Source organism: Streptomyces sp. NPDC002619 (genome assembly GCF_042889305.1).
GTDB lineage: Bacteria > Actinomycetota > Actinomycetes > Streptomycetales > Streptomycetaceae > Streptomyces.
In genome coordinates this window covers 1-48150 of sequence record NZ_JBIAQV010000049.1, presented here as the reverse complement: position 1 = coordinate 48150, position 48150 = coordinate 1, and the positions used below count along the sequence as shown (strand labels likewise).

At 68.4% G+C, this 48150-nt stretch carries 40 protein-coding genes and 4 pseudogenes; 29 read left to right on the top strand and 15 right to left on the bottom strand.

The features are described 5' to 3' along the window. Positions 1 to 150: 150 nt before the first annotated feature. Entirely contained in the window at positions 151 to 1194 is a 1044-nt protein-coding gene (locus ACFYXB_RS38975; RefSeq protein WP_389589716.1) for a LacI family DNA-binding transcriptional regulator, read from the bottom strand. Between the two features lie 181 nt (positions 1195 to 1375). Here ACFYXB_RS38975 and ACFYXB_RS38970 point away from each other — a divergent pair, with 181 nt between their 5' ends. From ACFYXB_RS38970 to ACFYXB_RS38935, 8 genes are all read left to right on the top strand, one after another. Continuing rightward, positions 1376 to 2161 carry a TIM barrel protein gene (locus tag ACFYXB_RS38970; protein ID WP_389589718.1) on the top strand — a complete coding sequence of 262 codons (786 nt, stop codon included), beginning with the start codon at positions 1376 to 1378 and terminating at the stop codon, positions 2159 to 2161. 29 nt (positions 2162 to 2190) lie between these two features. Continuing rightward, positions 2191 to 3201, top strand: a complete 1011-nt coding sequence (locus ACFYXB_RS38965; RefSeq protein WP_389589715.1) for a Gfo/Idh/MocA family oxidoreductase — start codon at positions 2191 to 2193, stop codon at positions 3199 to 3201. A gap of 146 nt (positions 3202 to 3347) precedes the next feature. Then, positions 3348 to 4301, top strand: a complete 954-nt coding sequence (gene iolC / locus ACFYXB_RS38960) for a 5-dehydro-2-deoxygluconokinase (protein ID WP_389589714.1) — start codon at positions 3348 to 3350, stop codon at positions 4299 to 4301. Continuing rightward, positions 4291 to 5163 carry an aldolase gene (locus tag ACFYXB_RS38955; RefSeq protein WP_389589713.1) on the top strand — a complete coding sequence of 291 codons (873 nt, stop codon included), beginning with the start codon at positions 4291 to 4293 and terminating at the stop codon, positions 5161 to 5163. Before iolC ends, ACFYXB_RS38955 begins: the two co-directional genes overlap by 11 nt. Next, positions 5160 to 6059 carry a 5-deoxy-glucuronate isomerase gene (gene iolB, locus ACFYXB_RS38950; protein ID WP_389589712.1) on the top strand — a complete coding sequence of 300 codons (900 nt, stop codon included), beginning with the start codon at positions 5160 to 5162 and terminating at the stop codon, positions 6057 to 6059. The genes ACFYXB_RS38955 and iolB overlap by 4 nt, the downstream gene beginning before the upstream one ends. Further along, positions 6056 to 7945, top strand: coding sequence for a 3D-(3,5/4)-trihydroxycyclohexane-1,2-dione acylhydrolase (decyclizing) (gene iolD / locus ACFYXB_RS38945; RefSeq protein ID WP_389589711.1), 1890 nt, complete (start codon positions 6056 to 6058; stop codon positions 7943 to 7945). The genes iolB and iolD overlap by 4 nt, the downstream gene beginning before the upstream one ends. A gap of 33 nt (positions 7946 to 7978) precedes the next feature. Further along, positions 7979 to 9472, top strand: a complete 1494-nt coding sequence (locus ACFYXB_RS38940; protein ID WP_389589710.1) for a CoA-acylating methylmalonate-semialdehyde dehydrogenase — start codon at positions 7979 to 7981, stop codon at positions 9470 to 9472. A 74-nt stretch (positions 9473 to 9546) separates the two neighbouring features. Then, on the top strand, positions 9547 to 10497 hold the full coding sequence (locus ACFYXB_RS38935; RefSeq protein WP_389589709.1) for a TIM barrel protein: 951 nt from the start codon (positions 9547 to 9549) through the stop codon (positions 10495 to 10497). Between the two features lie 125 nt (positions 10498 to 10622). Here ACFYXB_RS38935 and ACFYXB_RS38930 read toward each other — a convergent pair. Then, positions 10623 to 10736, bottom strand: a pseudogene (locus ACFYXB_RS38930) (transposase); the annotation flags it as partial. A gap of 403 nt (positions 10737 to 11139) precedes the next feature. On the opposite strand from ACFYXB_RS38930, the gene ACFYXB_RS38925 reads away from it, so the two are divergent. Further along, positions 11140 to 13893 (top strand): SpoIIE family protein phosphatase, encoded by a 2754-nt coding sequence (locus tag ACFYXB_RS38925; protein ID WP_389589708.1) that lies wholly within the window; start codon positions 11140 to 11142, stop codon positions 13891 to 13893. A 104-nt stretch (positions 13894 to 13997) separates the two neighbouring features. On the opposite strand, the gene ACFYXB_RS38920 is transcribed toward ACFYXB_RS38925, so the two are convergent. Both ACFYXB_RS38920 and ACFYXB_RS38915 read right to left on the bottom strand, forming a co-directional pair. Next, a complete protein-coding gene (locus ACFYXB_RS38920; RefSeq protein ID WP_389589707.1) occupies positions 13998 to 14276 on the bottom strand; it encodes a hypothetical protein in 279 nt (92 codons plus the stop codon). A gap of 3 nt (positions 14277 to 14279) precedes the next feature. Beyond that, positions 14280 to 14828 carry a transposase gene (locus tag ACFYXB_RS38915; RefSeq protein ID WP_389589706.1) on the bottom strand — a complete coding sequence of 183 codons (549 nt, stop codon included), beginning with the start codon at positions 14826 to 14828 and terminating at the stop codon, positions 14280 to 14282. A 553-nt stretch (positions 14829 to 15381) separates the two neighbouring features. Between ACFYXB_RS38915 and ACFYXB_RS38910 the strand changes: the two genes are divergently transcribed. The 3 genes from ACFYXB_RS38910 to ACFYXB_RS38900 are packed head-to-tail and all read left to right on the top strand — an operon-like array spanning position 15382 to position 17699. After that, the gene (locus ACFYXB_RS38910; protein ID WP_389589705.1) at positions 15382 to 15813 is read left to right on the top strand and encodes a heme-binding protein; all 432 of its coding nucleotides are present in this window, start codon (positions 15382 to 15384) and stop codon (positions 15811 to 15813) included. Further along, positions 15803 to 16990 (top strand): MFS transporter, encoded by a 1188-nt coding sequence (locus ACFYXB_RS38905; protein WP_389589704.1) that lies wholly within the window; start codon positions 15803 to 15805, stop codon positions 16988 to 16990. The genes ACFYXB_RS38910 and ACFYXB_RS38905 overlap by 11 nt, the downstream gene beginning before the upstream one ends. A 52-nt stretch (positions 16991 to 17042) precedes the next feature. Continuing rightward, the gene (locus ACFYXB_RS38900) at positions 17043 to 17699 is read left to right on the top strand and encodes a TetR/AcrR family transcriptional regulator (protein WP_389589703.1); all 657 of its coding nucleotides are present in this window, start codon (positions 17043 to 17045) and stop codon (positions 17697 to 17699) included. A gap of 42 nt (positions 17700 to 17741) precedes the next feature. Here ACFYXB_RS38900 and ACFYXB_RS38895 read toward each other — a convergent pair whose 3' ends face one another. After that, complete coding sequence (locus ACFYXB_RS38895) at positions 17742 to 18320, bottom strand: TetR/AcrR family transcriptional regulator (RefSeq protein ID WP_389589702.1); 579 nt, start codon at positions 18318 to 18320, stop codon at positions 17742 to 17744. A 412-nt stretch (positions 18321 to 18732) separates the two neighbouring features. On the opposite strand from ACFYXB_RS38895, the gene ACFYXB_RS38890 reads away from it, so the two are divergent. From ACFYXB_RS38890 to ACFYXB_RS38865, 6 genes are read left to right on the top strand one after another with little or no spacing between them, the layout of a single operon-like run. Then, positions 18733 to 19896: a substrate-binding domain-containing protein gene (locus ACFYXB_RS38890; protein ID WP_389589701.1), complete on the top strand. Its 1164-nt coding sequence runs from the start codon at positions 18733 to 18735 to the stop codon at positions 19894 to 19896. 23 nt (positions 19897 to 19919) lie between these two features. Beyond that, positions 19920 to 21491 carry a sugar ABC transporter ATP-binding protein gene (locus tag ACFYXB_RS38885; RefSeq protein ID WP_389589700.1) on the top strand — a complete coding sequence of 524 codons (1572 nt, stop codon included), beginning with the start codon at positions 19920 to 19922 and terminating at the stop codon, positions 21489 to 21491. Beyond that, positions 21488 to 22486, top strand: a complete 999-nt coding sequence (locus tag ACFYXB_RS38880) for an ABC transporter permease (protein WP_389589699.1) — start codon at positions 21488 to 21490, stop codon at positions 22484 to 22486. Before ACFYXB_RS38885 ends, ACFYXB_RS38880 begins: the two co-directional genes overlap by 4 nt. Next, the gene (locus ACFYXB_RS38875; RefSeq protein ID WP_389589698.1) at positions 22486 to 23685 is read left to right on the top strand and encodes a hypothetical protein; all 1200 of its coding nucleotides are present in this window, start codon (positions 22486 to 22488) and stop codon (positions 23683 to 23685) included. Before ACFYXB_RS38880 ends, ACFYXB_RS38875 begins: the two co-directional genes overlap by 1 nt. 1 nt (position 23686) lies before the next feature. Then, positions 23687 to 24661 carry an alpha/beta fold hydrolase gene (locus ACFYXB_RS38870; RefSeq protein WP_389589697.1) on the top strand — a complete coding sequence of 325 codons (975 nt, stop codon included), beginning with the start codon at positions 23687 to 23689 and terminating at the stop codon, positions 24659 to 24661. A 55-nt stretch (positions 24662 to 24716) separates the two neighbouring features. Next, positions 24717 to 25070 (top strand): SDR family NAD(P)-dependent oxidoreductase, encoded by a 354-nt coding sequence (locus ACFYXB_RS38865; RefSeq protein ID WP_389589696.1) that lies wholly within the window; start codon positions 24717 to 24719, stop codon positions 25068 to 25070. Here ACFYXB_RS38865 and ACFYXB_RS38860 read toward each other — a convergent pair. Then, positions 24969 to 26423 (bottom strand): hypothetical protein, encoded by a 1455-nt coding sequence (locus tag ACFYXB_RS38860; protein WP_389589695.1) that lies wholly within the window; start codon positions 26421 to 26423, stop codon positions 24969 to 24971. The two genes, ACFYXB_RS38865 and ACFYXB_RS38860, sit on opposite strands and share 102 nt — an antisense overlap. Before the next feature lie 239 nt (positions 26424 to 26662). Here ACFYXB_RS38860 and ACFYXB_RS38855 point away from each other — a divergent pair, with 239 nt between their 5' ends. Continuing rightward, positions 26663 to 26893, top strand: a complete 231-nt coding sequence (locus ACFYXB_RS38855) for a hypothetical protein (protein WP_389589694.1) — start codon at positions 26663 to 26665, stop codon at positions 26891 to 26893. Between the two features lie 140 nt (positions 26894 to 27033). Here ACFYXB_RS38855 and ACFYXB_RS38850 read toward each other — a convergent pair whose 3' ends face one another. After that, positions 27034 to 28395: a hypothetical protein gene (locus tag ACFYXB_RS38850; protein ID WP_389589693.1), complete on the bottom strand. Its 1362-nt coding sequence runs from the start codon at positions 28393 to 28395 to the stop codon at positions 27034 to 27036. Between the two features lie 550 nt (positions 28396 to 28945). Between ACFYXB_RS38850 and ACFYXB_RS38845 the strand changes: the two genes are divergently transcribed. Then, entirely contained in the window at positions 28946 to 29326 is a 381-nt protein-coding gene (locus ACFYXB_RS38845; protein ID WP_389589692.1) for a type II toxin-antitoxin system RelE/ParE family toxin, read from the top strand. Continuing rightward, positions 29323 to 29616: a helix-turn-helix domain-containing protein gene (locus ACFYXB_RS38840; protein ID WP_389589691.1), complete on the top strand. Its 294-nt coding sequence runs from the start codon at positions 29323 to 29325 to the stop codon at positions 29614 to 29616. Before ACFYXB_RS38845 ends, ACFYXB_RS38840 begins: the two co-directional genes overlap by 4 nt. 62 nt (positions 29617 to 29678) lie before the next feature. On the opposite strand, the gene ACFYXB_RS38835 is transcribed toward ACFYXB_RS38840, so the two are convergent. After that, entirely contained in the window at positions 29679 to 30848 is a 1170-nt protein-coding gene (locus ACFYXB_RS38835) for an RNA-guided endonuclease InsQ/TnpB family protein (RefSeq protein WP_389589690.1), read from the bottom strand. Positions 30849 to 30859: 11 nt separating this feature from the next. On the opposite strand from ACFYXB_RS38835, the pseudogene tnpA reads away from it, so the two are divergent. From tnpA to ACFYXB_RS38810, 5 genes and pseudogenes are all read left to right on the top strand, one after another. Further along, a pseudogene (tnpA, locus tag ACFYXB_RS38830) lies at positions 30860 to 31129 on the top strand (IS200/IS605 family transposase); the annotation flags it as partial. 646 nt (positions 31130 to 31775) lie between these two features. Beyond that, positions 31776 to 32174: a transposase family protein gene (locus tag ACFYXB_RS38825; protein ID WP_389589689.1), complete on the top strand. Its 399-nt coding sequence runs from the start codon at positions 31776 to 31778 to the stop codon at positions 32172 to 32174. After that, positions 32069 to 32722 carry an ISAs1 family transposase gene (locus tag ACFYXB_RS38820; protein WP_389589717.1) on the top strand — a complete coding sequence of 218 codons (654 nt, stop codon included), beginning with the start codon at positions 32069 to 32071 and terminating at the stop codon, positions 32720 to 32722. The genes ACFYXB_RS38825 and ACFYXB_RS38820 overlap by 106 nt, the downstream gene beginning before the upstream one ends. Beyond that, positions 32692 to 32901 (top strand): hypothetical protein, encoded by a 210-nt coding sequence (locus ACFYXB_RS38815; RefSeq protein WP_389589688.1) that lies wholly within the window; start codon positions 32692 to 32694, stop codon positions 32899 to 32901. Before ACFYXB_RS38820 ends, ACFYXB_RS38815 begins: the two co-directional genes overlap by 31 nt. A gap of 245 nt (positions 32902 to 33146) precedes the next feature. Then, positions 33147 to 33239, top strand: a pseudogene (locus ACFYXB_RS38810) (hypothetical protein); the annotation flags it as partial. A gap of 374 nt (positions 33240 to 33613) precedes the next feature. Here ACFYXB_RS38810 and ACFYXB_RS38805 read toward each other — a convergent pair. The 7 genes from ACFYXB_RS38805 to ACFYXB_RS38775 form a co-directional block, all read right to left on the bottom strand. After that, complete coding sequence (locus ACFYXB_RS38805; protein ID WP_389589687.1) at positions 33614 to 36703, bottom strand: glycosyl hydrolase family 65 protein; 3090 nt, start codon at positions 36701 to 36703, stop codon at positions 33614 to 33616. Continuing rightward, positions 36700 to 37839, bottom strand: coding sequence for an aldose epimerase family protein (locus tag ACFYXB_RS38800; RefSeq protein WP_389589686.1), 1140 nt, complete (start codon positions 37837 to 37839; stop codon positions 36700 to 36702). The genes ACFYXB_RS38805 and ACFYXB_RS38800 overlap by 4 nt, the downstream gene beginning before the upstream one ends. Before the next feature lie 55 nt (positions 37840 to 37894). After that, positions 37895 to 38902 (bottom strand): LacI family DNA-binding transcriptional regulator, encoded by a 1008-nt coding sequence (locus ACFYXB_RS38795; RefSeq protein WP_389589685.1) that lies wholly within the window; start codon positions 38900 to 38902, stop codon positions 37895 to 37897. Positions 38903 to 39003: 101 nt separating this feature from the next. Continuing rightward, a complete protein-coding gene (locus tag ACFYXB_RS38790; RefSeq protein WP_389589684.1) occupies positions 39004 to 40041 on the bottom strand; it encodes an ABC transporter permease in 1038 nt (345 codons plus the stop codon). Next, positions 40038 to 41012 (bottom strand): ABC transporter permease, encoded by a 975-nt coding sequence (locus ACFYXB_RS38785; RefSeq protein WP_389589683.1) that lies wholly within the window; start codon positions 41010 to 41012, stop codon positions 40038 to 40040. The genes ACFYXB_RS38790 and ACFYXB_RS38785 overlap by 4 nt, the downstream gene beginning before the upstream one ends. Beyond that, positions 41009 to 42640 (bottom strand): sugar ABC transporter ATP-binding protein, encoded by a 1632-nt coding sequence (locus tag ACFYXB_RS38780; RefSeq protein WP_389589682.1) that lies wholly within the window; start codon positions 42638 to 42640, stop codon positions 41009 to 41011. Before ACFYXB_RS38780 ends, ACFYXB_RS38785 begins: the two co-directional genes overlap by 4 nt. Positions 42641 to 42727: 87 nt before the next feature. After that, positions 42728 to 43810 carry an ABC transporter substrate-binding protein gene (locus ACFYXB_RS38775; RefSeq protein ID WP_389589681.1) on the bottom strand — a complete coding sequence of 361 codons (1083 nt, stop codon included), beginning with the start codon at positions 43808 to 43810 and terminating at the stop codon, positions 42728 to 42730. Positions 43811 to 44278: 468 nt separating this feature from the next. Here ACFYXB_RS38775 and ACFYXB_RS38770 point away from each other — a divergent pair, with 468 nt between their 5' ends. The 3 genes and pseudogenes from ACFYXB_RS38770 to ACFYXB_RS38760 all read left to right on the top strand — a co-directional run. Continuing rightward, positions 44279 to 47548: a LamG-like jellyroll fold domain-containing protein gene (locus tag ACFYXB_RS38770; protein ID WP_389589680.1), complete on the top strand. Its 3270-nt coding sequence runs from the start codon at positions 44279 to 44281 to the stop codon at positions 47546 to 47548. 286 nt (positions 47549 to 47834) lie between these two features. After that, positions 47835 to 48017 carry a hypothetical protein gene (locus ACFYXB_RS38765; RefSeq protein WP_389589719.1) on the top strand — a complete coding sequence of 61 codons (183 nt, stop codon included), beginning with the start codon at positions 47835 to 47837 and terminating at the stop codon, positions 48015 to 48017. A 14-nt stretch (positions 48018 to 48031) separates the two neighbouring features. Then, positions 48032 to 48121, top strand: a pseudogene (locus tag ACFYXB_RS38760) (transposase); the annotation flags it as partial. Positions 48122 to 48150: the final 29 nt, after the last annotated feature.

The following is a 48150-nucleotide window of genomic DNA, read 5'->3' as shown; positions in this document are numbered from 1 at the left end:
TGGCCGCCCTGAATGTTCTACGGGCCGGGCTGGCCCGTCGCGAAGCCCAACCGGCATAGCGAGAAGCCACCCCGTTTACGGGGTGGAGGAGTCACGAGAGCGTCGGTTCCGAAGGCGTAATGGAAAGCCTCCACTCGTCCTCTGGCCTGTTCAAAGAGCGCGGTGATGGCCTCGCGGCGTGGCGGTGGTGGCACGGATGACGAGGTGGGGCGGGATCACGGTTTCGCGGACGGGGGTCCGTTCGCCTTCGAGGTGAGCAATGGCCGTTGTAACGGCATGCTGGGTGAGGGTGAGGGTGTCCTGCCTGATGGTGGTGAGATTGATATGGGCGAGGCTGGCGAGGTGGATGTCGTCGAAGCCAACGACGGAGATCTCGTCAGGGACGGTGACGCCGGAGCGCAGGAGGGTGTCAAGGACGCCGGTGGCGCTGTAGTCGTTGAAGGCGAGGACAGCGGTGGGGCGTGGCCGGCTGCCGAGAAGCATACGGGCAGCTGCGGCCCCGTCATCCTCGGTGAGTCCGCCCGGCAGGACACGGATGTGGTGGCCAAGGTCGTGGTGCTTCATGGCGGTGCGGTAACCGCGGCGACGGTCGGCGGCGCCGGGCGCCTTGCCGCCGTCGATGTGGGCAATGTCGCGGTGCCCCATAGCGACGAGATGGTCAACGGCTTGACGCGCACCTTCGTCGTCGGCGGTCCGTACGACGTCCACATTCCCGGACGGCGGCCGGAGCCTGCGTGCGACGCAGACGACCGGGAGCTGATCGGCGAGCACTCTCAGCCGTGCGGCGGGTGCCTGGGGGCCAAGCAGGATCAGCGCCTCGCAGCGGTCGCCGAGTAGCGCGTCCACGGCGTGCTGCTCACTGCGGCTGGGGGCGACCGCGCTGAGCGCGACCTGGTACCCGGCGGGCTCGGCTGCCGCATAGATGCCTTCCACCAGGTCGGCATGGAAAGGGTGCTGCAGCCCGAACTGCACCCCGAGCAGCCGCGAGCGGTTGCTGCGCAGCAGCCGCGCCCGCGTGTCGGGGCGGTAGCCGATGTCCTGGGCCGCTTCCAGGACCCGTTCACGGGTGGCGGCGCTGGCGCCCTTGACCCCGCGCATCACGATCGATACCAGGGCCGTGGACACACCCGCCCGTACCGCGACGTCGGCGAGCGTGGGCCGCTTCGCGTCCGGACCCATAGAGCTCGGTGCCATGGCGTGCCTCCTACGCTGATGCCCGCTCCGCCCCGAGCGAGGATCGTAGACCAGATGAAGAATCCCGGCTCAAAGGTACTACAACGTTCTAGTTATCTGCACGCAGGAGCTTGACAAGCAGGCCGACCGGCTGGCGTACTGGCCCGGCGACTAGAACGTTCTACATGAGGAGTGGGTGACGATGTACACCTTGGCGGTCTGCGCCGAAATGGTCTTCCTGGACCTGCCGATCCACGAGCGGGCCCGACGCATCCACGACCTCGGCTTCCAGGTCGAGATCTGGGACTGGACCCGCCACGACTTGGCCGCGCTGACTGGTACGGGCGCCGTCTTCTCTTCGATGACCGGCTATGTCCGCGGCAGCCTGACCGACTCTGACGGGGCAGCCGAACTGCTGCGCACCGCCGAGGAGTCGATAAAGGTCGCCGAACAACTGGGCTGCCTGCGGCTGAACCTGCACGGCACCGGCCTGGACGACAAGGGCCTGCCGGTCGTCCCAGTCACCGGCCCGGCCACCGGACCGATGTGGATCGCCGCCCAGCGCACCCTCAGCCGCGTTGCGGAGCTGGGCGAACGCGCCGGGATCACCTTCACCCTGGAGAACCTCAACACTGCCGTCAACCACCCCGGCGTACCCTTCGCAACGGCCGCGGACACCTTGGCCCTGGTCGCGGCGGTAGACCGGCCGGGACTGCGCATGAACCTGGACCTGTACCACGCGCAGATCGGCGAAGGAAACCTCATCGAGCTCGTCCACCGAGCCCACCGTCTCGGCCTGATCGGCGAGATACAGGTCGCCGACGTCCCCGGCCGCTGCGAGCCCGGCACCGGGGAGATCAACTACCCAGCGGTCGCCCGCGCCCTGACAGACCTCGGCTACAACGGCACGGTCGCCCTGGAGGCCTGGTCTTCCACCGATAGCGACCTCGCTCTGGAGCGCTTCCGCTCCGCCTTCACCCCCGCCTGATCACCACGACCCGCATACGGAGAAGAATCATGATCAATGTAGGTCTCATCGGCGCCGGCCGGATGGGCTCGTTCCACGGCGCCACCCTCGCCCACCGCCTCCCCGGCACCCGCCTCGCCGCTGTCGCCGACCCTGCACCCGGAGCCGCTCAGCGCCTCGCGGATCGCCTCGGCAGCCCGAAGGCGCTGAGCGACATCAACGCCCTCCTCGCCGATCCCGGCATCGATGCCGTGGTCATCAGCACCCCCGCTCGCACCCACGCCGACCTCGTCGAGGCGGCAGCCCGTGCCGGCAAGGCGGTCTACTGCGAGAAGCCCATGGCCGTCACCCTCGCCGACGCCGACCGCGCCATCGCCGCAGCCGATCAGGCTGGCGTCCCGCTTCAGGTCGGCTTCAACCGCCGCTACGACCCCGGTTTCCGCGCCGCCCACGAGGAGATCGTCGCTGGCGGCATCGGCACCCCGCAGCTCCTGCGCTCCCTCACCCGCGACCCCAAGCTTGCGGACCCCGCCCCCATCCCGCCGTGGACGATCTTCCTCGAGACCCTGATCCACGACTTCGACACCCTGCGCTTCCTCAACCCCGGAGCCGAGCCCGTCGAAGTCTTCGCCCTGGCCGACGCCCTCGTACGCCCCGACTTCAAGCACCGAGGCCTCCTCGACACCGCCGTGGTCACCATTCGCTTCGACAACGGCGCCCTCGCCACCGCCGAGGCCAGCTTCCAGGCCGTGTACGGCTATGACGTCCGTGGCGAGGTCTTCGGCTCGGACGGCATGTTCACCATGGGCGACCTGCGCCGCACTCACCTCACCGCCTACAGCCCCGAGGGCATCACCGCCAGTACCGTCACGTACGACCAGGACCTCTTCCACGACGCCTACGTCGCCGAACTCGCCGATTTCACCGATACGGTCCGCACCGGCCGCGCCCCCGCCGTCACCGGGACCGACGCCCGGGCCGCCCTGTCCATCGCCCTCGCCGCCATCGAGTCCGTGACCACCGGCGGCCCGGTCCGCATCGCCGGCCTCAAGGACCAGTGAGACATGACATTTGCACAGAGGTCATCGCGCACACGAACTAGAACGTGCTAGTAGCGCGCGACAGTAACTCGTCGCCCCAGAGGGCACCCCTCAGGACACCCTCGAAATCTTCCCGGAGTCTCCGGAGTGAAGGGATAGAAGCTGCAATGTCGTTCGATGTGTTGACCATAGGTCGCGTGGGAGTGGACGTATACCCACTCCAGACAGGCCTGGGGCTGGCTGACGTCACCTCGTTCGGCAAGTACCTCGGCGGCAGCCCGACCAACGTCGCCGTCGCGGTTGCGCGTTACGGGCACAACGCCGCCGTGATCACCAAGACGGGCACCGACCCGTTCGGGGACTTCGTCCGTAAGGCCCTGGACGGCTACGGCGTCGACAGTCGCTTCGTCGGTAGGTCGGACATCGCACCGACTCCCGTCACCTTCTGTGAAATCTTCCCGCCGGACGACTTCCCGCTCTACTTCTACCGACTGCCGAAAGCTCCTGACCTCGACATACGTCTCGACGAACTGGACCTCAACGCCATCAGCGCCGCACGGATCTTTTGGATCACCGGCACCGGTCTGAGCGAGGAGCCGAGCCGGTCCGCGACCCTCGCGGCTCTGCGCCACCGGGCCAAGGCCGGGACGACCGTCTTCGACCTCGACTGGCGCCCCATGTTCTGGACCTACCCCGCCGAGGCTCGCACCTACTACGCCGAGGCCCTGCGCCACACCACCGTCGCCGTCGGCAACCTCGACGAGTGCGAGGTGGCGACGGGCGAGCGCGATCCGTACACCGCCGCGAAGGCGCTGCTCGCCGCCGGTGTCGAGCTGGCCGTCGTGAAGCAGGGTCCCAAGGGCGTCCTCGCGATGGGCCGCGACGGCTCCACAGCCGAGATTCCGCCACTTTCCATCGAGGTCGTCAACGGGCTGGGCGCGGGTGACGCCTTCGGCGGCGCCCTGTGCCACGGCCTGCTGTCCGGCTGGGAGAACACACGCATGGTGTCCTTCGCCAATGCCGCCGGCGCCCTCGTCGCGGGCCGTCTGGCCTGCTCCGATGCCATGCCCACCGAGGCCGAGGTCGAGGCCAAGCTGCGCGAGGTGAACAGTGCTGTCTGAGAACGTGAGCCGGATCGTGGACGCGAGGGTCAAGGACCCGGCTGCGATCGCAGCGGCGGCTGCCCGGCGTGTGAAGGCCACCTCGCTGCTCGGCGAGCACGGCAAGGCCATGATCATCGCCGCCGACCATCCGGCGCGCGGTGCCAATGGCGTAGGCGGCGACCCCACCGCCCTGGCCGACCGCTTCCAGCTGCTCGACCGGATGTGCGTCGCCCTCAAGCGCCCCGGCGTCACCGGTGTCCTCGCCACCGCGGACATCCTGGAAGACCTGCTGCTGCTCGGCGTCCTGGACGGCAAGAGCGTCTTCGGGTCCATGAACCGGGCCGGGCTCGCCGGCTCTGTCTTCGAGATCGACGACCGGTTCACTGGGTACGACGCCGAGACGATCGCCGCGATGGGCTTCGACGGGGGCAAGATGCTCACCCGTATCGCCCTCGGCGACCCGGCAACCCCATCCGCTCTGGAGAACACCGCACGTGCCGTCAACAAGCTCAATGACCGCCACCTCATCGCGATGGTCGAGCCGTTCATCTCGGAGTGGCGGGACGGGAAGATCCGCAACGACCTCTCCCCCGACGCGGTCGTCAAGTCGATCACCATCGCCTCCGGCCTTGGCCGCCGTACCGCCTACACCTGGCTGAAGCTGCCGGTCGTGGCAGACATGGAGCGGGTCCTGGCCTCCTCGACATTGCCCGCGCTGCTGCTCGGCGGCGAGGTCACCGACCTCGACGCGGCCTTCGCCTCCTGGGGCAAGGCCCTCAAGCTGCCCACCGCGCAGGGTCTGGTCGTCGGCCGCTCCCTGCTCTACCCCTCGGACGGCGACGTCGCCGGTGCCGTGGACCGGGCGGTGAGCCTGCTGTGAGCACCCACGACAACCACCACCTGCCCAAGGGGACCTCGGCGGAGGGCACGTACGACCTCGTCATCACCCCCGAGTCCGCGGGCTGGGGCCACTCGGGCCTGCGCATCCTCACGCTGGCTCCCGGCCAGGCGCACCCCCTCTCCACCGGCGACTGCGAGTTCCTGGTCCTGCCGATCACGGGCGGCTGCACCGTCACCGTCGCGGGCGAGGCCTTCCACCTCTCCGGCCGGACGGGGGTCTTCGACTCAACCACCGACTTCGCGTACCTGCCCCGCGATTCGGAGGCCCTCCTCAGCAGCGCGGCCGGCGGAAGGTTCGCACTGCCCTCCGCCCGTACCGAGCGTGGCGGCCTCCGTGCCCGGTACGGGCACAAGGAGGACGTTCCCGTCGAGCTGCGCGGCGCGGGCAACTGCTCCCGCCAGGTCAACAACTACTGCCTGCCCGGCACGTTCGAGGCCGAGCAGCTGCTGGTCTGCGAGGTGCTCACACCCGGCGGGAACTGGTCCTCCTATCCCCCGCACAAGCACGACGAGGCACGGACGGACGCGGACAGCAACCCCGTGGAGAGCGAACTCGAGGAGATCTACTACTTCGAGATCGCCGGCGGCGAGAACGCCTTTGGCTACCAGCGCGTGTACGGCACGCCGGACCGGCCGATCGACGTGCTCGCCGAAGTCCGCTCCGGCGACGCGGTGCTGATCCCGCACGGCTGGCACGGTCCGTCGATCGCCGCACCCGGCTACGACCTCTACTACCTCAACGTCATGGCGGGTCCGGGACAGGATCGCGCCTGGCTGATCTGCGACGACCCGGCGCACGGATGGGTGCGCACGACGTGGGAGTCCCAGGAAACCGACCCACGGCTCCCCTTCGGCGCCAAGGAGAACGACCGATGACCGAGACGACCGTCCGCCTCACCACCGCTCAGGCCCTCGTCCGCTTCCTGGCCAACCAGCACAGCGAGCGCGACGGCCAGGAGCAGCGGCTGATCCCCGGTGCCTGGGGCATCTTCGGGCACGGAAACGTGGCTGGCATTGGCCAAGCACTGCTGCAGGCCGCGATCACGCGCGAGGCGGACCTCCCCTATTACCTGGCCCGCAACGAGCAGGGCATGGTGCACGCGGCGGTGGCGTACGCGAAGATGCGCGACCGGCTCGCCGCCTTCGCGTGTACGGCATCGACCGGCCCCGGCTCGACCAACATGATCACGGGTGCGGCGCTGGCGACGACCAACCGGCTGCCGGTGCTGCTGCTGCCGAGCGACATGTTCGCGACCCGCGTCGCCGACCCGGTCCTCCAGCAACTGGAGGACACCCGCGGCGGGGACGTCACCGTCAACGACGCCTTCCGGGCCGTATCGAAGTACTTCGACCGCATCTCGCGGCCCGAGCAGCTCATCCCTGCCGCGCTCGCCGCCATGCGCGTGCTGACCGACCCGGTGGAGACCGGCGCCGTCACGCTCGCCCTGCCGCAGGACGTGCAGGCCGAGGCATACGACTGGCCGGTCGCCTTCTTCCGGCGCCGGGTGTGGCATGTGGGCCGCCCGGCGCCGGAACCCCAGGCCGTCGAGCGCGTCGCCCGGCTGTTGCGCGGTGCGAGGAAGCCGCTGATCGTCGCGGGCGGCGGCACCGTCTACTCCGGCGCCGAGATCCAGCTGCGCGCCTTCGCCGAGGCCACCGGCATCCCGGTCGCGGACACGCACGCCGGCAAGGGCGCGGTGCCCTGGGACCACCCGTGCGCGGTCGGCGGCATCGGCTCCACCGGAGCGTACGCGGCGAACGAGCTGGCGAAGGAGGCCGACGTCGTCCTCGGCATCGGCACCCGCTACAGCGACTTCACCACCGCCAGCCACACCGTCTTCGGCAACCCCGACGTCACCTTCGTCAACCTCAACGTCACCCGCCTGGACGCCGTTAAGCACTCCGCCGAGCCGCTCATCGCCGACGCCCGGCTCGGCATCGAGGCCCTCGCGGGTGCGCTCACGGACTGGGAGGTCGATCAGGAGTACCGCGACCACACTCGCCAACTCATCGCCCGTACAAGGGAGATCGAGGAAGAGTGCTTTGCCCCCGGCCGGAACACCGACGAACTCCCCGCGCAGACGCAGATCCTCGGGGCGCTCAACGAAGCCCTCGCAGACCGCGACGTCGTCATCAACGCCGCCGGTTCCATGCCCGGCGACCTGCAGCAGCTGTGGCGGGCGCGGGACCCGAAGGCGTACCACGTCGAGTATGCGTACTCCTGCATGGGGTACGAGGTCGCGGCCGGCGTCGGCGCGAAGATGGCCGACCCGTCGCGTGAGGTCGTCGTCCTGGTCGGCGACGGCTCGTACCTGATGATGGCTCAGGAGATCGTCACCATGGTCGCCGAGGGCCTGAAGGTCATCATCGTCCTTGTCCAGAACCACGGCTTCGCCTCGATCGGCGCACTGTCGGAGTCGCTCGGCTCGCAGCGATTCGGAACGAAGTACCGCTTCCGAAACGGGGGTTCAGGTCAGCTCGACGGCGATGTTCTCCCCGTCGACCTCGCCGCCAACGCCTCTTCCCTCGGCGCGGACGTCCTGCACGCCACCACCGTCGACGAGTTCCGTACGGCGATCGAGAAGGCGAAGGCGGCCGACCGCACCACGGTCGTGCACGTCGAGACCGACCTGTACGGGCCGAACCCGCCCGCACACGGATGGTGGGACGTGCCGGTCAGCGAGGTCTCCGCGCTCGACTCCACGCGAGAGGCATATGAGAAGTACGCCTCCGCCAAGCGCGCCCAGCACCACTACCTGTAGCTCAACAGTCACCCAAGCAAAGGACATCCACACGTGAAGATCATCGAGCACTGGATCAACGGCTCCGTCGCCGGGCCAGGACCCCGCACCACCCCGGTGTTCAATCCGGCTACCGGCTGGCAACAGGCGCAGGTTGCGCTCGCATCGCAGGCCGACGTGGACGCCGCCGTCGCGGCCGCGGCCGCCGCCTTCGAGACCTGGTCCGAATCGTCGCTCACCCAGCGCACCCAGGTGATGTTCGCCTTCCGCCAGCTCCTCGTGGAGCACGAGGAGGAGCTGGGCCGGATCATCTCCGCCGAGCACGGCAAGACCGTCGACGACGCGCGAGGCGAGATCGTGCGCGGCCGGGAGGTCGTCGAGTTCGCCTGCGGCCTCGGCGACATCCTCAAGGGCAAATTCTCCGACCAGGTCTCGCGCGGCGTCGACGTGCACAACTTCCGCCAGCCGCTCGGCGTCGTCGCAGGCATCACGCCCTTCAACTTCCCCGCGATGGTGCCCCTGTGGATGCACCCGATCGCCATCGCGACCGGCAACACCTTCATCCTCAAGCCGAGCGAGCGCGACCCCTCCGCCGCCAACTTCGTGGCGGAGCTGTACAAGAGGGCCGGGCTGCCGGACGGCGTCTTCAACGTTGTGCACGGCGACAAGGAGGCAGTCGACGCGATCCTCACCCACCCCGGCATCGAAGCCGTCTCGTTCGTCGGGTCGACCCCGATCGCCAAGTACGTCCACGAGAGCGCCACCAAGTCGGGCAAGCGGGTACAGGCCCTCGGTGGAGCGAAGAATCACGCCGTCGTTCTCCCGGACGCCGACCTGGAGTTTGCTGCGAACCAGATCACGGCGGGCGCCTACGGATCGGCCGGTGAGCGTTGCATGGCTGTGTCCGTCGCCGTCGCGGTCGGTGGAGTCGCTGATGCACTGGTCGGTGTCCTTGAGGGCAAGGCTCGCGCGGTCAAGGTGGGCCCCGGTGACGCACCCGACATCGAGATGGGCCCGCTGGTCACCAAGGCCGCGCAGGAGCGCGTCGAGAACGCGGTCGGCGCCGCCGCCGCGCAGGGCGCCACCGTCGTCGTGGACGGCCGCGGGCTGAAGATCGACGGTCACGAGGAGGGCTTCTTCACCGGCCCGTCGCTGCTCGACCACGTGACGGCCGAGATGGACGCGTACAAGGAGGAGCTGTTCGGGCCGGTCCTCGCCGTCGTCCGCGTCGACACGCTCGACGAGGCCATCGACCTCATCAACGCCAACCCGTACGGCAACGGCACCGCCCTGTTCACCGGCTCCGGCGAGGCGGCGCGCCGTTTCCAACGCAAGGTCGAGGTCGGCATGATCGGCGTCAACGTGCCGGTGCCCGTGCCGATGTCGTACTACTCCTTCGGCGGTTGGAAGGACTCCCTCATCGGCGACTCCCCCGTCCACGGCCCCGAAGGTATCCGCTTCTACACCCGCCCCAAGGTCGTCACCACACGCTGGCCCCAGCCCAAGCAGCAGGTCGCCGCAGGCTTCACGTTCCCTGTATCCAGCTGAGTCCTGCAGCAGCAAGACCTAGAAACCCCACGCCGGGAAAAAACTCCCGCCCTCATCTCCGAAGGACTCTGCCCATGGCAACGACGCCATCCACGCTCCGCACCGTAGCGGGCAACCTGTGCCTCGGCTCCGCTCCCGACTCCTGGGGCATCTGGTTCCCCGAGGACGAGCACCAGGTCCCCTACACCCGCTTCCTCGACGAGCTGGCGCAGGCCGGCTACGAGTGGCTGGAGCTCGGACCGTACGGCTACCTCCCCACCGACCCGGCCGTACTCGCCGAGGAACTGGCCGTACGCGGCCTGAAGGTCTCCGGCGGCACCGCCTTCGGCGCGCTGCACCGCCCAGAGGCCTGGAACGAGATGCTCGCCCACGTCCGGCAGGTCGCTGCGCTGACCGCCGCCGCGGGCGCTCACCACCTCGTCCTCATTCCACATATGTACCGGGACGAGAAGACCGGCGCGTTCACCGAGTCGCCCGAGCTGACCGCCGAGCAGTGGGCGGGCTTCGGCCAGAACGCCGACCGGCTCGGCAAGCTGCTGCTCGAGGAGTACGACGTACGCCTCGTCCTCCACCCGCACGCCGACAGCCACATCCAGACGCAACCAGAGATTGAGCGGCTGCTCAACGAGTCGGACAGCCGGTACACGAACCTCTGCCTGGACACCGGACACGTCGTTTACGGCGGCGGTGACAACGTGGATCTCATCCGACGGTTCGGGGAGCGCATCGGCTACGTACACATCAAGCAAATGGACCCGACGATCCTGGACCAAGTCGCCACCGAGAACTTGTCGTTCGGTGAGGCCGTCAAGCGCGGTGTGTGCGTGACGCCTCCCGCGGGCGTGCCTGACCCCGCCTCCGTGGTCGAGGAACTCGCCAAGCTGGACGCCGAGGTGTTTGTGATCGTCGAGCAGGACCTGTATCCGTGCGCCCCCGATGTACCACTGCCCATCGCCATACGGACACGCGAGCACCTGACCGGCTTGGGCCTCTCGGAAACTCGACGGCCGAACAGCCACCGGTAGGGATGGCCGCGTATGGGATCACTGCCTCTCTTCACCGAGGGGCGTGATCATCCAGCGTTGCTGCTCGGGGGCTTCCGTATCGCCTGTTGGCATCAGTGCGACTGACCCCGTGGGCGCCGCCACGACTCGGTGATCGTGGAGATGGTGTTCTTGGAGACCTCGGCGCCATAGACCTCCCCCGGATGAGCCGAGATCTCTCCGTGTGTGAGCCCGCGGGCGGACGGCGAGAGAACCATCTCAGTTCAGAGCGTCCGGCTTCAGCCCTGCCGGCTGTACTTTTTCCACGACCTCAGCCGGGACGGTCACGTGTACTCCTGATCGAAGATCCACCGTTCACCGTGCAGATCCTGTCCGGTGGCAAAGACAGGGAGCAACAAGCGTTTCATCCCTTGCGCCCTTCTTGATGACGCATGTCGGTGGAAGTGTCGAGCATCGGTCGATGTAGGGGTACGGCAAACCCGGGCTGGACTTTCTGCCGCCTCTTGCCCGCCTCACTGGGAAACTTCCGGTGTCGGGCAGTGGGGCCACGAGCGGCGGATACCAGCTGTCACCAGCGATTTCTCAGCCCTCTCCAAATCTTGGTGATTCCGTTTTCCGGGCGCAGACTGAAAAAATAGGAGTTGTTCCTGGGGCGAGGCGCATATGAGCACACCGTGGTATGACACTGCTGCTCTCACGGAGGCCCGCGACAGACTGCTGTCCGGCAGGACGGTGGGGAAGGCCGTCCGCAAGCCCATCCTGAGTTCCTGGCAGCGGTGCCGACTCCTTGGCCTTGCGACCGACCGCCTTGAGGCTGACTACGACCCCGACCTGAATTTCGGGGGCAAGCTCGCGCATGCCGCCGGGCCCGTACTCGACCGTCTGGAGTCCCAGCTCTCGGGCATGCCGGTGAGCGTCTTCCTCTCCGACGAGCGGGCCCGGGTCGTGGAACGCCGGGGTGACGAGCCCTCCTTGAACCGCTACCTCGACGGGCTGCAACTTGCCCCTGGTTTGAGCACGGCCGAGGAACTCGTCGGCACCAACGGCATCGGCACCGTCCTCGTCGGGGCCGAGCCCACGTTCGTGATCGGCCGCGAGCACTTCGCCGATGCCTGGCACAGACTCGCCTGTGCAGGCGCACCCGTTCGCGATCTTTTGAGCGGGCAGTTCGTCGGCGTATTCAGTCTGACGTGCGACCATCTCGATGCCGATCCAGCCATGCCGGAAGTCGTGGCCGAGGCGGCCCGCGGCATCGAGCAGCGGCTGCTCAGCAGCGTGACCGCTCGCGAGCGTGCCCTGCTGGAGGCGTACCAGGATGCTCGCGGCCGAATGACGGCCGACCAACCGCCCACAGACTTCCTGGATCCGCGCGACCGGCTCATCTTGGAAGAGCGCGCGACCGAGCTGATCTCGTCGGGCCAAGTCGGCCTCGCCGAGGTGGGACTCAGCGATGGCCGCAAGGCCATCCTCGTCAGCCGGCGAATCAGAAGCTCGTCCGGCGTGACCGGTGTCGCCGTTGAAGCAGTCTTCCCCGGCGTCGGCATTCACCCTCTCCGTCCGCCCCAGTCCTCGGAGACTTTGGAGATCGAATCGCCCGGCGCGGAATCGGTCGGATCGCACGGTCACGTGTCGGGGCATCCCCTCGCGACCGCGCCGTCCGACGCGCCGACGGCACCGGCCGACCGGTGGCTGCTCGCCGTCGGCGAGCCCCTCACCGGCCAGCTCGCCGTGCGGGCCCGTCAGCGCCTCGGCCTGATCGCCGATGCCGGCTCCCAGATCGGAACCACACTCGATGTGTCGCGGACCGCCGAGGAACTGACCGAGGTGGCCGTCCCCCGGTTCGCCGACTTCGCGGCCGTTGACCTGCCGGACTCGGTGCTGCTCGGCGAGGAACCGATCCGAGTGGACCATCCGTTGCGCCGGGCAGCCATCCGCGGCACGCACGAGGTCTCGGACCTCCACGCGGTCGGCGACCTGATCACCTACACCCCGTCCACGCCGCAGGCCCAGGCTCTGGCCACGGGCGAGCCAGTGCGTGAACGGACGCTGTCCCGAGCTCTAGGGTGGATAGCCCATGATCCGGTCCGCGGCTCCAAGGTCCTGGGGGCGGGCGTTCACTCGCTCATCGCCTTGCCCATGGTCGCCCGCGGCATGGTCCTGGGTGTGGTCAGCCTCTACCGGTCTCGGCTTCACGGCCCCTTCGAGGAGGACGACCTCATCCTCGCGGCGGAACTGGTGGGACGTGCCGCCGTGTGCATCGACAACGCGCGCCGCTTCACCCGCGAGCACGCCATGGCACTCACGCTGCAGCGGAGCCTGCTCCCGAGCGGCCTGCCCGCCCAGCAGGCGGTGGAGGCGGCCCACCTCTACCTGCCCGCGAGGTCCGGGGTGGGAGGCGACTGGTTCGACGTCATTCCGCTGTCGGGGGCGCGGGTGGCGCTGGTCGTCGGCGATGTTGTCGGGCACGGCCTGCACGCCGCGGCGACCATGGGCCAGCTACGCACCGCGGTCCACAACTTCTCGGCTCTCGACCTGGCGGCCGAGGAGGTCCTCACCCAGCTCGACGACCTCGTCATCTGCCTCGACCTCGATGACCAGCAGGCCGGCAGGTCAGACGCGGGAATCATCGGCACGAGCTGTCTGTACGCCGTCTACGATCCGAGCACGCGGCTTTGTACCCTGAGCCGGGCCGGCCATCCGCCGCCTGCCGTCGTTTTCGCGGACGGCACCGTCGAGTTTCCCGAGGTTCCCGCGGGCCTGCCGCTCGGCCTGGGCGGTCTGCCCTTCGAGACGGTCGATGTGGATCTGCCCGAGGGCAGTCTGCTGGTCCTCTACACCGACGGGCTCGTCGAACACCTCGGCGGGGGCGATGTCGATCGCGGCCTCGCACACCTGCAGCATGCCTTGACACAACACTCCGCTGGGACGCCGGAACAGGTCTGCCAGGCGCTGGGGGCTCTGCTTCCGGCGGAGCCCAAGGACGACATCGCCCTGCTGGTGGCCCGTACCCGAGCCCTCGACGCCGGGCAGTTCGCGGTCTGGGACCTTCCCGCAGATCCACAGGTCGTCTCCCAGGTACGCGCGGACGTCACCGCCCGGCTGACCGAGTGGGACCTCGGCGATCTGGAGTTCGCCACCGAGCTGATCGTCAGTGAGCTGGTCACCAACGCGATCCGCTACGGCGGCGAACCCATCCGGCTGCGCCTACTCCACGAGACCACGCTGATCTGCGAGGTTTCCGACGGCAGTAGCATCGCCCCCCGCATGCGCCGGGCACGCACGACCGACGAGGGCGGGCGCGGGCTGTTCCTGGTCGCCCAGCTCGGTCAGCGCTGGGGCACCCGCTACACCGCGAACGGCAAGGTCATCTGGGTCGAGCAACCACTGCCCCGGCGGCCGGAGGTGGAGGCTCGGTAGGGGCGTCGCAACGCCCCTACCGGCATAGCGAGAAGCCCCGCCCTTCAGGACTTTGTTGGCGGATTCGGCATTGTCAGGCGGCGAGTCGTAAGGGCTGGACAGCCTCAGCCTGCCCGGCGGGAGGTCCTTGCCCTCTCCCGCCAGCGCACCCCCTTCCCGTCCTCGTTGCGGTGGTACTGCTGCACCCACGCGGTGCGCAGGACCTGCGCTGCCTCAATCTCCCGCAGCCAGGCGGGCGCGCCCGCCGCGTAGACGGCCTCCAGTAAGGCGAACCCGTCCGTACCCACCGTCAGCGCCCACTGCTCACGGGCGTCGGCCCCCTTGGGGAAGCGAAAGGAGTCGATGCGCTTTGCATAGCGTTCAAACCATTCCGGCGCGGCCACCTCTCACAGCCAGCCGGGCGCCGCGACCGCCAGCGTCTCCAGCGCCGCGCGCAGGGTCTCACCGACGAACTCCATCCGGTTCAGCTTCCGGACGGCAGCCAGCACATGCGTAGAGTCGGTGCGCTGGCGACCGCCTGCCCGCACCAGCTCCAGCTCGCCCACCCGTTCCAGCAGCCGGTCAAGGACCAGTTCCTCCAGACCATGCGCAATCAGCCGGTCCCGGAACTCGCTGAGCACGGAGAAGTCGAACCCGGGATCTTCCAGCTCCAGACCGAGCGCGTACTTGACGTCGATCCGCCCGCGCACCGCGTCCGCGGCCTGCCGGTCCGTCAGCCCCTCCGCGAACTGCAGCACGCTGAGCATCGCCAGCTGACCCGGCGACCACGCCGGGCCGCCCCGGCGGGGAAACGCCGAAGCGAACTGCTCGTCCTCGAACAACGGCCCGAGCTCATCCCGGATCCGCATGGCCAGGCAGCCCTTGCGGAACGCGGCTCGCGCCACCCGCACGGTGGCCTCCGGAACGGACGGGGCAGGCACAGGGCGCAGCGACATCACAGCCCTCCTTGCCTCCCCGCGAGACGGAACCGAACCCCACCAGACCGCCCGACCAAACAAGATCACCAAAGGCAGTCACCGAATCCGCCAACAAAGTCCTTCAGGGCGGGGAGGACTCACAACCATGCGCACATGCGATCTGCTTCACCCCATCCCGTCAACGGCGTCCGGCGCGGCAAGCACCTGAAGTGCGGCTGACGCTCCGGCGCAAGCACCTTCCCGCACCATCGGCCCGCCGTGGCACCACTGAGCCCGCCATCCCGGCTCTGCCCTGCTTCGTCTCCTCGGCGGGTCCCCCAGCACCAGCGCCTCGGCCACGGTCCTGCGCTTCCTCGACGAGTGATCCACGACGGATGAGGGCCAGGCAGGCCAGTCGGGAGTCCCGGGTGTCTGAGCCCGGCTGCTCTCCTGCCCTCCTGGCGTGGCGGTGTCCCAACGGTGCGGTCGCGGTCGGCGCTATCGCTGACCTGCGGTTTGACGCGTGTCGCATCAAGACCTAAAGTTTGGAACCGATCGGTGCCAAAAGGGTCCGGCGAACGAAAGGCGCATTGTGACGCTCAGCGCTGCACTTATCGAGAAGCTCATCACCGCCGCACAGGAGGAGGCGATCAGGCGCGGGTTCCCGCCGGTCAACATCAGCGTGTGCGACCGGGCGGCCCACCTGGCCGGCTTCCTCCGCATGGACGGGGCCGTCCTCGGCACCATCGACGTCGCGCACCGCAAGGCGCGTACGGCCGCCCTCTTCGAGACCGACAGCGCGGCCCTCGGCGGGGTGGCCCACCCCGACGGCCCCAGCTACATGGTCGAGCACACCAATGGCGGGCTGATCAACTTCGGTGGCGGAGTCGTCATCAAGGATGCCGACGGTACGGTCATCGGCGCGGTCGGCGTCTCCGGCGCCTCCGTGGAAGAGGACGAGACAATCGCCCAGGCCGCCGCCACTGCGGCACTCGCGAAGGAGCCAGTCGGCGATGCCGCGTAGCGTTCTCTCCCTGGCCATCTCGACCTTCGCCATCGGAACCACCGAGTTCGTGATCGTCGGGATCATTCCGTCGATCGCCAACGATCTGCAGGTCAGCATCCCCACCGCCGGACTCCTGGTGAGTCTCTACGCTCTGTCGATCACCATCGGTGCGCCGCTGTTCACCGCGCTCACCGGGCGAGTCGACCGCCGCAAGCTCATCATCTGGCTCATGGTGATCTTCCTCGTCGGAAACCTCGTCGCGGGCTTCGCACCCGGCTTCGCAACCCTGCTGGCGGCGCGCGTCATCACAGCCTTCGCTCACGCAGTCTTCTTCAGCGTCGGCGCAGCCGTCGCCTCCTCGCTTGTTCCGCGAGACAAGTCAAACAGTGCCCTGGCCGTCATGTTCGGCGGCCTGACGGTGGCCATGGTGTTGGGTGTGCCGCTCGGTTCATGGATAGGCGAGACATTTGACTGGCGTCTTCCCTTCCTGGTCGTGACGGCGCTCGCCGCGGTGAGCGTCGTCTCCCTACTGGTCCTTCTGCCAAGGGAGATCTCCCACACACCGCCGACCAGCCTGCTTTCCCAACTCCGACTGCTCCGCAATGGCCGTCTCGTCACGATGTATCTCATCACCGCACTGGGTTTCGGCGCCAATTTTGTTGTCTTCACTTACATCTCGCCGCTGCTTACATCCGTGACGGGTTTCAGTGACAACATGGTCAACGTCGGCCTCGTCGTCTTCGGAATTGCCACGGTTATCGGCAATTTCTGGGGAGGGAAACTGGCGGACCGACTGGGAACCAAGCAAGCCGTGATCGTGGTACTGGTCGGCCTGGCCGCAACGCTCGCATTCCTGCCTGTCACGGCCCACTCGGCAGTCGCCGTGTTGATCAACCTTGCTGTCTGGGGATTCTTCGGTTTTGCGATCAACCCCGTGGTGCAGACCGGAGTGGTGACGGTGGCCGAGGACGAGGTGCCCGAGTCGGTGGGCGCCGCGTCGGGGTTCAACATCGCCGCCTTCAACCTGGGGATATCCGGTGGGTCCCTGATCGGCGGACGTGTGCTCGGCAGCGTGGGTGTGCTGACCACGCCGTGGGCGGCGATTGTCCTGGCCGTAGCGGCAGCAGCCGTCGCCGGCCTCGTGCTCAAGACCCGTACGATTCGGCCGGCGCCAATGGAGGAACCCGCCAAGTGATAGCCTGGGGGATCGCGCAAAATGCGCGATCCCCCAGGCTATGAGTCGTCCAGTGGAAAGGCTCGAAAGAAAGGCGGTTGAATTGTCCAGGCCGCGGACCTTCGTCGAAGAACAGGCCCTCCAGAATGCGATGTTCGCCTTCTGGAAATACGGGTATGAAGGCGCTTCACTGAGCGTTCTCATGAAAGCCACAGGCTTGGGCAAGACGAGTCTCTATCGAACCTTCGGCAGCAAAGAGGAACTGTTCCAGCGAGCACTGGAGCTCTACCACTCCGACTACCTGGACTTCCGGGTCCAGGCACTGGCCGAGACCACGCCCAAGCGCATCGCGGAAAGACTTCTGTACGGCATCGCGACGCTACACACCGGGGAGTCGACCCCGCCTGGATGCCTGGAAACGAACGGGGCCCTGGCCTGCGGTCCCGACAGTGACCCCATTCGCGAGGAGCTTGCCCGAAAGCGCGACTTGATCTGGCCTGCTCTGCGCGAGCGTCTGCGGGAGACAAGCGTGAACGGGCCGCTGCCGCGGGGCCTGGATGCCGATGCGACCGCGGCTCTGCTGGTAACCCTGATTCAGGGAATGGCAGTGCAGGCGAAGGGCGGCCACAGCAGGGCGGAACTCGAGGACACCGTACGCGCCGCCCTCAGCTTGTGGGACGGCGCGAAGGAAGAGAACGAACAGGCCTCTTCCGCCTCGCCCGCGACCTGACTTCGCAGCCCTCGTCCCGAGGGCCGGCATACTGCCGCGCCGTCAGCCGATGACGTCGTTCCAGGTGTCGAGGAAGACCTTCCACATCGGCCGTTCCCAGCCGTTGTTCGCCGCGATGGCCATCGCCCCGGCACGCAGCATCAGCAGCCGCTCGGCTGCCACGGGGGGCGCCGGATGACCCATCGCTTGCAGCATCTGCTCCACTTCGGCCATGAACCAGATGCGATGCTGCAGTGTGGCGTCCCGCACCGGATGGTTCTTGTCGAAGAATTCGGTCGAGACGTTGGAGTACGGGCAGCCGCGAAACCCGGCCGCGGCCGCCTCCTCGTAGAGGCGCCGGCCGATGGCGCGGAGCACCTCCCTCGGCTCCTGGTACAGCTCCTTGAGCTCAGCCAGCTCGTCGCGGTCATGCTGCAGCCTCAGCCCGACATAGGCCACGACGAGAGCGTCCTTGGAGGGGAAGTGCCGGTAGAAGGTCACCCGGGCCACACCGGATTCGGTGACTACCCGGTCGATTCCGACCGCCCTGATTCCCTCGCTGTAGAAAAGGCGATCTGCCGTCTGCAGGATCTTGTTGCGGGCGACCGACTGCGTGGGACCGCCTGCGGCCCGTTCCGTCACTGACTCCGACCGCCCCTTTCCTCCGCGGGTCCCCTCCACTGCCCTGCCCCCTGTCTCCACTGATGTGCCTGACCGGTCCACTTCAGTGAGAGTGTACCTCCGAGCAGGCCCATCCGACAGCAGGTGGATGGCGCCATGCCGCAGCGATCCGGCTACTCGACCAGGCCTCGGTCCGGCGTTCGTCCGACCATGCCGCGGGGGTCGTCGCCTCACTATTCATACAGGTCAACCTGCTTATAGCTGCGGTCGGGTGCGATTGGTGGGACTCGTGGACAGCACACCGTCTTCAGCGTGCGATCACACCACGGCGTCAGTCGTGTGTCCCACGTCACATGGCACCACCCTAGGCAGAATGACCGTTCTCCTCCACCATCGCTGCAGACCGCTGACGCGACTGAGGAAAGAAATCTCGATGAAGAGAGCAAGGCATCTGATAGCACTGCCGGTCGCTGCGTGCCTCGCAGCACTCTGCTCCTGCAGCTCATCCAACAGCGCAGGCACTACGGGGCAGGACGATCCGCTGGCCAAGGTCAATGCGGCCGCCCTCGCCCCCAAGGGCATCGTCGGACGCGGCCCGGACGGGGCCGAAGGACGGCCCGCCGGCTCCATCGTTCTGACACCGGGCGACATCGCGAAGGCCAGGACGGCAAAGTTCCGCGTCGGCATCGTGATGCAGACCATGAATGTCGAGTGGTCCACGGAGCAGGTGCGCGGCATCACCGACGAACTCCGGAAGTACAACGCGCAGGTGGTCGGCGTCGTCGATCCGGACTACAGCGTCGAGAAGCAGGTCGCCGGCATCCAGAACATGATCCAGAAGGCTCCGGACGCCATCTTGAGCATCCCCGTCGACGACACCGCCACCGCGGCGACGTACAAGCAGGTGGCTCGGGCCGGGATCAAGCTGATCCTCATGGACAACGTGCCCAAGGGCATGCGGTATCCCACCGACTACCAAGCGATGGTCTCGTCCGACAACCAGGGAGACGGAGCAGTCGGCGCGAAGGCCCTGGCCGCGTACATTCCACGCGGCGGCGCGGTCGGTGTGCTCCACTTCGGGGTCGACTTCCGCGTCACGGAAGACAGGCGCGCAGGCTTCGTCGACTGGATGAAGGCCAACAGGCCGGACATCAAGATCAAGGAGGTCGAGTTCCTCGATCCGGCCAAGGCCGGCGACGAAGCGGCGAACTTCCTCACGGCCAACCCCGACGTGCAGGGCATGTTCACCGAGTGGGAGGTCCCCGCGACCGGTATCGAGAGCGCGTTGCGCGCTCAGGGCCGCAGTCTTCCGATCACGTCCGTCAACATCGCGTCCGACGTCGCGCTCGACATGGCCAACGACGGGATGATCAAGGCAGTCGGCGCCCAGGTCCCCTACGACCAGGGAAAGGCCGAAGCCAAGGCCGCCATCGCATCGCTCCTGGGCAAGCAGGTGCCCCAGTGGATCGCCTTCCCCGCTGTACCGGTCACCCAGAACAACGTCCTGGACGCCTGGCGGCAGGTCTACCACGGCAACCCGCCCGCGCAGCTCACCGAGACATGCCGGAAGAACCACGCCTGCGACTCGAATCGCTAGCGGGCCGATCGAAAGTGCCAACCATGAACGCTCTCCCTCCCCCGAGCGGCCCCCCGGTGCCGCGGACTGGGCCCCCGCACGACTCGGCCGCCCAACCGCTGCTGCGGATGAAGGACATCGTCAAGTCGTACGGATCGGTGCAGGCTCTCAAGGGCGTCGACTTCGACCTGCGCGCCGGTGAGGTACACGGGCTCCTCGGCCAGAACGGCGCCGGTAAGTCCACGCTGATCAAAATCCTGGCCGGAGTCGAAAGAAGGACCAGCGGTACGGTCCGCGTCCGGGGACGACACCTCGACGACGCATCCCCGCAGGCCGCGCGCGCATCCGGAGTCGCCGTCGTCTATCAGGATCTCAGTCTCGTCCCGAGCATGACGGTCGCCGCCAACCTCTTCCTCGGCCGCGAGCCCAGGAACGCGGCAGGGCTCGTCGACCAGCGGGAGATCATGCGCCAATCCCGTGAGTTCATCGAGCAGTACGGCCTGCCGCTGCGGGCCGAGGCACTCGTCAGCTCCCTACCCTTCGCACATCGCCAGCTGACCGAGATCGCCAAAGCACTGATCGGGCATGCCGACATCCTGGTTCTCGACGAGCCGACCTCGTCGCTCACCGCCGAAGAGGAGCACGTCCTCTTCGATGCCGTCCGCGACGTCACCGCCCGCGGCGTCGGCGTCGTCTACGTCACGCACCGCCTGCAGGAGATCTTCACCCTCACGCAGAGAGTGACCGTCCTACGGGACGGCAGGAACGCCGCTACGTTCGACACCGCAGACAGCACGATGCCCAAGCTCGTCGACGCCATCGTCGGATCCAGAACGGACGCGGCCCAAGCCGACGAAGCGCCGATGGGGAATCCCGAATTCGGTTCGGCCGCCGTCGAGTTGAAGTCTGTCTCCAGCACGCGGCTGCGAGAGGTGAACCTGTCGGCCCGTCAGGGAGAGATCGTCGGCCTCGCCGGGACCATCGGCAGCGGCCGGACCGAACTCCTGGAAACCGTCTTCGGCCTGCTGCCGGTCACGAGCGGCACCGTATCCATCGGAGGGCACCGCACCGTCCTGCGTGACTGCGCCGACGCCATACGCCGCGGCATAGCGCTGATCCCCGAGGACAGGCACGCCGACGGTCTCGTCCTCGAGCACTCCATCGAGCACAACATCAGCCTTCCCCACCTGCGCCGGTTCTCCCGGTACGGGCTCTTCCAACGCCGCGCGTCGCATCACCGCTCGGACTCCGTCATCGAGCACCTGGGAGTCAGGACACCCAGCGCACGGCAACGCGTCGGGGCGCTCTCCGGCGGCAACCAACAGAAGATCGTCCTCGGCAAGTGGCTCGACCCCGCTCCCCGCGTCCTGCTGCTCGATGAGCCCACAGTCGGTGTCGACGTCGGCGCACGCGCCGAGATCTATCAGGCGGTCCGCACCCTGGCCGCCACCGACAAGACCGCCGTCCTGGTCGCTTCGTCGGATTTCAATGAACTCCTCCTGCTATGCGACACCATCGCCCTCGTCGCCGACGGCTGCGTGACATCGGTCCTTCCCCGGTCCCAGGTGCGCAACGAGCAGCATCTCCATGAACTCGTCCAGGAGCAGCAGTCATGACAACAACCTTGCCCCCGAAGACCGATCAGGCAGGGCCTGCCGGGCCGCACAGCCGGCTGCGGCGCTTCTTCCCGGCAGGAGAGCAGCCGTTCGTGCTCTACAGCGCCTTCGTCCTGCTCATCGTCGGCTTCTCGGTCGCGTCGCCGGTCTTCTTCTCCGCCGGGAACTTCGCCAACATCGCCCGCCAGACGGCGCTGGTCACGATCGTCGCGGTCGGTATGGCGCTCGTCATCATCACCGCCCAGATCGACCTCTCGGTCGCGTCGAACCTCGCGCTGTCGGGGGTCGTGGCCGCGATCGTGATGCGTGATGTGGCAGGCGTCTGGTGGCTCGGCACGCTGGCCGGGCTCCTGTGTGGCCTCCTCGTCGGGGTGGTGAACGGGGTACTGGTCGCCGTACTGCGGATCCCCTCGTTCCTGGTGACGCTCGGCATGATGGGAGCGGCACGAGGTGTCGCGCTCCTCCTGAGCGACACCTCGCCCGTCCTCGTCACCAACGTCGACTTCTGGAACATCTACAACGACGGCGCCCTGGCGTCCGTCTCCACTCCGATCCTGTGGACCCTGCTCGTCGTCCTGGCCGGCGGGGTCGTGCTCCACCTCAGCACCTTCGGACGCAAACTGATCGCCACCGGCGGCAACGCCCGGGCCGCCCGCTACTCCGGCATCAACACCAAGCGCGTCACACTCATCGCGTTCGCCTTCACCGGCGCTCTCGCGGGTCTGGCCGGACTGATCCTCGCGGCACGCGGCCACGCGGCCCGGCCCGACGTGGCGCAGGGCCTGGAACTGGACGTCATCGCAGCCGTCATCCTCGGCGGGACGAGTCTCTTCGGAGGCCGCGGAACCATCTTCGGCGTGGTCCTGGGGAGCCTGATCATCGGGATCCTCAACAACGGCCTCGTCCTCGCGGGAGTCGCGCCTTCCATCCAGCTCATCGTCAAGGGCGCCATCATCGTCGCCGCCGTCGCCTTCAACAGGGAAAAGGCAGAGTAATGAGCCTCTACAGCGCCTCCCCCGCAAACATCTACGGAGGAACGACCGCGGTCACCTCCACCGCTACCGGCTTCTTCAGGACCGAGCAGGTCGACGGACGGCAATGGCTCATCACACCAGACGGCCACGGCTTCTTCTCCCTCGGTCTGAACCACGCCGAGGAGACCGATCTCAAGTACCCGCACAACCACCACGTCTGGAACGAGCGGTACGGGTCACGGTCCACCTGGATCCAGGAAGGGCCCCTACGGGACCTGACCGCCTACGGCTTCAACACGCTCGGCTGGACCCAGCAGTGGGTGGCCGGCGACTACGAGATCGACGCGGACTGGATGAACCGCATCGACCTGAGGCACTCGCAGGGATGGTCCGCCCACGAGCTCAGGAACGCCCGCCTGCCGTACGTCCAGACCCTCCGCTTCGCCGAGATCGAGAACTGGAACGGCAACCCGGGCTTCCCCGACGTCTTCTCCACCGACTTCCAGGACTACTGCGATCACCTGGCCCGACGCATCTGCGCCGAGCACCGTGACGACGACCGGCTCATCGGCTACTTCTTCATCGACATCCCGTCCTGGCTCCCGCACGCCTCCGGACGCAACTTCCCGGGCCTGGAAGGCCTCGCGCCTGCCGCGTACGAACGCAGACTCTTTGACATCGCCCGCAAGTACTACGAGGTCACCACCGCCAGCGTCCGCAACGCCGACCCGGACCACCTGATCCTCGGTGACCGCTACAACGGCAACAAGGGCATCCCCGAGGTCGTCCTGCAGGCGGCCACCCCCCACATCGATGTCCTGTCCATCCAGTACTTCCCGGGGAGCACCGACGAAGCCCTGCAACGCATGCGCGACGACCTCGCGGGCTGGGCCGAGGCGACCGGCAAACCCGTCATCCTCGCCGACGTCGGAAACAGCGCCCCCACACAACTGCACGCCAGACGCTGGGACGGGCTCGCCGATCAGACGGAACGCGCGGACAACTACATCAATGCCTTCGACGCCGTCATCCACGAGCCATGGCTGACCGGCTGGCACTGGTGCGGCTACGTCGAAAACCCGGTGCGCGGATGGGGGCTCAAGAACCACCTGGACGAGCCGTACCGGGAGCTGGTCGAGCCGATCACTGCATACAACCATGCCGTCCACCAGCGCATAACGCGTACAACGGTTCACGCCCTGTCGGAAAAGGATGCATAACATGCCTGAGCCCACACCGCCGTACGCTCCGCCCAGGGCATTCGCCGACATCCGCGAAGAGCTGGAGCACGGCCTGGTACCCGTGGCGCAGGATGTGCGCCTCCACTACGTCGTCGCCGGCGAGGGCGAACCGGTCGTCCTCATGCCGGGCTGGCCGCAGAGCTGGTACGCATGGCGATACATGATCCCCATGTTCGTCGCGGCCGGCCGCCGGGTCTACGCCATCGATCCGCGGGGATTCGGCGACAGCGACATGCCATCGGCCGGCTACGACCTCGCAACGGCCGCCGCCGACCTCCACGCGTTCATCGAGCAGCTCTCCCTCGCAGGCGACGACGGCGTCGACATCGTCAGCCACGACACCGGCAGCTGGATCGCACACGCGCTGGCCGCGGAGTACCCGCGCGACGTCCGCCGCCTCGTTCTCTCGGACGCCTACATACCGGGCGTCTCTCCCGATCCTCCGGCTGGCTACCCGGACATCAGCATGGTCCACCGCCAATGGCACTTCTACTTCAACCGAGTCGAGGGGCTACCGGAGGCACTGATCCACGGCCGGGAGCGGGAATTCCTCTCGTGGTTCTTCGGCCCGGCCAAACTTGCCAGAACGTGGACCATCGACTCCGAGGCCTTCGACGAATACCTGCGGGTCTTCAGCAAGCCGGGCGCCGTCCGCGCCGGACTCCAGTACTACCGGCACGTCCTAAGCCCGGCCGGCCGGAAAGCCAGCGCCGAGCGGACCACACGCCCGCTCCCGATGCCCATCCTCACGCTGGGCGGCGAATACGCCGATGCCGACAACCTCTTCCACACGATGCGCCGCTTCAGCAACCACGTGCACAACCAGGTGTTCGCCGGCATCGGCCACCACCTGCCTGAGGAGTGCCCCGAGGAGATGTTCCAGGCAATCGAACGGTTCTGGCGGGACACACCATGCCACACAGCCGAACCGCAGGGCGGGCGCTCTGGAATGTGATCACTGCACAACTCACGACTCCCCCATCCCTGCAGACCGGAGGAAAGACTCCACCATGCCTGTCCCCACTGTCGTGATCACCGGTGCGCTGACCGGCATCGGTCACGCCACCGCGGTCGCATACGCGCGCCAGGGCGCCGATCTCGTCGTCTCCGGGCGTCACCAGACCCCCGGCGAGCAACTCGCCAAGGAGCTGGAAGCACTCGGCGGGCGAGCCACGTTCGTCCGGGCCGACGTGCGCTTCGAAGCGGACGTGAAGAACCTCGTCACCGAGCATCTCGACCAGGCCGGTGATCGCGCCGTGTCCTCACAGCCCTGCTTGATCGACCATCTGGCGCATCGTGACCACGGGAAGCATCCGGTTCGCGGCAGTTCCTGCGGCAACGACGGAGTCGGCGGACCCGAGTAGTTCGATCAGCCGGTCGGCTGGAATAGCGGGGTTGGTCGCGGCTCGACGGCGGACAGTGTCATCGTCGTCGGTCAGCAAAGCCTCGAGCGTGTCGGCCAGCAAACCGGGATGTGCTGCGGCGACCGCACGGTCGTGGGGTTCATCGGAACAGGCCAGGCGAGTGGCGGCATCGGCGGGGAAGTTCTTGTGGGCGAGCATGTCCCATCGGCTGTAGCTGGTCCACTGTTCGACGATCTGAGTCAGCAGCCAGCCGGGGGCATTCGGCTGCCGCTCGCACACGAATAGTCGAACCGCGAAGCTTTCGTCGGCGGCGAGGATCTCGACAATCTCCTCAGGTAGATCGGGCCGCATGGCCAGGGTCTTGCGGAAGATCTGGTGGCGGCTTCGGGCGAACACGAGTTGATCTTGTTCGGACAGGTCCTCAGTCAGCAGCCAGCCGACGATGCCGCTGCTCCGGTCGTCGTAGTCGACCGGTATCGACTCCCGCAACGCCGGATCGAGGCCGCACCGTGCGACAACAGCCGCGCGAACTTGGTTGTCTGGATCGTGCGCCAAGTCCGCGACATGCTCGGCTGACAGCGTCGGGTTGGCCGCCACCGCCGCGCGCAAGTCCGGACTGGCCATGAATCGGTCGGCCAGAGCGGCGTCCAGGTCGGCGACTTCGGCGATCTGCCGCAGCAGACCCATGCTGGACGCATCGCCTGCAGTGGAGTCGATGTCGGTAAGCATGGCGTGTGCTGCCTCTGTGGGAAGCGGACCGTTCAGGCGGAGCAGGAGCATCTGCCGGCCGAAGGCGCCGGTCACCCGCGACAGGAGTTCTCCGATCCGGTCGGTCGGGGCCAAGGGCCATTCGGCAGCAGCAATGGCGGCCGTTCGCGGGTCCGCGTCATTGAGCATCACGTCCCGCACATCGTCTGGCAGGTGACGGTTGAAGGCCAGCGCGCGGCGGACTTTCGGCTCTGGGTCGCGGGCCAGTAGTTCGTAGACCTCGCGCGGCAGCGGGTCTGGGATTCGGCGCCCGTGCACGCCGACTGTGGTGAAGTACTCCGCTCCTTCAGCCAGCCGGCCCCGCACCCGCGGGTCGGCGTCGCCGGCAAGGACGACCTGAACCGCAGGTGGGAGGTTCGGATTCGAGGCGAGATCCGACCGCACGGTCACATCAGGGTCGGTGGCAAGCACCGTCGCAGCCTCCGCAGGGAGGTCGCGGCGCCCGGCCAGCCCGGACCGATCGATGTTTGCCGCCGTCAGACGAATCAGGACCTCCGCAGGCGCCGACGGGTTGCCAGCCAGACCACGCAGCAGCGTTTCCAGGGCTGGTTGTGCGATGGTGGGAAGTTCGAAGGAAGCAGGCACCGCCCCATGGTGCCAGTCCCGCTGCTGGAGTTGTCGTGATCTATGCTCCCGTGGCACGTGCCGCGAGGTACTCCACCGCACGTCGACAGGGCGGTGACGGCCTGCAACCCCGACAGCGACGGATCGGACTGCCCCCTCATACTTCGCACCGGTGGATGCTCCGGGCAGCGCCCTGAACCAACTCAGATGCGCGAGGTCCGCTTCTTGTTTCAGGCGAAATCACCAAGAGACAATTCGAGGTGACGGGCCGTCCGCTGCTTGGCGGTGACGTGCAGGTGATGGACGTCGACGATGTCGGCGCCTCGATGGCGTTCGCCACGGTCACCATCGCCCGCACCACGCGCGCCACCCCGCCCCGCGAGACGGCACCCGACGACCCCTGGGCCACCGCGAGCTGCACGCGCCCTGCGACAGCCCCTCCCGCCCAGGACACCGACGCCGGACTCCCCTCCAGCGACCCTCCCTTCTGACCAGGTTTCGTGAGGAGACACGGCCCCTGGCGGCGGCTGCCGAGACCCTGCGCCGACCAATCGTGCCCCGGGCCCGCGACGCGATGGGCACCGCAGCACCCGCCTCCGGCCGTCCGGGCCACCGGACGACCCTCGGGGTCTCAGTGCACCCCGGGGCAGTGCTCTGCAGCCCGGTGCCCGCCTGCGGACACCTCGGCCAGGGTCGCCAGAGCCGCGTCGGCCGCGGCCTGGGGAATACCCGACCGCCATGCGAGGAAGCGCACCCAGTCCGGCAGCAGCCGCTTGACCCCGATCGTGACCGGGTGGCTGGAATCCCAATCGTTGATCAGCGTGAGATTGTGGACGATCCGGTGCGGTGAGACCGAGTCCGCAGTGTCCGGCAGGACACCGGCCAGCCACTCGGCGACCAGTGCTTCCACGATCTCCTCATCGATCGTCTCGCTCCGCCTCTGCTGCAGCCATGCGGTGAACGCCTCCAGCGTCGGGGTGACATCGACGTCGTGGTAGAGGTCGATGGCGGCAGGCAGCGAACTTCCCCGCCGCTCCAGGGCGGCGGAGACATCGTGGATACGCCGCAGTGCCCGGAACCACTCGTCCCACACCGCCCGCGGCTCCGTCCCGAAAATACTGATCTCGGTCAGGTCCACCTCGGTCAGACAACGCAGCGCCTCCGTCCCAGCCTCGGCGAGCGGCTTGGCCCCGGCGCCAGCAGCCGCCGCGCCGACCGCGGCACGCCAGGCCTCAGCGGCCTGCTCCACATCGTCGTACGTGCCGCCACCGGCCAGGACGACGAAGCCGCAGGCGTCGATGTCGAAAAGGTAGACCGCCGGGTCCATACCGCCCGGATAGACCGTGGCCGCGATGACGCCCAGACGCGAGCCGTACACATCACGCAGCGCCCAGATGTCCCCGGTCATCCGCAGCTTCGCCACCGCATCCCGCCACTGCGGCAGAGCCGACAACACCTGCGAACCACGCACCACCGGACGCAGCCGGGACACCGCCTCCAGCGCCGCGTGCGCGATCGCCGGCGAGCCCACCGACGACAGCCCGTACAGCAGGAGCAGGGCGGCCTGACCACCGGGCACTCCAGAAACCAAGCGCTCCCGGGCCCGCTCCTCCGCAGCGTCGATCAGCCCGCCTATCCAGTCACCGAGCGCGAGAGGCCGCCCCTCCTGGACGGCCTGGTGCACGCGCGCCCCCAGCAGGCCGGCCGTCATGTCCTCCAGCCGGCGCGGGCCTTCGGCGCCAAGCAGTACCTCGGCCTCGTCGAGGAGCACCGAGAAAGAAGGCCCGAACCAGTCGCGCCTCGCCGGCTGTCCCTGCGCGAGCTGCTGCAGGAACGACAGGCCGGACGGGCGTGCGAACGGATTGCCCGAGCTGAGGCCGGACCGCTCACCCAGTGCCGGGATGTTCTTGGCCGATGCGGGATTACCCGAACGCTTCCCGCCACTGCTCTGGCGGTTCTTCTTGGGCTTGCGACTGCGGGAGACCGGAGACATGGCGGGCCTTCACACGAGAGAGAACCGGCGACCGCGGACAAGGCACACCCGCCCGGCACCCGGGGCTGCCGGGTCCCGGCAGATCGTTCCGAAACGGCCACCCGCACCCGCAGCGACCGTTGCGCCGGTTCAAGAGACCCCTGCCCCTGGCCACCTCTATAACGGAACGAGATTCTACCTACGGCGCGGGCGGCAACGGCAGCGACGGATGAGCTGATCAACCCAACCTCTTGAGGCTCCGTGAAGAACAGACTTGCCGCACTCAGACCTGAAGTTCCCCCGCTGAACTTCATTCCAATGAGCGAGGAGGTCTACGAGCGGATCCGGAGGCGCGCAGCAGCCGAGGGGAAGACACCGGAGGAGTACTTGCAACAGGCGGTCGCACAGGCGCTGGCCCGTGACCGGTCCACGCGCCGTGCACAGCTGGAGTGCTCGCTGAACGAACTGCTGCGCACCCACAGCCCCGAGGAGGTCGCCGGGCGGCGGCGCGGCGCGAGCACGGCGCGCTCCGGCCAGGTCAGCCGCGGCCGTACCGCGAGCTACGGTGTGGATGCGCTCTTCACCATCCAGCTCGAACCCGAGGTGCGGGACTGGCTGGAGGCCCTGCCGGCCAAGCACTTCCTCAAAATCGACGAATACGTTCGGGCTGCTCGCGGAACACGCCGCCGCGCTCGGCGAGCCCTACGCCCGCTACCTCGGCGACGGAGTCCGGGAGCTGCGCCCGACCCTCGACGGTGCTGCCATACGCATCACGTACTGGCTCACCCCGAACCGCACCGCGGTCCTGCTGACCGTCTTCCGCAAGACAAGAATGCGGGAGGATGCCGAGGTCAGGCGCGCCAAACTCGCACAAAAGGTCTGCGAGGCCGAACACGGCCCGGCCCACGAGGAATTCATCCGCACCATCGAGGAAGGAGAGGTGGAGCAATGAGCCACAGCCGCTGGAAGACCCTGCGCGAGCGGAAGCTCGCCGAAGGCTTCACCGAGCCGGAAGACGTGGCCGAGGCCCGTCGCGAGATCCGGCTGTCCCTGGCCCTGGCGAAAGCCGTGTATGACCGGCGTACCGAGCTCGGGCTCACCCAGACCGAACTGGCCGACCGCGCGGGCCTCACCCAGGCGAAGATCTCCCGGATCGAAGGCTCCGACACCGTCCCTACGCTGCCGCTCCTGGCCAAGCTGGCCAAGGCTTTGGACGCGACCGTCAACTTGACCCGGCTTTAAAGGACCGGGCTTGGAGGTAGCGCCCAACTGGCTGCTGGGTGGGCTCCTCCGTCCAGACACCCCTATGGGGTGGCAGGGACGCGTGACTCACGCCCCGCGGTCCACACAGCCTCGCCCTTGCGGGCGATGTTGTGGGAAGCGTTCCGGTCTGCGTGGGCAACGACCCCGCAGTTCCGGCAGGTGAAGCGGGCCTGGCTTGCCCTGTTCTTCTTGTCGATGTGGCCGCACTCGCAGCACTGCTGCGAGGTGTAGGCGGGATCGACGAAGACCACGGGCACACCGGCCCTGCGAGCCTTGAAGACGATGAAGTCTGCGAGCTGGGCGAAGGCCCAGGAGTGGAGCGCGACCCGTTGGGGCTTGCGGAGCCGTACCCTCTGCCGGATTCCCTTGAGTTCTTCCAGGGAGAGTCCGGCCGAGGTGCGTTCAGCCTCGGTCACGATCGTCTTGGCGATGATGTGGTTGGTGTTGGCGGCGTGCCGCTGCTCGCGCCGGTTGCGCTTCTTCAACAGCCGCTTCGCGGACTTGGTGCCCTTGGCCTGCAGCTTGCGGCGCAGGTCGAGTTGCCGCTTGCGGTGCCGGTTCAGGCCACGCCCGGCGGCCTGGTAGCCGGTGGACGTGGTGGCGACGTTGACGATTCCAAGGTCTACGCCGATGAAGTGGTCGGGCTCGTACTGCTCGGCCTCAGGAACGTCGCAGGTCGCGATCAGGTAGAACACGCCGTCACGCTCGATCAGATCAGACTCGCCCTGCCGGTGCTCCCGGAGCATCTTGAGGCCATCCGGGGAACAGGCGAAGCGGACGTTCTTGACACGCCCGGCGGTCGTCCAGATCGAAACGGTCTGCGCGTCGTACTGCCAGCTCAAGCACCGGTCGTCGTATGGTTGCGCGGCCTCGCGCCGGAAGGTGATGGGCTTCGTCTCGGCCTTGACGCGACGCTTCGATCCAGGCTTACCGAGGTTCCCGGCGCGGATGTTGGCCTTGAGCGTGGTGTAGGCGTCGCGGGTCTTCTTGATGATGTGCTGGGCGGCCTGCGCTCCCAGTCCCCGCGCCCGAAGTTCGGCGTAGGTGTGCCTGCGCAGCTCGTATTCACGCGGAACACCGCGTTCGCACGCGACTGCCGACACCCAGTTCGCGGCCCCGTTGGCCGTGTGCAGGGTCGCGAGAAGCGCGGTGGCCTGGTCGGCCTCCGGTATCAGCTTCACTTGCACGACGATCTTCACGACCGTGATCATATCATTGCTCTATGTCACCACGCTGGGAGCCAAACCCCCATATCCGCAGGGGCCGTACGGTCGTCCACACCCTCCACGCACACTTGGTCTTCACACCCAAGTACCGGCGCGGCCCGTTCACGGACGAGATCCTTCGACGTTGCGAGGAAGTCATGCGCGCCGTCTGCGCCGACTTCGAAACGGAGCTGGTCGAGTTCAACGGCGAGACCGACCACGTGCATCTCCTGGTGCACTACCCGCCGAAGGTCTCCCTGTCCCGGCTGGTCGGCTCCCTCAAAGGTGGCGAGATGAAGGGGCGGGCCGGGTTCCGTGGGACCGGGGGCAAGCTTGGTGACCTGTTCGGGATCAACTGGGTGCCTCGTGCTCGACGGGTATCGCGCCAGTCGAGGACTGATCGGGCACGCGATACGCTCTCGGTCATGCCAGAGACAGGGCGCCGACTGATGCGCGCGTTTCGGGCCGTGGACCGTTTCCTTGGCGGCGAGCGCCCACCAACACGTACACAGAAGTTCGCGGCCCGGTATCCGGTCCTTGTGACATGCCTGACAGGAACGATTTGGGCTGCGTACTTCCTGTTGCTCCCGGGGGTCCAGTCGTCGGATTATGCCATCGGGCCGGTCGGAGGCTTCCTGCTGGGCGGCATCTTCGGCCTCACGGCACTGTACGAGAGGCGCCGACAGCGCCGCCTGCGACGGCTGGGGCTGTGGGACGGCTCGTGAGGGAGTCCAGTGCAGCCTTCGACGTGCCGTCGAGGTCCTCCATCCTCGCCGCCCTCATCCCAGGCGTTGTCGTCCACTGAGCAACTCAAGGTCACATGGCAGGCAAGCCTCGTCGGCCCGCGGGCGGCATCCCCGCGCGGAAACGATGGATGCGACGTCAGATGATCAAGGTTGCTGAGAATGAAGACCGACCTGGAGCTGCGTCCGCGTGCCATCTTCTCTGATCAGCGTCCTCGCGCGCCACGGCGAGGACGCCACTGTGCCCTGCCTGCCTGTGAACTCCTATGAACTGGCCACGCTGGCCGAGGTGTTCGACCGCCTCCCGGATCCGCGCCGGATACGCGGACGCCGCTACCGGCTCGGTTCGCTCCTGGGGCTGTGCCTGGTCGCGGTGCTCGGCGGCGCGAAGTCGCTGGCTCAGATCGCCCGTTTCGCGGCGGACGCGACGGCCGAGGTGCACGACCAGCTGGGGCTGGCTCGGGCCCCCCGAACGCCTCCACCCTGGGACGTCTACTGGCGCGGCTGGACGGGGACACGGTCGACGATGCGGTGGGCGCCTGGCTGGCCCGCCGCGCCACCGACCCGGTCGACGAACCCGACCGCCTGACCGGGCTGGCCGTGGACGGCAAGACAGTTCGCGGATCGCGCACCGACGGCCATGCCGTGCACCTGCTGGCCGCGACCCTCCACGGCAGCCAGACCGTCATCGCCCAGCGTCAGGTCGCGGCCAAGAGCAACGAGATCCCCGCCTTCGCCCCGCTGCTGGAGCACCTGGACCTGCGCGGCGTCGTCGTGACCGCCGACGCCATGCACACCCAGCGCGAGCACGCCCACCACATCATCGCCGCAGGCGGCCGCTACCTGCTGGTGGTCAAGGGCAACCAAAAGAAGCTGCGCAAGCAGATCAAACGCCTGCCCTGGAGCGAGATCCAGTGCTTGGCCGCACCACCACAACCGGCCACGGCCGACGCGAGATCCGCCGGCTCAAGGTGTGCACCGTCGCGCCCGGCCTGCGTTTCCCGACCCGCAAGGCCCAGACGAAGACCGTCTACGCCATCACCAGCCTCAGCCCTGAGCAAGCAGGCCCCGCCCGTCTGGGCGAACTCGTCGAGGACCACTGGTCGGTGGAAGCCCTGCACCACGTGCGCGACCTGACCTACGGCGAAGACGCCTCCCGGATCCGCACCGGCACCGCACCCCGCCTCATGGCCACGCTACGCAACCTTGCCATTGGCCTGATGCGCCAGGCCGACTGGAACAACATCACCGCCGCAGCCGACCACTACCGGTCACGCCCGGATCACGCCACCGCACTCCTCAAGATGACTCACTGAGAACGCATCAGCCCTGGTCTGTCGATGCCTCCGGAGCCGGTGACACCACCCCCCAAGATGTGATCGACAGGGGGAGAAAGTCATGCCAACTCCGGAGGCCGGGCGCCCCATTGCGGGGCCACCAAAACGGTAATTGTGATAGTCGACCTGCGGCCCGGGGGTGGGTTGCTGCCAGGCTGATGTCGGCGTCCCGGCATGACCCGAAACGGTAATTGGCGGCTCGTCAGAGTCTGCCGTGCCCCGAGATGTCTGCCGGACGTCGGCGTCGGCCTGGCCCAGCGTCCTCGGGACTGACGAACCGCCATCGCATCAACCGCAGCGGTGACCGGCAACTCAACCGTGCTCTGCACACCGTCACTTTGATCAGGATGCGACTGGACCCGTCCACGAAGGTCTACGTCGCCGCAGAATGGCTGAGGGCAAGACCTCACGAGACGCACAGCGCTGCCTCAAGCGTGCCATCTGCCGACAAATCTTCAAGATCCTCGAACCCCCGAATCGAACCCGGGCAGCCAGCCTCACGGATCACGCCAATCAACTTGACGCGATATAGCAGCCTCGGAGGGAGACTCAACACCCGCCCCATACGACAGCGTCGGTCTCCAAGACCACAAGCAGGTCCTGGAGACCGACGTCACGCCAGGCCCCGAATCAACCAACACCGTCCTCGGGATGGGACCGGGGGCCTTCGGCGGTCGGCGAAACTGTGGCGCTATCCGGCGCTCCGCGCCTCGAACTTGTCCACCGCGATCGTGCCCGCGTCGCCGCGGACGCCGAACATGAAGTGGTACGACGCGCGCACCGCTGGGTCGGCGAGGTTGATCGCTGGGCCGACGTCCGTCGTCAGGAGGCGCTGCCAGACGCCGTCGTGCTCGTGCCACGTGGACACCGTCGTGCCGTGCATCTGGAGCGCCAGCCGGTCGCCGCGCGCCAGCGTCACCGTGGAGCAGCACGCGCCCGTGCCGGACGGGTTCATGCGGCCGTCCACCCGGACGTCGATGCCGCTGGAGTGGCCGCGGTTGTTGTACCAGGCGCCGATGTACGTGGTGTCGTCGCGGGCGAGGCCCACGAACAGGCTGTCCTCGTTCTGGGCGGTGCCAATGAAGTCCGCCGGGTCGACGATGGCCAGCGAGTCGGCCGACGACGGGCCGACCCCGCGGTCCAGCAGGGCGAAGAAGCGCTGGTCAGCGGTGGCCCGAAGGGTGCCGTTGGCCACCGACAGGGCCGGCACCGCCTCGTCCGGGAACGGGCGCCGGGCCGTGTAGTCGGCGCTCGTGTCCGTCGAGAAGTCGTCCACGACCTGCGCGTCGGTGTACGTGGCCGGGTCGAGGGCGGCGGTGAGCCGCCGGCGGGTGTGCGTGGCGGCCGCGCCGCCCTCTTTCGTCGTGTACGACGCGGTGGCGGTCATCGACGTGTCGAAGCCCGACGCACCGCTCGGCGGCGTCAGTGTGAAGCGCCAGACCGCGGAGCCGCCCGGCGGGATCGCAGCGACGGGTTTCTGGTCGGCGGGCGCAGCCGTCCAGCCCTCCGGAAGAGACAGTGACACCGACGGGTCGCCCAGGCGCTCACCGGTCGCGCTGCGCACCGTCACCGGCACGACCGTCGGACCGTTGACGGACACCGCGCCGCCATCGTCCTTCGGGCCGATCGCCACCGACGCGGCGTGACTCGACGGCGACCAGGACTCCAGCTCGCTGACGCCGACGTACGCGCCGGCGGGGTTGGTGAACAACAGGCGGATGCGGTCCGTCGTGACCGCCGGGAAGGTGACGCGGTTGAGGCCGTTGCCGGCCGGCTCGGCGCGGTTCCGCGTCTGGTCCGGGATGTCGTCCCACGCCGTGCCCGTCCAGTACTGCAGCCGGTAGTCCGCCGCGGGGCGAACCCCGCCCCCGTCGTCGTAGCCGTACCAGCGGACGTCGCTCACCGGTGTCGGGGTGCCGAAGTCGACACCGTAGTAGTCCTGGGCGTTCGGCGAGGAGTAGTTCGTCCAACGGGTGTTCTCCGGCACCTCGTTGAACCAGACCTTGCCGTCCAGGGCGTTCCACGCGTTGTCGGAGTGCCAGGTGTTCGAGGCGATCGGCCGCGGATAGCCCTGACGCAGCGGGTTCGCCGCGTCGTTCACCAGGTGCGGGGCGCCCGTCGGGGAGCCGGCCGGGCCGACCGGGACCGTCACGTCGTCGAGGGTCGGCGACGAGCGCACCAGCGTTCCGTCGACGTAGATCCGCATGCCCGCGCCCTTGCCGTAGTGCGAGCCGTCGCGGTCCCACAGGACGGTGACGTTGTGGCCGTGGTACGGCACGTTCTCCACCGCGTAGTGGTCCCAGCCGTCCGGGACCAATGGCTGGACGCGCAGGCGCGCGCCTTCTTGCGGGTGCAGCCCCAACAGGCCGGAGAGCACTAGGTCGTTGAAGGTCGAGTGGTTGTAGTCCTCGCTGTGGTTGCGGCCGTCGTAGATCCACCGGTCCTCGTCCGGGGCGTGCGCCTCCGCGACGTAGGGCCGGCCGTTCTTGAACTGCGTCCTGGCGTATGTCGCCAGCGCGGCGGCGTAGTCCTCCTTGCCGACGACCTGCTGCGCCGGGTGATCGGCGACGTGGTTGGCCAGCCCCGTCAGCGTCTGCGCGGTGGAGAACGGCCAGCTGGGGCCGTCCCAGCGGCAGCAGTTGGCGGCGTCGTGCATGAACCAGGGGCTGCGGCGCTCTGTGGTCGTCGGACCGTACGGCGCGGCGAAGCCCTGCGGGTCGAGCAGCTGCCCCCAGGCCGGGGCGTCCGCAGGATCGGCGGCGCCGAACTGCCAGGGGAGGTAGCCGATCTGCTCGCGCGAGTCGAACAGCTTGTGGTCGGGGTTCTTGTCGCGCGGCATGGTCATGAAGAACTGCCGGCTTGGGTCCCACAACCACGTGTGCATGGCCTTCTTGAGCGCCGCGGCCTTGCCGGCGTACTCCCGTGCGGTCTCCTCGTCCCCGGCCAGCTCGGCGAGTTTGCTGATCGCCGTAGCGTCGCCGTACTGGTACGAGTTGAGCGTCGGCCGGAAGCCGGCGCCGCCGTGGTAAGGGTCGTCGGACGCGTACGACGAGGCAGAGAGCTCCATCGCGTCCCACACCGGGACCGACCAGTAGAGCCCGAGCCCGGCGTCGAACTGCTTGTCCCAGCCGCGGTACTGCCGCTCCAGCTCCGGCAGCAGGTCGACGAGCTCCGAGAAGTCGCCGGTGACCTGGGCCCGGCCGTAGGCCGCGCTCGCCAGCCAGAAGCTGTACTCGTGCGCCCAGTCGGTGGTGTCCTTGTTCACCGAGTCCACGGCCGGCTTGGGGCCGCCACCGGGGCCGGTGAGCCAGAAGCGGGTGTAGTCGTCCAGGTAGGACTCGTCGCGTACCCAGCGGCCCTCGCTGATGTGGTGGGCCGCCGCGGCGTTGATGGCCTGGTACGGCGCCGCGTAACCGCAGCAGTCGAGGAACTCGGTGAGGATCCAGCCGTTGGCCGGGTCGGTGTAGCGCAGGTGCTCCTTCCACACCCGCCACCGGTAGTAGTACACGTCCTGGATCGACTTGTCGGGCAGGTCGACGAACGGGACGTTCGCCTCGTACCACTGCTTGTCGTTGAATCCGGCGAGATACGAACCGTGGTCGAGGATGTGGGTGCCGGGCCCGATGGCCGGTACCGCCGCCGCGGGTGTCTGTGCGGCCGGAGTCCCCGTCGCAACCGTCGCCCCCGCGAGGTTTGCCGCCAGCAGGCCGGCTGCGACGAGCAGCGTCGGCAGCCGGCGGCGTCCCGGGCCGCGGGCGCGGGTCCTTCTCTTCTTGTTCATCCTGTGCAGCACTTCTTCTGAATCCTCTCGGTGACGGCCGGCGCTCGGTTCGCGCGAGCCGCGGCCAGGTGCGGGAAGCGGAACTCGGTGCGGCTGCACAGGACTTGGCCCGGGCGCAGCACAGTGGTGGGGTAGTCCGGTCGGTTGGGCGAGTCGGGCAGGTGCTGGGTCTCCAGGCAAACCGCGCCGTGGAGCGGATGGGGGTCGCCGTCGTGGCCGGTGAGGGACCCGTCGAGCTGGTTGCCCGTGTAGACCTGCAGCCCGGGTTCGGTGGTCCACACCTCCATCACCCGCCTCGCGCTGGGCGCCGTGAGGCGGGCGGCGCGCCGTAGTTCGCCGCGGGGGGCGTCGCCGCGCAGGAGCCAGCAGTGGTCGTAGCCCCCGCCGGCGGCTGCCAGCTGTGGGTGGGGCTGGTCGAGCACGTCGCCGAGCCTGCGCCCGGACGTCAGGTCGAAGGCCGTCCCGGCGACGGGGGCGGCCGGCCCGAGCGGGATGCCCTCGGCGCTGATCGGCAGGTACGCGTCGGCGTCGACCTGCAGCGTGTGGTCCAGGACGTCGCCGCGCCCCGCGAGGTTGAAGTAGGCGTGTTGGCTGAGGTTGACGACGGTGGGACGGTCGGTGGTGGCCGTGTAGTCGACGGCGAGCGTGCCCGCGCCGTCCAGGGAGTAGACGGTCGTCACGTCCAGGGCGCCGGGGAAGCCCATGTCGCCGTCGGGGCTGCGCAGCGACAGCCGCAGCGTGGCCGGGCCCTCGTCGGGCAGCGGCTCGGCCTGCCACATCCGCTTGTCGAAGCCCTCGGGACCGCCGTGCAGTGCGTGGCCGCGGTCGTTGGCGGGAACGCGGTGTTCTGCGCCGTCCAGGACGAAGCGGCCGCGGGCGATGCGGTTGGCGTAGCGGCCGACGATCGCGCCGAAGTACGGGCTCTTCTCGGCGTACTGGTCGACGGAGCCCAGCGACAGGACGACGGAGCCGGCCTCGCCGGCCAGGTCGGGCACGGTGAGGGCGTGCAGGATGCCGCCGTAGGTAAGGACCTCGGCGGTCACGCCGGCGTCGGAGGCCAGGTGCCACAGGTCGACGTCCTCGCCTGAGGGAGCTGTGCCGAACGGGCCCCGCTGCAGGGCGGGTCGGTGAGTCATGGTTCCTTCGTCGTACGGGGTGGGGAGCGCAGAGCAGCCGGGCGCGGGGCGTCCGTCAGCCGGAGACGGTGGACTCGCGGACGGCGAGCCGGTATCCGGGCCGCGCCCTGCGGGGTTCGGCAGGGATCCCGGAGATCCGTTCGACGAGGCTGTCGACGGCTAGCCGGGCGATCGCCTCCTTGTCGGGGGAGACCGTCGTGAGGGTGACACTGCCGTAGCGGCTCTCCTCGATGTCGTCGAAGCCGACGACGGCGACATCCTCGGGCACGCGCAGGCCCCGCTCGGTCAGCGTGCGCATCGCACCGATGGCGATCAGGTCGTTGTACGCGAACACGGCGTCCGGCCGCTCGCCGCCGTCCAGCAGCGCGGCCATCGCCGCGGCACCGTCGCCGCGCCCGTAGCCGTCGGTGACGACCACCAGCGACTCGTCCGGCTCGATCCCGGACGCCGTCAGCTCCTCCCGCCAGCCGCGCAGCCGCAGATGGGCGGGCTGGCGCTCGCGGCCGGTGCGGGAGCCGATGAACGCGATCCGCCGGTGGCCGAGTTCGAGCAGATGACGCATGGCCGTGCGGGCCGCGGCCACGTTGTCGATGGCGATGTGGTCGTACGGTGCCTCGTACTCGCGCTCGCCCAGGAGTACGAGCGGCGACGTCTCCTCCCGGGCGAGGAGGTCCTCCGCCTCCAGATGGATGGGGCTGAGGATGAGGCCGTCGATGACATGGGAGCGGAAGCCCTGGCAGACGAGGATCTCCTGCTCGCGCTGCCCGGCCGTGTGATCGAGCAGCACCGTGTAGTCGTGCTGGGCGGCGGCGTCGACGACCGCGCCGGCGAGCTCCGCGAAGTAGGGGTTGCCGAGTTCGGGGACGGCCAGGGCGATGACGCCGGTGCGGCCTTTGCGCAGATGGCGTGCGGTGAGGTTCGGCCGGTAGCCGAGCTCGTCGATGGCCTTCTGCACCTTGGCACGCATCTGGGGCGAGACGTGGGGGTAGTTGTTCACGACGTTCGACACGGTCTTGACCGACACGCCTGCCCGCTGCGCGACGTCTTTCACACTGACGCCCATGGCGCTCCTTCACTGGAGTGGACCGGTCCCGGAAGGTCCCGGGACCCGGAGAGCTGCGCCGAGCGCCGCCGGTGCTGCGGCCGTACGGCGCTCGGCGTTCCTCAGGTGGATGTGCGACTGCGTGCCAGGTACCGCTGCGCGACCACGACCACGATCAGGAAGCCACCGCTGACCACCGACTGGTAGGAGGAGTTGAGCGAGCCGATCTGGTTGATCAGGTTCTGGATGACCGCGAGCAGCAGGACGCCCCACAGCGTGCCGCTCACCGAGCCCGCGCCGCCGATGAGCAGCGTGCCGCCGATGACGACCGCCGAGATGGCATCGAGCTCCATGCCGACGCCGATGATGGTGACACCGGAGGACAGCCGCGCCGCGCTGACGGCGCCGGCAAGTCCGGCCAGCAGCCCGCTGATCAGATAGACCATGACCTTGGCGCGGACCACGGGCAGGCCCATGAGGGTGGCCGCGTCGGCGCTGCCGCCCACGGCGAACAGCGTCTGGCCGAAGGAGGTGCGCTGCAGCACCAGGCCGCCGGCTCCGAAGAGCACCAGCGCGATGAGGACGGGGTAGCCGAAGCCCCAGACGCTGCCCTGGCCGAGCTCGGCGAACGCCGAACCCTTGGGCACCAGATACGTGGTGGCGCCCTCGTCGGTGATCGCGAGCAGCAGCCCGCGGGCGGCCAGCAGCGAGGCGAGCGTGACGATGAACGGCGCCATCCCCGCGCGGGCGATGAGGAGCCCGTTGAGCATGCCGATCGCCCCGCACACCGCCAGCGGCACCAGCAGCGCGGGCAGCAGGCCCCACTGCGAGGCCCAGGCGGCGAGGACGCCGCCGAGCGCGAAGACCGATCCGACGGACAGGTCGATACCGCCGGTGATGATCACCAGGGTCATGCCCAGCGCCACGACGGCCAGGAACGACGCCTGGACGGTCATGCCGCGGACGTTGTCCAGCGTGGCGAAGGACGGGTAGAGGAACGACGCGATCAGCACGACGACCAGCAGGACGGCCAGCACACCCTGGCGCTGGACCAGCGAGGCGAGGCGCTCCCAGGTGCCCGGCTGCGCGGCGGAGTCGAGAGGTGCGCCGCCGGGCGTCGCGGTGGTCTCGGGGGCATCCTGTGCGGAGGTGAGGTTCATCGGGACCGGCGCTCCCGTGCGACGTAGACGGCGGCGAGGATGATGGCCGCCTGGGCGATCTGGGCGGTCGAGTCGGGCAGGTTGTGCTTGACCAGGGTGGCCCGCAGCAGTTGCATGAGCAGCGCGCCGGCGACGGTGCCGAGGACGCGGATGGACCCGCCGCTCAGCGGAGTCCCGCCCACCACCACCGCAGTGATCGCGGACAGTTCCATGAGGGTTCCCAGCGACGAGGGGTCGCTCGCGGTGAGCCGGGAGGTGGCCAGTATGCCGGCCAGCGCCGCGAGGACGCCGCACAGCACGTACACGCCGGTCAGGACGCGTTTGACGGGCAGTCCGGCCAGCGCCGCCGCGGGGCGGTTGCCGCCGATCGCGACGATCTGCCGGCCGAAGGTGGTGCGGCCGACGAGGAAGGCCACGGCGAGCGCCAGCACGGCGGCGATCAGGACGATCACCGGGATGCCGAGGACGCTGTCGGTTCCCAGGGCCAGCAGGTCGGGGTTGGAGATCTGCTTCAGCTGCCCGTCGGCCAGTACCAGGGCGAGCCCCCGGCCGCCGACGAACAGCGCCAGGGTGGCAACGATCGGCTGCAGCCCGACGGCCGACACCAGCGTGCCGTTGACCGCACCCATCACGGCTCCGGCCAGCAGCGCGACGAAGAGCGCCGGTACCAGTCCGTAGCCGAGATAGAGCGGCAGCAGGGCGGCGGCCAGGGCCATTGTCGATCCGACGGACAGGTCCACGCCCTCGGTGCCTATCACCAGGGCCATGCCCAGCGCGACGATCACGATCGGGGCGACCTGGACCAGCTGCGTACGAAGGTTGTCGGTGGTGAGGAAGTGGTCGGTGAAGACGGCGTTGAAGAGCACAAGCGCGGCCACGGCCGCGTACACGCCGTACTCCTGGAACCAGGCGGCGGCGGCGCGCGGTCGCGCGACTCCGCCTGTCGCCGCCGTGGCGGCCTGGGCGGTCATCGGGTGTCCTCCTTGGCGCTGGCGCCGCCGGCCGGGGCGAAGTCCGCCCCGGCCGAAGCGGCGGGTGAGTGGTCGGCGAGTACGGCGAGGAGTTCGTCCTCGCCGACCCGGTCGCCGGTCAGCTCGCCGACCGCGGCGCCGGCGCGTAGCACCACGATTCGGTCGGAGCCCTCAATGAGCTCCTCGATGTCGGAGGAGATCAGCAGGACGGCCAGGCCCTCCTGGGCCAGCTCGTCGATCAGCGCCTGCACCTCGGCCTTGGCGCCGACGTCGATGCCGCGTGTCGGCTCGTCAAGCAGCAGCACCTTCGGCTCCAGGCACAGCCAACGTGCGAGCAGCACCTTCTGCTGGTTGCCGCCGGAGAGCTCGCCGACCTTCTGCTCGGGGCTGGCGGCCTTGATCCTCAGCCGCTTCATGAAGACCTCGACGATGCGGTCCTGCTGCCGGCGCGAGACGACGCCCGCCCTGGACAGCCTCGGCATGGCGGCCAGCACGATGTTCTCCCGTACCGAAAGGCCCGGCACGATGCCCTCTGCCTTGCGGTCCTCGGGCAGCAGGCTGATGCCGGCGCGGATGGCGCTCGCGGAGGTCTTGCGGCGCAGCGGCTTGCCGTCGACGCTGATGTCCCCCGCGTCCAGCGACAGGGCGCCGGCCAGCGCCTTGGCGGTCTCGCTGCGCCCGGAGCCCAGCAGGCCGCCGAGTCCGAGCACCTCGCCCGGGTGCAGCTCCAGCGAGACGCCGTCCAGCTGGTGCCTGCGGGTCAGTCCGGTGGCGCTGAGGACCGTGCGGCGCGCGATGTCGTGACCCTCGTCGCCGAAGCTCGTCACGCCGTGCCGGCGGACCTCGGTGATCTCCCGGCCGAGCATCATGGACACCAGCTGCATACGGTCGAGGTCGGCCAGCTCGCCGGTGTGCACGTGCCGGCCGTCGCGGAGCACGGTCACCCGGTCGCAGATCCGGTACAGCTCGTCCATCCGGTGGCTGACGTAGACCACCGCGATGTTCTGCCGACGCAGCTCGCCGATGACCCGGAAGAGGGTCTCCACCTCGCGCGGCTCCAGGGACGAGGTGGGCTCGTCCATGACCACCACCTGCGCCTTGACGGACACCGCACGGGCCAGGGCCACCATCTGCCGGGTACCCAGGCCCAGGGTGTGCAGCGGCCGCCGCGGGTCGGCGTGGACGCCGAACCCGGCGAGGAGCTCGGCCGCCTCGCGGTGCATCCGCGCGAAGTCGATCAGCCCGAGGCGCTTCTTGGGCTCGCGGCCCAGGAAGATGTTGCGGGCCACGCTCATCAGGGGAACGAGGTTGACCTCCTGGTAGATCGTGGAGATGCCCGCCTGCTGCGCCTCGAAGGGGCGGTTGAAGGCCACCGGCTCGCCGTGCAGCAGCAGTTCGCCGCCGTCCGGGCGGTGCACGCCGGTGAGCACCTTGATCAGGGTGGACTTGCCTGCGCCGTTCTCGCCGACGAGGGCATGGGTCTCGCCCGCGCGCAGGGTGAAGGAGACGTCGTCGAGCGCGACCACACCGGGGAACCGCTTGCCGACGCCGCGGGCCTCGAGTACCGCCGGTGCGGTCGGCGCCCGGCTGTCGGCTTCCGCGGACGCTGCCGCATCGGGGGGTGCCATGGACCTGGCCTTCCGGAGTTCGTAGGGGAAGTGGTGCAGGGCCGCCACGGGACGGGGGTCTTCCGTGGCGGCCCGGGAGCGGGTCGGTCAGAACGCCCCGCCGAGCGAGGTCTTCGCATTGGCCTCGTCGTAGGCGCGGTCGGAGATGATGAGGTTCGCCGGGATGGCGTCGCCGCCGAAGAACTTCTGCGCGGTGGCGAAGGCCAGCGGGCCGAAGCGCGGGTTGGACTCGATGACCGCGTTGATCTCGCCGTTCACGATGGACTGGACGGCGTTGCGCGTGCCGTCGATGGACACGACCTTGATGTCCTTGCCGGGCTTCTTGCCCGCACCCTTCAGGGCCGTCACGGCGCCGAGGGCCATCTCGTCGTTCTCGGCGTAGACCGCGGTGATCTCCGGGTTGGACTGGATCAGCTGCTCCATGACCTGCTGGCCCTTGTCGCGGGCGAACTCGCCGGTCTGCTGCGCGACGATCTCCAGACCCGGGGCCTTGGCCTTGAGCTGGTCGACGAAGCCCTTGGTGCGGTCGGTGGTGACGTTGTTGCCGGAGGCGCCCAGCAGGACGGCGACCTTGCCGTTGCCGCCGGTGGTCTTGATCATGACGTCGGCGGCCCGCTTGCCCTGCTCGACGAAGTCCGAGCCCAGGAACGACAGGTAGTCCTTGCAGGCCGTCGCGTTGACCTTGCGGTCGATCGTGAGGACCGGCACGTGCTTGTCGGCTGCCGCCTTCAGCGCCGGCTCCAGGCCGTCGGAGTTGAGCGGGGCGACGATCAGGAACTGGGCGCCCTGGGCCAGCATGTCCTGGATGTCGCTGATCTGCTTGGGCAGCTGCGACTGCGCGTTGGTGGTCAGCAGCTTCTTGACGCCGACCTTCGCCGCCTCGTCCCTGATGGACTGGGTCTCGGCGATCCGGAACGGGTTGGCCTCCTTCTCCGACTGGGAGAAGCCGACGACCGCGTTCTTCAGGTCCAGCTTCTTGGCACCGTAGGCGTTCAGCGTGCAGCCGTCGCCGGAGGCGACCGGAGTCTGGACGGCCGGCGCGGCCTGGGACGCGTCGCTGCCTGAACTGCCGTTGTCCTCCGACTTCGCACAGCCGGTGGCGGTGAGCGTGATGGCCGCGACGAGAAGGCTCGCGATGGCGAAGGTGCGGGATCCGCGCGTGCTGTTCATGGGATTTGACACTCCTTGGCGGGACGGGACAGCACCGCCGGGCGGCGTGCGGTCGGTCGCGTGAATCGAATGCGGCCATGCCGTGCCCAGGGGCCGCAACGTGTCTGCGCGACCGCCGGATTGGGGCTTTGAGCTGCGAAGTAGATGTGGGGCAGCCCAGTTTGGGGAGGTCCCTGGCTGGCTTTACAACGTTATATAGGTGCTGCGGCGGCGACGGCAAGAGCGTTGCGCACACGTTGCGGTTGCGTTTCGCGCACGCTGCCGCGGACCGTGGCGAGACCTCTGGACACGCGTGAGTTCGCGTGCTCTCATTCCGCTGCACAACATTTTCCTACGTTGGAAACTATCGGCCGACGGCGTCGCCGCCCACCCTTCTGGCAAACCTGCGGCCGTGCTCAGCCATGTCTCCAACAGCCGTACCAGTACCAGTGGTTCGGCTTCCGACCCCACTTCCGCGAGGTCATCCGCATGAGACGAAAATCCGCTCGTTCCAGACGTGCGCTGCCCACGCTTCTGCTGGCCGTCGCGCTGGCGCTGCCCGTGAGCGGCAACCTGGCCCCCGCCGCAGCGGCCGCCGTGCCGACAGCTGCCGTAACCACGTTCGCCGCAGGCGACACCGCCGCCGCGGTACACGGCTTGAAGGGCGAGTACTTCAGCATGTCCGCGCCGGGCGCCCGCGACTTCGCCGAGCTCGGCGGGGTCTCACTCGACCCGCAGATCAATTTTCCCGGCCTGGTCACCACGTTCGAGACGCTGACCGGGCACACGGAGAACACGACGGCCCGCTGGACCGGGCAGATCGAGGCGCCCACCACTGGCGACTACACGTTCTACGCCGTCGGCGACAACGGCTTCCGGCTGTTCATCGACGGCAAGCCGGTCATCGACCACTGGGTGGGCGACTGGGACAAGGAACAGACCAGCGCGGCGGTCACCCTGGCGGCCGGCGAGAAGCACGACTTCCGGCTGGAGATGTTCCAGGACGTCGGCGGCGCGAACATGTTCCTGCGCTGGTCGGGCCCCGGGCTGGACAAGCAGTTCGTCCCCGAATCGGCGTTCACCCCGCCGGCCGGCTTCCAGATCTACCCGGTGGACCTGACCGTCGCCGAGGACGGCCTGCGCGTCCAGGCGACGTTCGAGAACGACGTCACCGACCTGGGCAGCATCAAGGACCATCTGAAGATCGACGCCGACACCTCGCCGATGCCGGTCGACTCGGTGGCGCTCGCCTCGGACGACCCGCACTCCGCGATCATGACGCTGGCAGAGCCGATCCAGAAGGGCCAGCAGGTCCGGGTCAGTTACGATGGTTCCGGCGGTCTCAAGGTCGGCAGCGACACCGTGCCGCAGATCATCCGCACGGCGCGCAACACCTCCACCCACCGGCTCACCACTCAGTGGGGCGACAAGCTCAACCATGACCACCCGCTGCCCGAGTACCCGCGGCCGCAGCAGGTGCGTGAGCAGTGGAAGAACCTCAACGGCCCCTGGCAGTTCGCCGGCGCTGCCGCCAACGAACAGCCCGTGTTCGGCAAGGACCTCAACGAGAAGATCACCGTCCCGTTCCCGGTCGAGTCCCAACTGTCCGGGATCGAGCGGCACGAGGACCACATGTTCTACCGCCGACTCGTCACCGTCCCCGCTGACTGGAAGATCGGCAGCGGCAAGCGGCTGAAGCTGAACTTCGACGCTGTCGACTACCGCGCCCGCGTCTGGGTCAACGGTACGCAGGTCGCCGAACACACCGGCGGCTACACCGGCTTCAGCGCCGACATCACCGACGCGGTCAAGGGCACCGGGCAACAGGAGATCGTGGTCGAGGCCATCGACACGGGCGGCGCGAACCAGCCGGTCGGCAAGCAGTCCACCCACCCGGGCGGCATCGTCTACACCCAGTCGTCGGGCATCTGGCAGACGGTGTGGATGGAGCCGGTCGCCGACACCTCCATCGACAAGCTGGTCACCACGCCGGACATCGACACCAGCAGCCTGGCGCTGACCGTGAAGTCCGCAGGGGCCTCGACGAACGCCCAGGTCAAGGCCGTCGCCCGCGACGCCGCGGGCGGGGTGGTCGGCACGGTCACCGGCCAGGCAGGCGCCGCGCTGCGACTGCCGGTCGCCCGCCAGCACCTGTGGAGCCCGGACGACCCGTACCTCTACAAGCTCGAGGTCACGCTCACCGACGGGCGCTCCACCGACACCGTCAGCAGCTACTTCGGCATGCGGAAGATCGCCATCGCGAACGTCGGCGGCTACCAGAAGCTCGTGCTGAACGGCAAGCCGATCTACTCCCTCGCCATGCTGGACCAGGGTTTCTGGCCCGACGGCCTGAACACGGCGCCCAGCGACCAGGCCCTCGCCTTCGACCTGAAGGTGCAGAAGAAGATGGGCTTCAACGCGGTCCGTAAGCACATCAAGGTGGAGCCGGCGCGCTGGTACTACCACGCCGACCAGCTCGGCCTGCTGGTGTGGCAGGACTTCGTATCCAGCAACATCACCAACGACACGGGCAAGCAGTCCTTCGTCACCGAGGGCATGCGCGAGATGGACCAGCTGCACAACTCGCCCTCGGTCATCGGCTGGATCGTGTTCAACGAGGGCTGGGGCGAGTGGGACCGCACCGAGACCGGCAAGATCGCCGAGTCCGTCAAGGCGGCCGACCCGTCCCGCGTCGTCAACGCCCACAGCGGCGTGAACTGCTGCGCCTCCAAGGGCGATTCCGGCAAGGGCGACATCATCGACCACCACGACTACCTGAACCGCGAGGCGCCCTTCCCGGACGAGAAGCGGGCAGCGATGGACGGCGAGCACGGCGGCTTCACGCTCCGCAGCCCCGGACACATGTGGCCGGGTGCCCCCGCGGCGATCTACAGCGGGGTGGCCGACAAGGCCGCCCTCACCAAGAAGTACGTCGACAACACCCGGCGCTACTACCTCGCCTCGGCCAATGCCGAGCTCTCCGGCTCGGTGTACACCCAGGTCACGGACGTCGAGAACGAGCTCAACGGGCTCTATTCGTACGACCGCAGGGTGGTCAAGGTCGACCCGGACCAGGTGCGCGACATCAACCGCCAGGTCATCGCCGCCGGCGCGGCGGCCGGCGACCGGGCCGAGCTCCACGGCGGCGGCTACTGGGCCCTCGACGAGGGCTCCGGCACCACCGCCCGCGACCAGGGCCCGAACAACCTGCCGCTGACCCTCACCAACGGCGCGTCCTGGACCGCCGGCGTGCACGGCACGGCCCTCGGCTTCAACGGCCAGGGCCAGTACGCGGAGACCTCGGGCCCGGTGCTCGACACCACCCGGAGCTACTCGGTCTCGGCGTGGGTCACCCTGTCCTCGATCCCGGGCAACTACGCCACGGTGGTCAGCCAGGACGGCCGCCGCACGGAGAACCCGTTCTACCTCCAGTACGGCCAGGGCGCCTTCGCGTTCAGCACCCCAGGCGGCCACCGGGCCCGCCTCGCGCTCATGCCCGAGCTGGGTCGCTGGTACCACCTGGTTGGCGTACGGGACAACGCGAGCAACACGATCAAGTTGTACATCGACGGCCAACTCGTCGCGACTGCCGACCCCGGCACCGCCGACGTCAGCACGGGCCCGCTGTCCGTGGGCCGCGCCCTGTACGCCAGTAACAACACCGACTACTGGAACGGCTCGATCGACGAGGTACACGCGTTCGACAAGGCACTGACCGCGGACGAGGTGAGCGCGCTGTACACGGCGGAGAAGCAGTAGCCGCACATCGCTGGCCCGGGGCGGGGAATCCACCCTCGCCGCCGGACACACAGGGCCCCGTCCTATCCCAGGAACGCTGTTGGTCGATTCGCGGCCTGGCGTGACGTCGGTCTCCAAGACCTGGTTGTGGTCTTGGAGACCGACGTTGTCGTATGGGGCGGGTGTCGATGGTGATGAAGTTCCCCCAAGGCCGGGTAGTTAGCGTTTTCGCAGGTCACGCAAGGGGTGTTGACGGGTTCTCGACGTGGGGCAACGGAGCTCGTTGGTACAGGCCCACGTGCGCGCCGTGACCCACGGCGAAGACGCCTCCCGGATCCGCACCGGCACCGCACCCCGCCTCATGGCCACGCTACGCAACCTTGCCATTGGCCTGATGCGCCAGGCCGGCTGGAACAACATCGCCGCCGCAGCCGACCACTACCGGTCACGCCCGGATCACGCCACCGCACTCCTCAAGATCACTCACTGAGAACGCATCAGCCCTGGTCCCCGTCCTACTTCGCCGCGTCCTGCGGCGGCGCCCCGCTGTCGATCATCAAGGAGTACATCGAGAACCAGAAGCGTCCCGGCTGAGGTCAACAGTGCGGACCCGTGGAAACCTG

What these genes read in the sequence shown, in the direction of transcription:
- ACFYXB_RS38975 (WP_389589716.1), bottom strand. Translation starts at nt 1,194, where the DNA reads ATGGCACCGAGCTCTATGGGTCCGGACGCGAAGCGGCCCACGCTCGCC.
- ACFYXB_RS38970 (WP_389589718.1), top strand. Translation starts at nt 1,376, where the DNA reads ATGTACACCTTGGCGGTCTGCGCCGAAATGGTCTTCCTGGACCTGCCG.
- ACFYXB_RS38965 (WP_389589715.1), top strand. Translation starts at nt 2,191, where the DNA reads ATGATCAATGTAGGTCTCATCGGCGCCGGCCGGATGGGCTCGTTCCAC.
- iolC (WP_389589714.1), top strand. Translation starts at nt 3,348, where the DNA reads ATGTCGTTCGATGTGTTGACCATAGGTCGCGTGGGAGTGGACGTATAC.
- iolD (WP_389589711.1), top strand. Translation starts at nt 6,056, where the DNA reads ATGACCGAGACGACCGTCCGCCTCACCACCGCTCAGGCCCTCGTCCGC.
- ACFYXB_RS38935 (WP_389589709.1), top strand. Translation starts at nt 9,547, where the DNA reads ATGGCAACGACGCCATCCACGCTCCGCACCGTAGCGGGCAACCTGTGC.
- ACFYXB_RS38925 (WP_389589708.1), top strand. Translation starts at nt 11,140, where the DNA reads ATGAGCACACCGTGGTATGACACTGCTGCTCTCACGGAGGCCCGCGAC.
- ACFYXB_RS38915 (WP_389589706.1), bottom strand. Translation starts at nt 14,828, where the DNA reads ATGTCGCTGCGCCCTGTGCCTGCCCCGTCCGTTCCGGAGGCCACCGTG.
- ACFYXB_RS38905 (WP_389589704.1), top strand. Translation starts at nt 15,803, where the DNA reads ATGCCGCGTAGCGTTCTCTCCCTGGCCATCTCGACCTTCGCCATCGGA.
- ACFYXB_RS38890 (WP_389589701.1), top strand. Translation starts at nt 18,733, where the DNA reads ATGAAGAGAGCAAGGCATCTGATAGCACTGCCGGTCGCTGCGTGCCTC.
- ACFYXB_RS38885 (WP_389589700.1), top strand. Translation starts at nt 19,920, where the DNA reads ATGAACGCTCTCCCTCCCCCGAGCGGCCCCCCGGTGCCGCGGACTGGG.
- ACFYXB_RS38880 (WP_389589699.1), top strand. Translation starts at nt 21,488, where the DNA reads ATGACAACAACCTTGCCCCCGAAGACCGATCAGGCAGGGCCTGCCGGG.
- ACFYXB_RS38875 (WP_389589698.1), top strand. Translation starts at nt 22,486, where the DNA reads ATGAGCCTCTACAGCGCCTCCCCCGCAAACATCTACGGAGGAACGACC.
- ACFYXB_RS38870 (WP_389589697.1), top strand. Translation starts at nt 23,687, where the DNA reads ATGCCTGAGCCCACACCGCCGTACGCTCCGCCCAGGGCATTCGCCGAC.
- ACFYXB_RS38865 (WP_389589696.1), top strand. Translation starts at nt 24,717, where the DNA reads ATGCCTGTCCCCACTGTCGTGATCACCGGTGCGCTGACCGGCATCGGT.
- ACFYXB_RS38850 (WP_389589693.1), bottom strand. Translation starts at nt 28,395, where the DNA reads ATGTCTCCGGTCTCCCGCAGTCGCAAGCCCAAGAAGAACCGCCAGAGC.
- ACFYXB_RS38845 (WP_389589692.1), top strand. Translation starts at nt 28,946, where the DNA reads ATGCGCTCTTCACCATCCAGCTCGAACCCGAGGTGCGGGACTGGCTGG.
- ACFYXB_RS38840 (WP_389589691.1), top strand. Translation starts at nt 29,323, where the DNA reads ATGAGCCACAGCCGCTGGAAGACCCTGCGCGAGCGGAAGCTCGCCGAA.
- ACFYXB_RS38835 (WP_389589690.1), bottom strand. Translation starts at nt 30,848, where the DNA reads ATGATCACGGTCGTGAAGATCGTCGTGCAAGTGAAGCTGATACCGGAG.
- ACFYXB_RS38805 (WP_389589687.1), bottom strand. Translation starts at nt 36,703, where the DNA reads ATGAACAAGAAGAGAAGGACCCGCGCCCGCGGCCCGGGACGCCGCCGG.
- ACFYXB_RS38800 (WP_389589686.1), bottom strand. Translation starts at nt 37,839, where the DNA reads ATGACTCACCGACCCGCCCTGCAGCGGGGCCCGTTCGGCACAGCTCCC.
- ACFYXB_RS38795 (WP_389589685.1), bottom strand. Translation starts at nt 38,902, where the DNA reads ATGGGCGTCAGTGTGAAAGACGTCGCGCAGCGGGCAGGCGTGTCGGTC.
- ACFYXB_RS38790 (WP_389589684.1), bottom strand. Translation starts at nt 40,041, where the DNA reads ATGAACCTCACCTCCGCACAGGATGCCCCCGAGACCACCGCGACGCCC.
- ACFYXB_RS38785 (WP_389589683.1), bottom strand. Translation starts at nt 41,012, where the DNA reads ATGACCGCCCAGGCCGCCACGGCGGCGACAGGCGGAGTCGCGCGACCG.
- ACFYXB_RS38780 (WP_389589682.1), bottom strand. Translation starts at nt 42,640, where the DNA reads ATGGCACCCCCCGATGCGGCAGCGTCCGCGGAAGCCGACAGCCGGGCG.
- ACFYXB_RS38775 (WP_389589681.1), bottom strand. Translation starts at nt 43,810, where the DNA reads ATGAACAGCACGCGCGGATCCCGCACCTTCGCCATCGCGAGCCTTCTC.
- ACFYXB_RS38770 (WP_389589680.1), top strand. Translation starts at nt 44,279, where the DNA reads ATGAGACGAAAATCCGCTCGTTCCAGACGTGCGCTGCCCACGCTTCTG.